This window comes from Elioraea tepida (assembly GCF_019203965.1).
Taxonomy (GTDB): Bacteria; Pseudomonadota; Alphaproteobacteria; order Acetobacterales; family Acetobacteraceae; genus Elioraea_A; species Elioraea_A tepida.
Window position 1 is genome coordinate 169,117 of record NZ_CP076448.1, and the last position, 55,430, is coordinate 224,546.

At 70.2% G+C, this 55,430-nt stretch carries 55 protein-coding genes and 3 pseudogenes (2 of these 58 only partly in view); 40 read left to right on the forward strand and 18 right to left on the reverse strand.

Features of this window, described 5'->3' with window-relative positions:
- On the forward strand, window positions 1–244 hold the 3' portion of the coding sequence (locus KO353_RS00805; RefSeq protein ID WP_218285905.1) for a type II toxin-antitoxin system RatA family toxin. The gene continues 233 nt to the left of window position 1, outside the view; only the last 244 of its 477 coding nucleotides appear in the window; its start codon lies beyond the left edge, outside the window; it ends in the stop codon at window positions 242–244.
- Window positions 245–430: 186 nt separating this feature from the next.
- On the opposite strand, the gene KO353_RS00810 is transcribed toward KO353_RS00805, so the two are convergent.
- Entirely contained in the window at window positions 431–1,621 is a 1,191-nt protein-coding gene (locus tag KO353_RS00810; protein ID WP_218285906.1) for an amidase, read from the reverse strand.
- A 91-nt stretch (window positions 1,622–1,712) separates the two neighbouring features.
- Complete coding sequence (locus tag KO353_RS00815; RefSeq protein ID WP_218285907.1) at window positions 1,713–1,898, reverse strand: hypothetical protein; 186 nt, start codon at window positions 1,896–1,898, stop codon at window positions 1,713–1,715.
- Window positions 1,899–2,015: 117 nt separating this feature from the next.
- Here KO353_RS00815 and KO353_RS00820 point away from each other — a divergent pair, with 117 nt between their 5' ends.
- The 7 genes from KO353_RS00820 to KO353_RS00850 are packed head-to-tail and all read left to right on the forward strand — an operon-like array spanning window position 2,016 to window position 7,963.
- Complete coding sequence (locus tag KO353_RS00820) at window positions 2,016–2,612, forward strand: anthranilate synthase component II (RefSeq protein ID WP_218285908.1); 597 nt, start codon at window positions 2,016–2,018, stop codon at window positions 2,610–2,612.
- Entirely contained in the window at window positions 2,609–3,658 is a 1,050-nt protein-coding gene (gene trpD / locus KO353_RS00825; RefSeq protein ID WP_218285909.1) for an anthranilate phosphoribosyltransferase, read from the forward strand. The genes KO353_RS00820 and trpD overlap by 4 nt, the downstream gene beginning before the upstream one ends.
- On the forward strand, window positions 3,655–4,461 hold the full coding sequence (gene trpC / locus KO353_RS00830) for an indole-3-glycerol phosphate synthase TrpC (RefSeq protein WP_456236921.1): 807 nt from the start codon (window positions 3,655–3,657) through the stop codon (window positions 4,459–4,461). The genes trpD and trpC overlap by 4 nt, the downstream gene beginning before the upstream one ends.
- A 6-nt stretch (window positions 4,462–4,467) precedes the next feature.
- Window positions 4,468–4,941: a cyclic pyranopterin monophosphate synthase MoaC gene (gene moaC, locus KO353_RS00835; protein WP_218285910.1), complete on the forward strand. Its 474-nt coding sequence runs from the start codon at window positions 4,468–4,470 to the stop codon at window positions 4,939–4,941.
- The gene (locus KO353_RS00840; RefSeq protein WP_218285911.1) at window positions 4,938–6,161 is read left to right on the forward strand and encodes a molybdopterin molybdotransferase MoeA; all 1,224 of its coding nucleotides are present in this window, start codon (window positions 4,938–4,940) and stop codon (window positions 6,159–6,161) included. Before moaC ends, KO353_RS00840 begins: the two co-directional genes overlap by 4 nt.
- 42 nt (window positions 6,162–6,203) lie before the next feature.
- Complete coding sequence (locus tag KO353_RS00845) at window positions 6,204–6,848, forward strand: histidine phosphotransferase family protein (protein ID WP_218285912.1); 645 nt, start codon at window positions 6,204–6,206, stop codon at window positions 6,846–6,848.
- 38 nt (window positions 6,849–6,886) lie between these two features.
- On the forward strand, window positions 6,887–7,963 hold the full coding sequence (locus KO353_RS00850; RefSeq protein WP_218285913.1) for a threonine aldolase family protein: 1,077 nt from the start codon (window positions 6,887–6,889) through the stop codon (window positions 7,961–7,963).
- On the opposite strand, the gene KO353_RS00855 is transcribed toward KO353_RS00850, so the two are convergent.
- On the reverse strand, window positions 7,964–8,998 hold the full coding sequence (locus KO353_RS00855) for a histone deacetylase family protein (RefSeq protein WP_218285914.1): 1,035 nt from the start codon (window positions 8,996–8,998) through the stop codon (window positions 7,964–7,966).
- A 122-nt stretch (window positions 8,999–9,120) separates the two neighbouring features.
- Between KO353_RS00855 and KO353_RS00860 the strand changes: the two genes are divergently transcribed.
- From KO353_RS00860 to KO353_RS00890, 7 genes are read left to right on the forward strand one after another with little or no spacing between them, the layout of a single operon-like run.
- Window positions 9,121–10,722: an ABC transporter substrate-binding protein gene (locus KO353_RS00860; RefSeq protein WP_235691963.1), complete on the forward strand. Its 1,602-nt coding sequence runs from the start codon at window positions 9,121–9,123 to the stop codon at window positions 10,720–10,722.
- A gap of 21 nt (window positions 10,723–10,743) precedes the next feature.
- Window positions 10,744–11,727, forward strand: coding sequence for an ABC transporter permease (locus KO353_RS00865; protein WP_218285915.1), 984 nt, complete (start codon window positions 10,744–10,746; stop codon window positions 11,725–11,727).
- Window positions 11,728–11,737: 10 nt separating this feature from the next.
- Window positions 11,738–12,580: an ABC transporter permease gene (locus KO353_RS00870; RefSeq protein WP_268906203.1), complete on the forward strand. Its 843-nt coding sequence runs from the start codon at window positions 11,738–11,740 to the stop codon at window positions 12,578–12,580.
- On the forward strand, window positions 12,577–14,190 hold the full coding sequence (locus KO353_RS00875; protein WP_218285916.1) for an ABC transporter ATP-binding protein: 1,614 nt from the start codon (window positions 12,577–12,579) through the stop codon (window positions 14,188–14,190). Before KO353_RS00870 ends, KO353_RS00875 begins: the two co-directional genes overlap by 4 nt.
- A gap of 13 nt (window positions 14,191–14,203) precedes the next feature.
- The gene (locus KO353_RS00880; protein ID WP_218285917.1) at window positions 14,204–15,487 is read left to right on the forward strand and encodes an ArgE/DapE family deacylase; all 1,284 of its coding nucleotides are present in this window, start codon (window positions 14,204–14,206) and stop codon (window positions 15,485–15,487) included.
- On the forward strand, window positions 15,487–16,719 hold the full coding sequence (locus tag KO353_RS00885) for a Zn-dependent hydrolase (protein WP_218285918.1): 1,233 nt from the start codon (window positions 15,487–15,489) through the stop codon (window positions 16,717–16,719). Before KO353_RS00880 ends, KO353_RS00885 begins: the two co-directional genes overlap by 1 nt.
- A gap of 13 nt (window positions 16,720–16,732) precedes the next feature.
- Complete coding sequence (locus KO353_RS00890) at window positions 16,733–18,202, forward strand: M81 family metallopeptidase (RefSeq protein ID WP_218285919.1); 1,470 nt, start codon at window positions 16,733–16,735, stop codon at window positions 18,200–18,202.
- Here KO353_RS00890 and KO353_RS00895 read toward each other — a convergent pair whose 3' ends face one another.
- From KO353_RS00895 to gpt, 8 genes are all read right to left on the reverse strand, one after another.
- On the reverse strand, window positions 18,203–19,132 hold the full coding sequence (locus KO353_RS00895) for a sugar kinase (RefSeq protein WP_218285920.1): 930 nt from the start codon (window positions 19,130–19,132) through the stop codon (window positions 18,203–18,205).
- Between the two features lie 77 nt (window positions 19,133–19,209).
- The gene (locus tag KO353_RS00900) at window positions 19,210–19,830 is read right to left on the reverse strand and encodes a bifunctional 4-hydroxy-2-oxoglutarate aldolase/2-dehydro-3-deoxy-phosphogluconate aldolase (protein ID WP_218285921.1); all 621 of its coding nucleotides are present in this window, start codon (window positions 19,828–19,830) and stop codon (window positions 19,210–19,212) included.
- A 20-nt stretch (window positions 19,831–19,850) separates the two neighbouring features.
- Window positions 19,851–20,813: a C-terminal binding protein gene (locus KO353_RS00905; protein ID WP_218285922.1), complete on the reverse strand. Its 963-nt coding sequence runs from the start codon at window positions 20,811–20,813 to the stop codon at window positions 19,851–19,853.
- A gap of 257 nt (window positions 20,814–21,070) precedes the next feature.
- Window positions 21,071–21,385 (reverse strand): hypothetical protein, encoded by a 315-nt coding sequence (locus KO353_RS00910; protein WP_218285923.1) that lies wholly within the window; start codon window positions 21,383–21,385, stop codon window positions 21,071–21,073.
- Between the two features lie 84 nt (window positions 21,386–21,469).
- A complete protein-coding gene (locus KO353_RS00915) occupies window positions 21,470–22,336 on the reverse strand; it encodes an HpcH/HpaI aldolase/citrate lyase family protein (protein WP_218285924.1) in 867 nt (288 codons plus the stop codon).
- Window positions 22,333–22,800 (reverse strand): MaoC family dehydratase, encoded by a 468-nt coding sequence (locus KO353_RS00920; protein WP_218285925.1) that lies wholly within the window; start codon window positions 22,798–22,800, stop codon window positions 22,333–22,335. Before KO353_RS00920 ends, KO353_RS00915 begins: the two co-directional genes overlap by 4 nt.
- Window positions 22,801–22,806: 6 nt before the next feature.
- Window positions 22,807–24,027 (reverse strand): acyl-CoA dehydrogenase family protein, encoded by a 1,221-nt coding sequence (locus tag KO353_RS00925; RefSeq protein ID WP_218285926.1) that lies wholly within the window; start codon window positions 24,025–24,027, stop codon window positions 22,807–22,809.
- Between the two features lie 3 nt (window positions 24,028–24,030).
- Entirely contained in the window at window positions 24,031–24,513 is a 483-nt protein-coding gene (gene gpt, locus KO353_RS00930; RefSeq protein WP_218285927.1) for a xanthine phosphoribosyltransferase, read from the reverse strand.
- A gap of 127 nt (window positions 24,514–24,640) precedes the next feature.
- On the opposite strand from gpt, the gene KO353_RS00935 reads away from it, so the two are divergent.
- The 4 genes and pseudogenes from KO353_RS00935 (at window position 24,641) to KO353_RS00950 (ending at window position 27,298) form a co-directional block, all read left to right on the forward strand.
- Window positions 24,641–25,033, forward strand: coding sequence for a hypothetical protein (locus tag KO353_RS00935; RefSeq protein WP_218285928.1), 393 nt, complete (start codon window positions 24,641–24,643; stop codon window positions 25,031–25,033).
- A gap of 12 nt (window positions 25,034–25,045) precedes the next feature.
- A pseudogene (locus KO353_RS00940) lies at window positions 25,046–25,642 on the forward strand (ABC transporter substrate-binding protein); the annotation flags it as partial.
- Window positions 25,643–25,656: 14 nt separating this feature from the next.
- Complete coding sequence (locus KO353_RS00945; protein WP_218285930.1) at window positions 25,657–26,463, forward strand: ABC transporter permease; 807 nt, start codon at window positions 25,657–25,659, stop codon at window positions 26,461–26,463.
- 109 nt (window positions 26,464–26,572) lie between these two features.
- Window positions 26,573–27,298, forward strand: a pseudogene (locus KO353_RS00950) (ABC transporter ATP-binding protein).
- Between the two features lie 271 nt (window positions 27,299–27,569).
- On the opposite strand, the gene phnE (KO353_RS00955) reads toward KO353_RS00950, so the two are convergent.
- From phnE (KO353_RS00955) to KO353_RS00975, 5 genes are all read right to left on the reverse strand, one after another.
- Complete coding sequence (gene phnE / locus KO353_RS00955; protein ID WP_218285931.1) at window positions 27,570–28,388, reverse strand: phosphonate ABC transporter, permease protein PhnE; 819 nt, start codon at window positions 28,386–28,388, stop codon at window positions 27,570–27,572.
- A gap of 13 nt (window positions 28,389–28,401) precedes the next feature.
- Window positions 28,402–29,226 (reverse strand): phosphonate ABC transporter, permease protein PhnE, encoded by an 825-nt coding sequence (gene phnE, locus KO353_RS00960; RefSeq protein ID WP_218285932.1) that lies wholly within the window; start codon window positions 29,224–29,226, stop codon window positions 28,402–28,404.
- The gene (phnC, locus tag KO353_RS00965) at window positions 29,223–30,071 is read right to left on the reverse strand and encodes a phosphonate ABC transporter ATP-binding protein (protein ID WP_218285933.1); all 849 of its coding nucleotides are present in this window, start codon (window positions 30,069–30,071) and stop codon (window positions 29,223–29,225) included. The genes phnE (KO353_RS00960) and phnC overlap by 4 nt, the downstream gene beginning before the upstream one ends.
- A 70-nt stretch (window positions 30,072–30,141) precedes the next feature.
- Window positions 30,142–31,119, reverse strand: a complete 978-nt coding sequence (gene phnD / locus KO353_RS00970; protein WP_218285934.1) for a phosphate/phosphite/phosphonate ABC transporter substrate-binding protein — start codon at window positions 31,117–31,119, stop codon at window positions 30,142–30,144.
- Window positions 31,120–31,258: 139 nt separating this feature from the next.
- Window positions 31,259–31,612, reverse strand: coding sequence for a tRNA-binding protein (locus tag KO353_RS00975; protein ID WP_218285935.1), 354 nt, complete (start codon window positions 31,610–31,612; stop codon window positions 31,259–31,261).
- Window positions 31,613–31,842: 230 nt separating this feature from the next.
- On the opposite strand from KO353_RS00975, the gene KO353_RS00980 reads away from it, so the two are divergent.
- The 12 genes and pseudogenes from KO353_RS00980 (at window position 31,843) to KO353_RS01030 (ending at window position 42,113) form a co-directional block, all read left to right on the forward strand.
- A complete protein-coding gene (locus tag KO353_RS00980; RefSeq protein WP_218285936.1) occupies window positions 31,843–32,628 on the forward strand; it encodes an SDR family NAD(P)-dependent oxidoreductase in 786 nt (261 codons plus the stop codon).
- A 41-nt stretch (window positions 32,629–32,669) separates the two neighbouring features.
- Window positions 32,670–34,271 (forward strand): gamma-glutamyltransferase, encoded by a 1,602-nt coding sequence (ggt, locus tag KO353_RS00985; protein WP_218285937.1) that lies wholly within the window; start codon window positions 32,670–32,672, stop codon window positions 34,269–34,271.
- Window positions 34,272–34,298: 27 nt separating this feature from the next.
- The gene (locus tag KO353_RS00990; protein ID WP_328774486.1) at window positions 34,299–35,816 is read left to right on the forward strand and encodes an amidase; all 1,518 of its coding nucleotides are present in this window, start codon (window positions 34,299–34,301) and stop codon (window positions 35,814–35,816) included.
- Window positions 35,817–35,922: 106 nt separating this feature from the next.
- Window positions 35,923–36,345, forward strand: a complete 423-nt coding sequence (locus tag KO353_RS00995) for an SH3-like domain-containing protein (RefSeq protein WP_218285939.1) — start codon at window positions 35,923–35,925, stop codon at window positions 36,343–36,345.
- Complete coding sequence (locus KO353_RS01000; RefSeq protein ID WP_218285940.1) at window positions 36,342–36,518, forward strand: nitrile hydratase subunit alpha; 177 nt, start codon at window positions 36,342–36,344, stop codon at window positions 36,516–36,518. The genes KO353_RS00995 and KO353_RS01000 overlap by 4 nt, the downstream gene beginning before the upstream one ends.
- 31 nt (window positions 36,519–36,549) lie before the next feature.
- On the forward strand, window positions 36,550–37,752 hold the full coding sequence (locus tag KO353_RS01005; RefSeq protein ID WP_218285941.1) for an ABC transporter substrate-binding protein: 1,203 nt from the start codon (window positions 36,550–36,552) through the stop codon (window positions 37,750–37,752).
- Window positions 37,753–37,792: 40 nt separating this feature from the next.
- Window positions 37,793–38,713, forward strand: coding sequence for a branched-chain amino acid ABC transporter permease (locus KO353_RS01010; RefSeq protein ID WP_218285942.1), 921 nt, complete (start codon window positions 37,793–37,795; stop codon window positions 38,711–38,713).
- Complete coding sequence (locus KO353_RS01015) at window positions 38,706–39,683, forward strand: branched-chain amino acid ABC transporter permease (protein ID WP_218285943.1); 978 nt, start codon at window positions 38,706–38,708, stop codon at window positions 39,681–39,683. The genes KO353_RS01010 and KO353_RS01015 overlap by 8 nt, the downstream gene beginning before the upstream one ends.
- Window positions 39,684–39,747: 64 nt before the next feature.
- Window positions 39,748–40,191, forward strand: a pseudogene (locus KO353_RS16950) (ATP-binding cassette domain-containing protein); the annotation flags it as partial.
- A gap of 102 nt (window positions 40,192–40,293) precedes the next feature.
- A complete protein-coding gene (locus KO353_RS16955; protein WP_407928219.1) occupies window positions 40,294–40,431 on the forward strand; it encodes an ABC transporter ATP-binding protein C-terminal domain-containing protein in 138 nt (45 codons plus the stop codon).
- Window positions 40,424–41,122 (forward strand): ABC transporter ATP-binding protein, encoded by a 699-nt coding sequence (locus KO353_RS01025; protein WP_328774487.1) that lies wholly within the window; start codon window positions 40,424–40,426, stop codon window positions 41,120–41,122. The genes KO353_RS16955 and KO353_RS01025 overlap by 8 nt, the downstream gene beginning before the upstream one ends.
- A 148-nt stretch (window positions 41,123–41,270) precedes the next feature.
- The gene (locus tag KO353_RS01030) at window positions 41,271–42,113 is read left to right on the forward strand and encodes an alpha/beta hydrolase (protein WP_218285945.1); all 843 of its coding nucleotides are present in this window, start codon (window positions 41,271–41,273) and stop codon (window positions 42,111–42,113) included.
- On the opposite strand, the gene KO353_RS01035 is transcribed toward KO353_RS01030, so the two are convergent.
- Window positions 42,099–43,175: an AbrB family transcriptional regulator gene (locus KO353_RS01035; protein ID WP_218285946.1), complete on the reverse strand. Its 1,077-nt coding sequence runs from the start codon at window positions 43,173–43,175 to the stop codon at window positions 42,099–42,101. The two genes, KO353_RS01030 and KO353_RS01035, sit on opposite strands and share 15 nt — an antisense overlap.
- Before the next feature lie 9 nt (window positions 43,176–43,184).
- Complete coding sequence (locus tag KO353_RS01040; protein ID WP_218285947.1) at window positions 43,185–43,454, reverse strand: Lrp/AsnC ligand binding domain-containing protein; 270 nt, start codon at window positions 43,452–43,454, stop codon at window positions 43,185–43,187.
- 329 nt (window positions 43,455–43,783) lie between these two features.
- Here KO353_RS01040 and KO353_RS01045 point away from each other — a divergent pair, with 329 nt between their 5' ends.
- From KO353_RS01045 to KO353_RS01085, 9 genes are all read left to right on the forward strand, one after another.
- Window positions 43,784–44,833, forward strand: a complete 1,050-nt coding sequence (locus KO353_RS01045; protein ID WP_235691964.1) for an ABC transporter ATP-binding protein — start codon at window positions 43,784–43,786, stop codon at window positions 44,831–44,833.
- Between the two features lie 13 nt (window positions 44,834–44,846).
- On the forward strand, window positions 44,847–45,050 hold the full coding sequence (locus tag KO353_RS01050; RefSeq protein WP_218285948.1) for a hypothetical protein: 204 nt from the start codon (window positions 44,847–44,849) through the stop codon (window positions 45,048–45,050).
- The gene (locus KO353_RS01055; protein WP_218285949.1) at window positions 45,047–46,459 is read left to right on the forward strand and encodes an amidase; all 1,413 of its coding nucleotides are present in this window, start codon (window positions 45,047–45,049) and stop codon (window positions 46,457–46,459) included. Before KO353_RS01050 ends, KO353_RS01055 begins: the two co-directional genes overlap by 4 nt.
- An 8-nt stretch (window positions 46,460–46,467) precedes the next feature.
- A complete protein-coding gene (locus KO353_RS01060) occupies window positions 46,468–47,472 on the forward strand; it encodes an ABC transporter ATP-binding protein (protein WP_218285950.1) in 1,005 nt (334 codons plus the stop codon).
- A gap of 40 nt (window positions 47,473–47,512) precedes the next feature.
- Window positions 47,513–49,858 carry a xanthine dehydrogenase family protein molybdopterin-binding subunit gene (locus KO353_RS01065; protein WP_218285951.1) on the forward strand — a complete coding sequence of 782 codons (2,346 nt, stop codon included), beginning with the start codon at window positions 47,513–47,515 and terminating at the stop codon, window positions 49,856–49,858.
- A gap of 161 nt (window positions 49,859–50,019) precedes the next feature.
- Entirely contained in the window at window positions 50,020–51,141 is a 1,122-nt protein-coding gene (locus tag KO353_RS01070) for an efflux RND transporter periplasmic adaptor subunit (protein WP_218285952.1), read from the forward strand.
- 37 nt (window positions 51,142–51,178) lie between these two features.
- A complete protein-coding gene (locus tag KO353_RS01075; RefSeq protein WP_218285953.1) occupies window positions 51,179–54,313 on the forward strand; it encodes an efflux RND transporter permease subunit in 3,135 nt (1,044 codons plus the stop codon).
- A gap of 87 nt (window positions 54,314–54,400) precedes the next feature.
- Entirely contained in the window at window positions 54,401–55,204 is an 804-nt protein-coding gene (locus KO353_RS01080; RefSeq protein WP_235691965.1) for an enoyl-CoA hydratase-related protein, read from the forward strand.
- Window positions 55,205–55,209: 5 nt separating this feature from the next.
- Window positions 55,210–55,430 carry the 5' portion of an Ldh family oxidoreductase gene (locus tag KO353_RS01085; protein ID WP_218285954.1) on the forward strand. Its footprint extends 853 nt past the window's final position, so the window shows 221 of its 1,074 coding nt (coding positions 1–221); the start codon lies at window positions 55,210–55,212; its stop codon lies beyond the right edge, outside the window.

Here is a 55,430-nt window from a genome sequence, read left to right on the forward strand (position 1 = left end):
TGGCGAGGGGCCCTTCCGCTACCTCAACAACCATTGGAAGTTCACCCCCGAGGGCTCTGGAACTCTTGTTGATTTCTATGTCGACTTCGAGTTCCGCTCGCGCATCCTGCAGGCGGCGATCGGGGTTGTCTTCAACGAGGCGGTGCGGGTGATGGTCGCCGCCTTCGAGCGCCGCGCACGGCGCATCTACGGTGCGCCTGAGGCTCTTCCGGCCGCGCCGCCCGCGGCGAGTCCGACCGGCTGATCGGGGCAGCCGCGGCCCGCAGCGCTCGGGCAGACCGGCGGCACGCAGCACAAGCTTCTGAGCGGAGCTCAGCCCCGTCCCGGACGTGCCGACGCCGCCGCTCGCGATCCGGCCTTGGACGTTGCCGTAACTCCGGGGCCCGGGCGCGACGGTCGTGCCGTCCCGGTCGCGCTCTGCGCCGCGGCCTCAGGGCAGGCCGAGCACCTCGGCGGCACGCTCGGCCAGAGCAAGCAGAGCGCGATCGGTTCCCGGGGCGGAGAGGAGCGAGAGGCCTACGGGAGCGCCATCGACGCGTGCGGCCGGAAGGGTCACCTCAGGCGCGCCGGAAAAGCCCGAGATCGAGGTCACGCCGATCGTCCGCTCGCGCACATGCTGCACCTCCTCCGGCCCGACGTCGCGCTTCGGCGCGATCAGAGGCGAGGTCGGAAACACGAGCACCGCCCCACCGCCAAGCAGGGAGCGGATCCTCGCCCCCGCGGTCGCCCGAAGGTGACGTGCCCAGGCGGTCTTCGCCGCCGGCTGGTGCGGCGCCTGGTCAAACCGTGCCTGCACCGCCGGCGACAGCTTCGGCTTCACCGAGGCCACCCAGGCCCCGAGCGCGGCGAGGTTCTCCTCGTTGTTGCAGGCACGGAACGCATCGAAGAAGGCCGAGAGCCCCTCGATCGCGACTTCGACCTGAAGCGCCCGTCCGAAGGCTGCCTCGAGGCGCTCGAGCGGCGGGATCAGCGCCGCGGCCACCGCGGGGTCGGCGTTCATCCAGGCTTCCTCGACCTTAAGCAGGGGGCCGAGGGAACGCGGCGGGTCTGGCGGCAACAGCACGTCGCCCACGCGGCGCAGCAGCGAGGCCTCGCGCGCGAACCAGCCCACCGTGTCGAAGGAGGGGCCGAGCGGCAGGACGCCGCAGCTGTTCACCGCCCCCCAGGTCGGGCGTATGCCGTAGAGGCCGCAGTAGCTCGCGGGGATGCGCACGCTTCCTGCCGTGTCGGAGCCGAGCGCGAAGTCGAACAGACCTGCCGCGAGGCCGGCGGCCGAACCGCTCGAGGAGCCTCCCGGAACGCGGTCGGGCGCGGCAGGGTTGATCGGCATGCCGTACCAGAGGTTCTCGCCGGTGAGCCCGGCGGCGAGTTCGACCGTCACGGTCTTCCCCACCATGGTCGCGCCGGCTTCCGTCAGCATCCTCACGCAGGGCGCGGTGATCGCTGCCGGCGGGTGGGTGCGGGCCCAGTCCGGGTTCCCGAAGGTCGAGACGTGGCCGGCGACGTCGAACAGGTCCTTCAGCCCGAAGCTCAGCCCGGCGAGCGGGCCCGAACCAGCGCCGGGAAGGGTGATTCGAGGCCCGGGCATGAAGGCGCCGACGGGGTCGAGGGGGTCTGCCATGGCTTCTGCCCTGCGTGTCAGTGGTGCAGCGTGATCCCCGCACTCTAGACCCGCCACGCGGCCGCACCAGCCCGCTTCGCTCGACCCTCGGTCACTGCAGGGCAGCGAGCAGGGCATCGGCGAGAAAGGCGCCCGGGTAGGCGAGCGCGGCCCCGAGGAGGAGCAGCAGGATGGCCCGACGCAGGCGACGGCCGAGCCCGCGCCGGGCGCGCCTCGGCCGGCCCGTCCGACCGCCGCGCTGACGCGCCGGTCGCCGCCGCTTGCGAACATCTGTCATGGAGATGGTGTTGCCGCGACGACTCGCCCCCCGCCCAGGCCCGATCGCCGATCCGAACCCATCGGAAGCGGCGACCGGCGCGTTGACCGTCTCTGCCCCTGCGCGCAATCTGGCGCCATGATCCTGCTCGTCGACAACTACGACAGTTTCACCTTCAACCTTTTCCACTTCCTCGGCGAGCTCGGTGAGGAGGTGGAGGTGGTGCGCAACGATGCCCTCTCCGCCGACGAGGCGCTTGCGCTCCGCCCGGAAGCCGTCGTGCTCAGCCCAGGGCCTTGCGACCCCGACCGGGCGGGGATCTGCCTCGACCTCATCCGCCAGGGTGCAGGGCGCGTGCCGATGCTCGGCGTGTGCCTCGGCCACCAGGCGATCGGCCAGGCTTTCGGTGGACGTGTGGTTCGTGCGCCGAAGCCCTGGCACGGCAAGGTCGATCGGATCGAGCATTCCGGCACCGACATCTTCGACGGCGTGCCTCAGGGTTTCCGCGCCACGCGCTACCACTCTCTCGTGGTCGAGCGCGACACGCTGCCCGCCGTTCTGGAGGCGACAGCGTTCAACGCCGAAGGTCTTATCATGGCGCTCCGACACCGCTCGCTGCCGATCTTCGGCGTCCAGTTCCATCCCGAAAGCATCGCCTCCGAGCACGGGCACAGGCTCCTCGCCAACTTCATGGCGCTCGCCCGCCGCGAGAGGCGGGCGCCGGTGCCGGCATGAGCGTCACCGTGGTCGGGGCGGCCCCGCGCACGCTCAAGCCCGTTCTCGCGCGTCTCGCCGAGGGCGAGCCGCTGAGCGAGGCGGACGCGGAGGCGGCGTTCGACCTCCTGATGTCGGGCGAGGCGACGCCGGCGCAGATCGCGGGGCTGTTGATGGCTCTGCGCGTGCGCGGCGAAACGGTCGCCGAGATCACCGGGGCGGCGCGGGCGATGCGGGCGAAGATGAGCCGTGTGGCTGCACCCGAGGGAGCGATCGACGTCTGCGGAACGGGTGGCGATGCCGCCGGCACGCTCAACATCTCGACCGCCGTCGCCTTCGTAGTCGCCGGCGCGGGCGTGCCTGTCGCCAAGCACGGCAACCGGGCCGTGTCCTCAAGGTCGGGTGCGGCGGATGTGCTCGCCGCCCTTGGCGTGAATCTCGAGGCGCCCTTTCCCGTCATCGAGGCGGCGATGCGGCAGGCACGCGTGGCCTTCCTGCTCGCACCGCGCCACCACGCGGCGATGCGCCACGTCGCCGGCCCGCGCGTCGAGCTCGGCATCCGCACGATCTTCAACCTGCTGGGCCCGCTCTCGAATCCCGCCGGCGTGAGGCGCCAGCTCATGGGCGTGTTCTCGCGCACCTGGCTCCGCCCGCTCGCCGAGACGCTCGGCCGGTTGGGGTGCGACCGCGCCTGGGTGGTGCATGGCTCGGACGGGCTCGATGAGCTGACGGTGACCGGCCCGAGCCACGTCGCCGCGTGGGAGGAGGGGAGGGTGCGGGAGTTCACCCTCTCGCCCGAGGAGGCCGGGCTGCCGCTTGGCAGCCCTGCGGCGCTGAAGGGGGGCGATGCGGCCGAGAATGCCGAGGCGCTTCGTGCCCTGCTCGATGGCATGGGCGGGCCGTACCGAAACGCTGTGCTGCTCAATGCCGCGGCGGCGCTCGTGATCGCCGGCCGCGCCGATGGGCTGCGCGCGGGGGTAGAGATGGCCGCCCGCTCGATCGACGAAGGGTCTGCGAAGGCGGCGCTCGAAGCGCTCGTCTCGATCACGAAAGGGGGGCGGCCATGAGTGCGGTCGCGGAACGGATGCCGGATGCGCTCGCGCGCATCTGCGCCCGCACGCGCGCCGATCTCGCAGTGCTCAAGGCGGCACGGCCCGCCGCCGTGCTCGAGCGCGAGGCGCTCGCCGCCCCCCCGACGCGCGGCTTCGCCCGGGCGCTTGCGGAGGCCGCGGCACGTCGCTACGGCCTGATCGCCGAGATCAAGAAGGCCTCGCCCTCGGCCGGGCTGATCCGCCCCGACTTCGACCCTACCGCGCTCGCCCGCGCCTATGCCGAGGGTGGGGCGACCTGCCTCTCCGTGCTGACCGATCGGCCCTTCTTCCAAGGTGCTCCGGAACATCTCGTCGCCGCTCGCGGCGCCGTGCACCTGCCCGTGCTGCGCAAGGACTTCATGCTCGACCTCTGGCAGGTTCTCGAGGCACGCGCGATGGGGGCGGATTGCATCCTCCTCATCATGGCCTGCCTCGAGGACTCGGAGGCGGCCTCGCTCGAACGTCTCGCGACTGACCTCGGCATGGATGTTCTCGTCGAGGTGCATGACGAGCGCGAGCTCGACCGTGCGCTCGCTCTCGCCTCACCGTTGATCGGCATCAACAACCGCGACCTCCGTACGCTCACGACCGACCTTGCCACCACCGAGCGCCTCGCGCCGCGCGTTCCGCCCGGTCGGCTCGTCGTCGCCGAAAGCGGGCTCGGCACGCCGGCCGATCTCGCGCGGATGGCCCGGGCCGGGGCGCGCGCCTTCCTCATCGGCGAGAGCCTGATGCGGCAGGGCGATGTCGCTGCCGCTACCCGCTCCCTTCTTGCCTGAACGACGATGAGCGGGCTGACCCATTTCGACGAGGCAGGCAACGCGGTGATGGTCGACGTCTCGGAGAAGGACGTCACCGCCCGCGTCGCCGTCGCAGAGGGGCGGGTGGTGATGGCGCCGGCCACGCTCGCCGCGATCCGCGACCGGGGCATCGCCAAGGGAGACGTGCTCGCGGTCGCGCGGCTTGCCGGCATCATGGCGGCGAAGCGCACGGCGGAGCTGATCCCGCTCTGCCATCCGCTGCCGCTCTCCTCGGTCACGCTCGCGCTCGAGACAGAGGGGGACGAGACGGTGCGGATCACCGCGACGGTGAAGGTGACGGGCCGCACCGGCGTCGAGATGGAGGCGCTGACCGCTGTCTCGGTTGCGGCGCTCACGGTCTATGACATGTGCAAGGCGATCGACCGGGCGATGCGAATCGAGGGGATCCGGCTCGTCCACAAGTCCGGCGGGCGAAGCGGCGTCTACGACGCGCCATGATCTCGGTCGCCGAGGCGCGGCAGCGTATTCTCGCCGCTCTCTCCCCGGTCGGCCCCGAAGTGGTCGCGCTTTCGGCCGCCTGGGGGAGGGTGCTCGCCGCTCCCGTGGCGGCGCGGCTCGACAAGCCGGGGGCGGATGTCTCGGCGATGGACGGGTTTGCGGTGCGCGCGGAGGATTGCGCCCGCCCGCCGGCGCGGCTTCGTGTCGTCGGCTCCGCGCCTGCCGGTCATCCCTTCCGGGGAACCGTGGGGCCGGGCGAGGCGGTTCGCCTGTTCACGGGAAGCGTCATCCCCGCGGGCGCCGATTCGGTCGTGGTCCAGGAGGACACCGACTTCGCCGAGCGGGGCGAGGGGGCAGGCGAGGTCGAGATTCGCGTTGTGCCGAAGCCCGGAGCGCATGTGCGCCCGCGCGCGGGGGATTTCGCTCACGGAACAATGCTGCTCTCGCCGCCACGCCGGCTCACCGCGCGGGACGTCGGCCTCGCGGCTTCGGCCGGCCACGCCTGGCTCACGGTGCGCCGCCGGCCGCGGGTGGCGATCCTTGCGACCGGCGACGAGGTCACCCTGCCCGGCGACCCTGTGCCCGAGGGCGGGGTGGTATCCTCGAACGGTTTCGTGCTCGAGTCGGTGGTGCGCGCTGCAGGCGGAGAGCCGATCCTGTTGCCGATCGCGCCGGACGATCCCGAGGCGATCGCGGCCGCCGTCGCCGCCGCGCGGGGGGCCGATCTCGTGGTCACCTCGGGGGGCGCCTCAGTCGGCCAGCATGATCTCGTCCGCCCCGCACTCGCCCCGCTCGGGCTTGCGCTCGATTTCTGGAAGATCGCGATGCGACCGGGAAAGCCCTTCATGTTCGGCAGGGTGGGCGATGCGGCGCTGATCGGCCTTCCCGGCAACCCGGTCTCGGCCACCGTGTGCGCAATCCTGTTCCTCGTGCCTGCGATCGAGCGCCTGCTCGGCCTTCCCGGTGCGGCGCCTGCGACCGTGCGGGCGCGCGCTGGCGCGAGGCTTGCCGCGAATGACCACAGGGCAGACCATCTTCGTGCCACGCTGGCGCGCGATGCTGACGGCGTTTTGGTGGCGACGCCCGCGGCACGGCAGGATTCGTCGCAGATGGCCGTCCTCGCTGCGGCGGATGCGCTGATCCTGCGGCCGCCCGATGCGCCAGAGGTTGCAGCAGGGGAATGGGTTGACGTGATCCCGCTTGGCGGGAGAGACATCTGAGCCGCCACAGCGGCGCGTGCGGGCGGAGAGGGGCAGGAAGCCATGGGTGGCGGGGAGACGCCTCGAGCGGCGCAGCGCTTCGCGGAAGTGGTGGCTGCACGCCTCTGTCACGACATCAGCGGCCCGCTCTCGATCATCGCCAATGCCGTCGAGCTGGCGCGTCAGGAGGGCGGGCGCGAGGGAGGCGAAGCGATCGGGCTGATGGCCGAGGGCGCCTGCGAGGTCGCCGCGCGCGTCAAGCTGCTCCGCTCCCTGTTCGGTCCTCCTTCCGGCCCTCTCTCTGCCGAGGAGGTCGGGGCGCTCGTGCGCGGCACGATCGGAAGCGGCCGTGTCGAGGTCGATCTCTCCCCGCTCGCTCCCGGAACGGTGTTCCGGCCCGAGACCGGGCGCGTCGTGCTCGCGTCCCTGGTCGTGGCGGCGGAAGCACTGCCGCGAGGCGGAACGGTCCGGCTCCATGGCGGGGCCGAGGATTTCGCCGTGGTGATCGAGGGCCAGAACGCGGCCTGGCCCGCGCATCTGACCGCGGTTCTGGGCGGGGCTGCGCCGCTCGACGCTGCCGTTGCCGGCGGCCCGCGCGGCCTGATGGGGCCCTATCTCGCGCTGCTTGCGCGCGAGGCGGGCCTCGTGCCCTCGCTTCTGATGGGAGCGGGCACGCCGCTCCTGCGCCTTGCCGGCGCCGCGGGCTGAGCGCACGCCCGCGCCCTCTCGTCACGGAGAAGCAACAGATGAGCTACGCGCCCAAACCCGAGGCCATCCCGCCTGGCCTGATCAACCTCTACTCCGACACGCAGACGAAGCCCACGCCCGGCATGCGCGAGGCGATCGCCCGCGCCGAGGTGGGCGACGAGCAGCGCGGCGAGGACCCGACGATCAACACGCTCTGCGCTCGCGTGGCGGACCTCCTCGGCAAGGAGGCGGCGATGTTCCTCCCCTCAGGCACGATGTGCAACGAGATCGCGCTCCTCGTCCATTGCCGGCCCGGCGACGAGGTGATCGGCGCATCCGACTGCCATATCCTGGTCGCCGAGGGTGGCGCGCCGGCGGCGCTCGCCTCCGTCCTTGTCACCCCGCTTCGCTCCGTTCGCGGTCTTTTCACGCCGGCCGATGTCGAGGCGGCCATCCGCCCCCCGAGCCGCTATGCGCCGCGCACACGGCTGTTGGCGGCCGAGCAGACGGCGAACATGGGCGGCGGAACGGTCTGGCCCGTCGCGCAGCTGAACGAGGTTGCGGACACGGCGAAGCGCCACGGGCTCGCCACCCATCTCGATGGCGCGCGGCTGATGAACGCCGTCGTTGCCTCCGGCGTTCCCGCAGCGGAGCACGCGAAGGGCTTCGATACGGCCTGGATCGATTTCACAAAGGGGCTCGGCGCTCCGGTCGGCGCCGTGCTCGCGGGCTCGCTGGCGCTGATCGGCGAGGCCTGGCGGTGGAAGCAGCGGCTCGGCGGCGCGTTCCGCCAGGGCGGCATCTGCGCCGCCGGCTGCCTCTACGCGCTCGACCATCATGTCGAGCGTCTGGCCGAGGACCATGCGCATGCGCGCCTGCTCGTCGCTGGGCTCGCCCAGCTTCCCGGCATCGCCGTCGAGACTCCCGAGACCAACCTCGTCTTCTTCGACGTCTCCGGAACCGGAATGACCGCGGAGGCGTTCTGCGTTGCGCTCGAGGCGGAAGGCGTGCGGATGGGCGCGATGGGGCGGACGCGCGTGCGCGCCTGCACCCACCTCGACGTGACCGAGCGGGACATGCGAACCGCGCTCGGTGCGGTTGAGCGCGTTCTTGCGGCCGTGCGCCGCGCGGCCTGATCAGCCGCCGAACCCGGCCATGAAGCGGTCGAGCAGAACCGGCAGGGCCTCGACCGCGTATCCGCCCTCCTGCACAATCACGGTCGGCAGGCCGAGCGCCGCGATGCGCGCTCCGGCGCGGGCGAAGGCATCATCCGAGACCTCGAGGAAGCCGAGCGGCTCGTGCGCCGAGGCATCGAAACCGAGCGCGAGCACGAGCGCGTCCGCCCCGAACCCGGCGATCGCATCGCAGCCGGCGTCGATCGCCTCGAGCCAGGGCCCGTCTCCCGCACGTCGCGGCAGCGGATGGTTGAGGTTTGCGCCTTCTCCGCCAGGGCCGCCGCGCTCGCTCGCGTGACCGACATACCAGGGATAGTAGAAGTTCGGATCGCCGTGGACGCTGACCGTTAGCACATCGGGCCGATACCAGAAGATCCCCTGCGTGCCGTTGCCGTGATGGCTGTCGATGTCGAGCACTGCGACGCGCGCAGCCCCCGAGGCCCGCAGCGTCTCGGCCGCGAGCGCGCTGTTGTTGAGGTAGCAGTGCCCGCCGGCGCGCGCGGCATAGGCGTGATGGCCGGGCGGCCGGCAGAGCGCATAGGCCGCCCGTGCACCGGCGGCGACCTCCGCGGCGGCGGCGGCTGCGCACGCGGCGGCGGCCACAGCCGACGCCCAGGTCGCGGGACCGATCGCACAGGCCGTGTCGGCCATGTACCAACCGGCTTGCGAAACGATCCCGCTGCCCATCCGCCCGCCTTGGGCGAGCATCTCCGGTGTCGGGTGCATGTTGGGAACGATCTCCGGCCCCGCCTCGTGCTGCGCCGACCACGCGGTCCAGCCCTCGCGCAGGAAGTGGAGATAGCCCTCGTCATGCACCGAGGCGAGCAGCGGCGGCGGCGCGGCGGGAGGGGTGACCACCGTCAAGCCGAGCGCTTCCGCCCCGGCGAGCAGAGCGGCAGCCCTCGCGGGCACCTCGAAGCAGGGCACGACCTTGCCGCGCATCAGGAAGAAGCGTGGGGCATGCAGCATCTGGTCTGGGTGATGGAAGACGCGCATCGCTCCCTCCTTGGCACGGCCCGACGCTAGGTCGGGCGCGCGCTGCAGGCAACCTGCCTTGCCGCCATCGCTCTGCCCGCGATAGCCTAAGCGAGGGAAGCTTGTGAGAGGGGGACAACCAGATGATCACCGAAGCGACGCTCGACCGCCGCACCCTGCTTGCCGGTGCCGCCGCTGCGCCAGTGTTGATGACGGCCGCCGAGGCGCTGGCGCAAGGGCGCGAGCCGCGCCGCGGCGGCATCCTGAACAGCATCATCACGCCCGAGCCGCCTCTGCTCGTGCTCGGCGTGAACAACCAGGGGCCGACGCTGATCGTCGCCTCGAAGATTTATCAGGGCCTCCTCACCGTCTCGCCCAAGCTCGAGCCGGAGCCCGTGCTCGCAAGGTCCTGGGCCCGCAGCGAGGACGGCCTGACCTACACCTTCTCGCTCGAGCGGGGCGTGAAGTGGCATGACGGGCGCGACTTCACCGCCGAGGACGTGATCTTCTCGATCATGAAGTTTCACATGGAGGTGAACCCGCGTGCGCGGGCGATCCTGCAGCGGATCGACAAGGCGGAAGCGCCGGACGCGCACACCGTGCGCTTCACGCTCAAGGCACCGTTTGAGCCGTTCCTCCTGATCTTCGACGTCACCGGCTGCGCGATCGTGCCCAAGCACATCTACGACGGCACCGACTACCGAAACAACCCAGCGAACGCGACTCCGATCGGAACCGGACCGTTCCGCCTGGCGGAATGGCAGCGCGGCAACTTCATCCGCCTCGTCCGGAACGACGCCTACTGGAAGCCCGGCCAGCCCTATCTCGACGGCATCACGTGGCGGATCGTCCCGGACAGCCAGAGCCGCGCGCTCGCCCTGCAGACGGGCCAGGTGCAGATGACCACCTCGAACGACATCGAGCCGTTCGACGTTCCGCGCTTCCAGGCACAGCCGAACCTCGAAGTGCGGCAGGACGGTTGGGAACTGTTCGCCCCGCTCTCCTGGATCGAGATCAACAATCGGCTCGACAACCTGAAGGACCCGCGCTTCCGCCGCGCGATCGCGCATGCGGTGGACCGGAACTTCATCGCCCAGAGGCTGTGGTTCGGCGTCGGCAAGCCAGCGACCAGCCCGATCGCCTCGGCCACACGCTTCCACGATCCCTCCGTGCAGATGCCGGCCTTCAACCCGCGCGAGGCGATCGCGATCCTCGACGGCATGGGCTTGCGGCCGAACGCGCAAGGCATCCGTGCCTCGTTCAAGATGATGCAGCTTCCCTATGGCGAGGTGTGGAACCGACTGTCGGAGTATCTCCGCCAGGCATTGCGGCAGGTCGGGCTCGAGGTCACGCTCGAGAGCACCGATGTCGCGGGCTGGGTTCGCCGTCTCGCGAACTGGGAGTTCGAGACCACGATCAACTTCGTCTATCAGTGGGGCGACCCGACCCTCGGTGTCGAGCGAACCTACGTGACCTCGAACATCCAGAAGGTCGCCTTTACCAACACCGCCGGATACTCGAACCCCGAGGTCGACCGGCTGTTCGAGGCGGCGCGCAACGCCGCGCAGGCGGAGGAACGTCGGCGTCTTTTCTCCGAGGTGCAAAAGAAGCTGGTCGAGGACATGCCGCTTGTGTGGCTCATGGAGCTCTCCTTCCCGACGATCCATGACCGTCGCCTGCGCAACGTGATCACCACGGGCACCGGCGTGCACAAGAGCTTCGACGACGTCTTCTTCGCCGCCTGAGGGCGCAGCCGACCGCGGTCGATGGGTGCGACGAAGCTTCTGAGGTTCCTTGCCGGCAGGAGCGTGAAGGCGGTGGTCGTGATCATCGCGATCATCGTCTTTCAGTTCCTGCTGATCCGGCTTGCGCCCGGCGATCCGGCAAGCGTGATCGCCGGGCAGTCCGGTGCCGCCGATCCGCTCTTCATGCAGCAGCTCCGCGAGCAGTTCGGTCTTGACCGGCCGCTGCACGAGCAGCTCTTGATCTATCTCCGCGACATGCTGAGCCTCGATCTCGGGTTCAGCCACAGGCAGCAGCAGCCGGTGGCGCAGCTGATCTTTGAGCGCCTCCCGGCCACGCTCCTGCTCACCGGCACGGCCTTCCTGTTCGCCGTCTCTGTCGGTGTGGCGCTCGGCGTGATGGCGGCACGTCGCGTCGGGCGAGCAGCGGACAGCGTCATCACCGTGCTCGCGCTGACGTTCTACGCGACGCCGATCTTCTGGGTCGGGCTTCTGCTCGTGCTCGTGTTCTCCGTCTGGCTCGAGTGGCTGCCGAGCTTCGGCATGCACACGGTCGGCGCCGAGCTCGGCGGCCTTGCCCGAGCGCTCGACGTGGCGAAGCACCTGGTCCTGCCCGCCCTGACCCTCGGCCTCTTCTTTCTTGCGATCTACGCCCGGCTTGCGCGCGCCTCCATGCTCGAGGTGGCCGACCAGGACTTCGTGCGCACCGCCCGCGCCAAGGGCGTTCCGGAGGGGCGGATCGTGCGCGCGCACATCCTGCGCAACGCGCTCCTGCCCGTGATCACCTTCGCCGGAATCCAGGCAGGCCAGCTCGTGGGCGGATCGATCCTGGTTGAGACCGTGTTCGCCTGGCCCGGTATTGGCCGCCTTGCCTTCGATGCTCTGCTCGCGCGCGACTATGCGACGCTGCTCGGGGTGTTCTTCTGCACGGCGGTGATGGTCGTCCTCTTCAACCTCGTGACCGACCTCCTCTACGCGGTGGTCGATCCCCGGGTGGAGGTGGCATGAGGGCCGCCCGGTGAGCTTCTGGCGTCGCTTCGCCCGCAATCTCGGGGCGATGGCCGGGCTCGTGATCCTTCTCCTCGTCGCCCTGATGGCGGCGCTCGCCCCCGTGATCTACCCATTCAGCCCGTGGGAGATGCGCGGCATCCCCTTCATGCCGCCGGGCGAGGGCGGCTTCCTGCTCGGCTCGGACAGCCTCGGCCGCGACGTCGCCGCCGGGATCGCGCATGGCGCTCTCGTCTCGTTCCTTGTCGGCGGCGTCTCGACCGTGGTGGCGCTCGCGCTCGGCGTCACGCTCGGCTCGGTGGCGGGCTATTTCGGCGGCTGGGTCGATGACGCGATCATGCGCTTCACGGAGTTCTTCCAGACAATCCCGAGCTTCGTGCTCGCGGTGGTTCTGGTCGCGATCTTCACACCTTCCATCACCTCGATCGTCGTCGCAATCGCTCTGGTGTCCTGGCCGCCGGTGACGCGCGTGGTGCGGGCCGAGTTCCTGTCCTTGCGCTCGCGCGAGTTCGTTCAGGCGGCGGAGGTGCTCGGCCGCGGCCCCATCGCCATCATGGCCACCGAGATCCTGCCGAACGCGCTCTCGCCCATCATCGTTCTCGCCTCGCTGATGGTCGCGACCGCGATCCTGCTCGAGAGCTCGCTCTCCTTCCTTGGCTTGGGCGATCCGAACCTGATGTCCTGGGGGTTCATGATCGGCTCCGGCCGAAGCGTGATCCGAATCGCCTGGTGGATGAGCGTCTTTCCAGGGATCGCCATCTTCCTCACCGTGCTCGCCTTGAACCTTGTCGGCGAGGGGCTGAACGATGCGCTGAACCCGCGGCTTGCCCGCCGCGGCGCGCTGCCGGCGTGACCGCTCCGGTGCTTGCCATCGAGGGGCTGACGATCGGCCTCCCCGCCGGCGGCGACCGCGCCAACGCCGTCGAGGACGTGTCGCTCTTGGTACGGCCCGGAGAGATCGTCTGCGTCGTCGGCGAAAGCGGGTCGGGCAAGTCGATCACCGCTTCGGCGGTGATGGGGCTTCTGCCCAAGGGCCTGCCGATTCGGTCCGGCCGGATCATCTTCGAGGGGAAGGATCTCCTGAGGCTCCCGCCGGAGGCGCTGCGCGCGCTCCGCGGTGCCCGGCTCGGGATGGTGTTCCAGGAGCCGATGACCGCGCTCAACCCGCTGATGCGGATCGGCGAGCAGATCGCCGAAGCGTTCTGCGTGCACGGGGTGCGCGGCGACCTGCGCGCGCGCGTGCTCGCGCTGCTCGAGGATGTGCGTCTGCCCGACCCGCCCGCGATCATCGACGCCTATCCGTTCCGCCTCTCCGGTGGGCAGAGGCAGCGGGTGATGATCGCGATGGCGCTGGCACTCGGCCCCTCGCTTCTCATCGCCGATGAGCCGACCACTGCCCTCGATGTTACGACCCAGATGCAGATCCTGCGGCTGATCCGGAACCTGCAGGAGCATCGCGGCACCGGGGTTCTCTTCATCACCCACGATTTCGGCGTCGTCGCCGAGATCGCCGACCACGTGGTGGTGATGCAGCATGGGCGCATCGTCGAGCAGGGGGACGCGGGTCGCGTCCTCAACGCGCCATCGCATCCCTACACGCGGGCGCTGATCGCGGCCGTGCCGCACGGCAGGGCCCGGCCAGCCGCTGCGTCGGCGTCGGAACCCGTGCTCGAGGTGGAGCGGCTCGACAAGTCGTTCCGGCGCGGGGCTGGGCTGTTCCGCCGCGGCGTGCCGGTGCCGGCGGTCGCGGATGCCACCTTCACTCTCAGCAAGGGCGAGACCCTGGGCGTCGTTGGCGAGAGCGGGTCGGGCAAGAGCACGCTCGCGCGCTGTGTGGTTCGGCTGATCGAGCCTGACCGTGGCAGGATAGCCTTCCGCGGCACCGATCTCCTCGCGCTGCGCCGCGCCGCGATGAAGCCGTTTCGTTCGCGCATCCAGATGGTATTCCAGGACCCGTACGCCTCGCTCAACCCGCGCCGCCGCGTGGGCGACATCATCGCCGAAGGGCCGGTCAGCCACGGCATGCCGCGCGCCGAGGCGCTGGCACGGGCGCGCGAGCTCCTCTCCCTCGTGCAGCTTGACCCGGGCGCGATGGACCGTTTCCCCCACGAGTTCTCGGGTGGGCAGCGACAGAGGATCGGAATCGCGCGGGCGCTCGCTCTCGAGCCCGAGCTGCTTGTCGCCGACGAGCCGGTGAGCGCACTCGATGTCTCGGTGCAGGCGCAGATCCTCGAGCTGCTCGACGGGCTGCGTCGGCGGCTCAGCCTCACCATGCTGTTCATCACCCATGACCTCCGCGTGGCGGCACAGGTGTGCGACCGGATCGCCGTGATGCAGAAGGGCAGGATCGTGGAGCTCGGGGAGACGGCCAGGGTGTTCGGTGCGCCGCAACACCCCTACACGCGCGAGCTTCTCGAGTCCATTCCGGGACGGACATGGACGCCGCCGCTCGAGGCGGCGTGAGGGGAAGGCGGAGATGATCGATCCCGGCGCGAGGCGCGCGATCCTCGAGGCGGCGGCAGAGCTCGAGGGCGAGGCCGAGGCGATGCTCGCCGACCTCGTCCGCTTCCGCTCGACTCTCGGCGACGAGGGTCCGTGTCTCGATCATGTCGCTCGTCTGTTCGCCTCGCTCGGGCTCGAGGTGCGGCGGATTCCCACTGATCCTGCCGCGCTTGCGGGCCACGCGGGCCTCTCGCCGCCGCTCGTTTCCTATGCGGGTCGAGACAATGTCGCCGCTTTGCACACGCCGCGCGCGGGCGGCGGGCGCAGCCTCTGCCTTCAGGCGCATCTCGACGTGGTGCCCGAAGGCGCGGCCGAGCTCTGGACGACACCGCCCTTCGAGCCGGCGATCCGCAACGGGCGGATGTACGGCCGCGGCGCGGGCGACATGAAGGCAGGGCTTGTCGCCAACATTGTCGCGCTGAAGGCGCTTGCGGCCGCGGGCCTCGCTCCCGCGGGTGCGGTGCAGCTCCACGCCGTCATCGAAGAGGAGTGCACGGGCAATGGCGCGCTCGCCACCATGCTCGCGATGCCGAAGCCCGATGCGGTGATCATTCCCGAGCCCGGGCCTGGCTTCCCGGCGATCTACAGCGCCGAGGTCGGCGTGGTCTGGGCATGGGTGACGGTGACGGGGAAACCTGCACACGTGCGCGAGATGCAGGCAGGGGTGAATGCGATCGAGGCGGCGATCGCGGTCGCCGCCCGGTTCAAGGACTACGAGAGCGAGATGAACCAGGCCGAGCGGATCCACCCTGCCTTCCGTGGCATCAACCACCCTGTGAACGTCAATCTCGGCACGATCGAAGGAGGGGAGTGGAACAGCTCCGTGCCGACGCGCGCGCGAATCGGCCTGCGTGTTGGGGTGATGGCGGGCCGCACGGCGGCCGAGACGAAGCGTGACATCGAGCGGATCGTCGCCGAGGCGGGGGGCGACCCGAAGCTCAGGGGAGCGACGCTTGCCCTCTCCTGGGGCGGCTTCATGGCCGACCCGTGCGTGTTCGACATGGAGGCGCCGATTGTTCGCCTCGCGCGCGAGGCCTATGCCGAGGTGACGGGCGGGTCTTTGCGCGACTACCCGGCCACGGGGCTCACCGACGGGCGACTCTTCGCCCTCTATCAGGGCACGCCGGTCGCGGTGTTCGGGCCCGAAGCGGACGCAATTCACGGCATCGACGAGAGCGTGAGTCTCGCGTCGATGCATGCGATCACGCGCACGATCGCGCTCACCATCGCCGCCTGGTGCGGCACGGAGCCTGCGTGATGCTGGCCAACCTTCCCGTCTCGGGCGAGCGGCTGTGGGCCAGCATCATGGAGATGGCGCGGATCGGCCCAGGTCGCGCCGGCGGCTCGAACCGCCAGGCGCTGACCGACGCCGACGGTGAGGCGAGGCATCTGCTTCGCCGCTGGTGCGAGGCGCTCGGCCTTGAGATGACGGTCGATCGCGTCGGCAACATGGCGTTCCTCCGCCCTGGTGCTGATCCGTCCCTCCCGCCAGTCGCCTTCGGCAGCCATCTCGACACGCAGCCGACGGGGGGCAGGTTCGACGGTGTTCTCGGGGTGCTAGCCGGCCTCGAAGTGATGCGTGCGCTCGACGACTCCGGAACGGTCACGCGCGCGCCGCTTATGCTTGTGAACTGGACGAACGAGGAGGGGGCGCGCTTCTCGCCGCCGATGATGGGCTCGGGCGTTGCCATGGGCCTGTTCGACGAGGCGGAGGTGCTCGCACGCACAGACGCCTCGGGCGCCGTGTTCGGTGAAGAGCTCGCGCGGATCGGTTGGCGCGGCGAGGCCGATCCCGCGATGTTCCAGAGGCTCGGAGCCTATTTCGAGCTCCACATCGAGCAGGGGCCCTTCCTCGAGGCCGAGGGCGCCGAGATTGGCGTGGTCACCGGCGCCTCGGCGCAGGCATGGTTCGAGGTGACGGTGACGGGCGCGGAGGCGCATGCCGGCAACGGCATGGCGCTGCGGCGCGACGCGCTGGTCGCCGCGGCCCAGATGATCGTCGCGATCGAGGGGATCGCGCACGAGACAGGCGGAAACGGCACGGTCGGCCGCATCGTCGTTTCTCCCGACAGCCGCAATGTCGTTCCGGGAAGCGTATGGTTCACGGTCGATCTGCGCCACGCGAGCGCGGCGACGCTTGCGCGCATGGAGGCGATGCTGCGCGACCGCCTCCGCGCGCTCGCTGCGGCGCGCCGTGTCTTGCCGGCGATCACGCCGTTCTGGTCGTTCCCCGAAACGCCGTTCGACCCGGTGCTCGTCGCCCGGGTCCGCGAGGCGGCGATCGCCCGCGGCCTCACATGGCGCGAGATGCCGACGGGAATCGGCCATGACGCGGTCTATCTTGCCCGTCGCGTTCCGACGGCGATGATCTTCTGCCCCTGCCACGGCGGCTTGAGCCACAACGAGGCGGAGAGCATCACCCAGGCCTGGGCGGAGGCGGGCTGCCGCGTGCTCGCCGATGCCGTGCTGGCCACGGCGGGGCTAGCGTGAAGGGATGAAACGGATGCGAATCGGTGTCGCGGGATTTCAGCACGAGAGCCATTCCTTCGCCCTGTTTCCGGCCGACCTGTCGGCCTTCGAGAAGCCGGGCGGCTTCCCGCCGCTGTCGCGCGGCGAGGCGGTTCGCGCCGCGCTTGCGGGAACACGCGTTCCCGCCGCAGGGGCGATTGAGGCCGCCGAGGCGGAAGGACACGAGGTGCTCCCGCTCGCGTGGGGCATGGCGATGCCGTCTGCACCGGTCACGCGCGAAGCGTTCGAAACGATCGCCGCTTGGATCGTCGAGGCAGCGGCGGCGGCGATGCCGCTCGATGGTCTGTATCTCGACCTGCACGGGGCGATGATGGCCGAGCACGCGCCGGACGGGGAGGGCGAGCTTCTCAGGCGGCTGCGCGACCGGCTCGGGCCGGACCTGCCGATCGCAGCGAGCCTCGACCTGCACGCCAATGTCACGCGCGACATGGTTGAGCTTGCCGATGTGCTCACCGCCTATCGCACCTATCCGCACATCGACATGAAGGAGACCGGGGCGCGGGCGATGGCGCTCCTGCTCCGCCGCATCGCTCATGCGCGGCCCTGGGCGCGCGCCTTCAGGACGATCGACTTCCTCATTCCGGTGCCGGCGCAGTGCACGATGATGCCGCCGATGCAGCAGGTCTACGCCGTTCTGCCGGAGCTCGAGGCGGCCACCGGCACGGCCGATCTCTCGCTGTCGCTCGGCTTCCCCTATTGCGATTTCGAGGGCTGCGGCCCTGCCGTCACGGCTTACGCCGAAACCGCGGCATCGGCCGAGGCGGCGGCAGAACGGCTTCACCGGATGGTGCTCGACCAGCGTGGCAACCTGGCCGTCCGGCTCTGGCCGGCCGAGGAGGCGGTGGCGCATGCGCGCGCCCGGGCAAGCCTCGGCGGCCCGCCGATCGTGCTTGCCGATACGCAGGACAATCCCGGCGGCGGCGGCCATGGCGACACGACCGGCCTGCTCGCCGCGCTCGTCAACGGAGGCGCGCACGGCGCGGTGATCGGCGTGTTCAACGATGCCGCCTCTGCCACCGCCGCCCATGCTGCCGGGATCGGCGCGACGGTCGAGCTTGCGCTCGGCGGGGTGAGCGACGGTGTTCCGTTCCGTGGCCGGTTCAAGGTGCTCGCCCTCGGCGACGGACGCTTCACCTGCACCGGCCCGATGACGCGCGGCAACATGGCCGATCTCGGCCCGACAGCCCTGCTCGAGACCGGTGGCGTTCACGTCGTCGTCGCGAGCCGGAAGATGCAGGCCTATGACCAGGCGATGTTCCGTCACGTGGGCATCGAGCCTGCCTCCGTGCCGATCATCGCGCTCAAATCGAGCGTGCACTTCCGCGCCGACTTCCAGCCGATCGCGAAGGAGATCCTGGTGGTGCTCGCCCCCGGCCCGGTCGTTGCCGATCCGGCGACCTTGCCCTTCACCCGGCTTCGGCCGGGGCTCGCGCTCCGGCCCTGATCAGGAGCGGAGGAGGGCTCGCACCTCGGCCTCGCGCGGGATCGGCGCGACCGCGCCATAGCCGGTGGTGGAGAGAGCAGCCGCGGCGTTGGCATAGCGGAGCGCCGCCTCCGGCGGGTCGCCCAGCACGATGCGGGCGAGGAAGGCGCCCGAGAAGGTGTCGCCCGCACCCGTCGCGTCCACCGCCTCGACCCGGTGCGCTGGGGCGCGCGCGCGCAGGCCCCCGGCGGTCGCAAGCAGCGCTCCCTCCGCCCCGCATTTCACCGCCACCAGAGGGCAGCCGAGGCGGAGATAATGGTCGGCGATCGCGTCCGGGTCGGAGAGGCCGGTCATGGCTTGCGCATCCTCGCGCGAGGGAAAGGCCATGTCGGACTGGGCGATCGCCGCCTCGATGATTGCGCGCGCACGCGCCACCGGCCACAGGCGGAGCCGCAGATTGGTGTCGTAGGCCACCTTCACCCCGTGCTGTCGCGCAACCGCGATGGCATGGAACACCGCATCCGCGGCCGAGGTGCTGATCGCCTGGCTGATGCCGGAGGCGTAGAGGATCCGCGCCCGGGCGATCGCCGCTTCCGGAACGTCGCGCGGCGTGATGCGCGAGGCGGCGGAGCCGGTTCGATAGAAGGTGAAATGATGCCCTTTCGCATCATGCGTGACGAAATAGACGCCGGTCGGTGCCTCCGCCGTCCGGATCACCGTCGAGGTGTCAACGCCTTCCGACTGCCAGAGCGTCATGAAACTGTCGCCTGCAGCATCCTCTCCGATCACGGTGATGTAGCCCGTGCGAACGCCCTGCCGTGCGGCAGCGATCGCCGCGTTCGAGGTGTCACCGCCATGACCCTGCAGATAGAGCACGCGCCCCTGGGCATCGGGGGGGAGCTGGTTGAACTCCAGCATCGGTTCGCCCATGCAGAGGATGTCGACCGCCATCTTCGCCCTCCTCACGCGGGCCTGGGCACGAGACCCTGGCGAGCCGTCCGCGACATACGCACCACGGCGGAGGCCCGTCAGGCGGCGAGCGCGGCGCGCGCCGCCGCCATCACCTCGTCCTTGGCTCCGGCGGCGATCAGGGACTCGTCGACCAGCCTTCCGCCGATGCCGACGAAGGCCGCACCGGCGTCGAGATAGGCGCGAACATTGCCCGGCTCGACCCCGCCTGTGGGGCAGAACGCGACGTCGGGAAAGACGGTCTTGAGCGCGCGGAGATGCGCCGGGCCGCCCATCGAGGCGGCGGGAAAGATCTTCACCGCGTCGGCGAAGCCCTCGAGCGCCTCCACCACCTCGTCCGGCGTCAGCGCGCCGAGCATCACGAGCGCGCCGAAGCGCCGGCCGGCGGGGACGATTTCGGGCTCGTTCCAGGGGCAGACGATGAACCTCGCCCCGGCCTCGCCGCAGGCATAGGCTTCGGTCGCCGTCCGTACCGTTCCGGCGCCGACGAGCAGGGCGGGATCCGACGCGAGCTCGCGGATGAGCTCGGTCGCTCCCGGAACGGTGAGCGTGATCTCGAAGGTGGAAAAGCCCGCCTCGCGGAGCCAGGCGACGGCAATGCGCGCCGAATCGGCGCTGCGCGTGCGGATGACGGGGATGACGCGCGCCTCGACAAGGCGCGGCAGCAGCGGGTGGCTCATTCGGCAGGTCTCCGGCAGGATCAGCGCGTCTGGTTCACCGGGTGCAGCGGCGTCTCGCCCTCCAGCACGCGTGCGACCTCTTGAGCCGCCTTGCGCTGCAGTTCGGCGATCGCCTCCTCGCTGTACCATGCCGAATGGTCGGTCAGAACCACGTTGTCGAGGCTCCGCAGCGGGCTGTCGTGACGCAAGGGCTCGTTCTCGTACACGTCGAGCCCGGCTGCCAGCACGCGCCCTTCCGCGAGCGCGGCGGCAAGCGCCGACTCGTCGATCAGGCCGCCGCGCGCCGTGTTCACGAGCACGAGTGTCGGCTTCGCGAGCGCGAGGAAGCCGCGGCCGATGATGTGTCGCGTCGCGTTGGTGAGGGGAGCGTGCAGGCTGATCGCATCGCTTTCGGCGGCGATCGTGTCGAGGCTTGCGAGCGAGGCTCCCGCCGGAACCTCGCGGACGAAGGGATCATGCACCAGCACCCGCGCGTAGCCGAGCGCCGCGGCCTTGCGATGGAAGGCGGCACCGATCCGCCCGTAGCCGATAAGGCCAAGCGTGCCGCCGCGTATGCGGTGGATCTTTCGATCGATCGGCAGGCCCCAGCCATGCGCGCGGACGCGCCGATCGGCCTCGGCGACGCGGCGGATCGCTGCGAGCAGGAGAGCGAGCGCGTGGTCAGACACCTCCTCGGTGCCGTGGTCGGGCACGTTGCAGACGACGATGCCGCGTGCGGCTGCGGCGGCGGTATCGATGTTGTCGTAGCCCATACCGTAGCGGACGATGACGCGCGCCTGCGTTGTTGCGATCGCCGCGGCATCGATGGGCGTCTCGCGCACGAGCACGCCGTCGGCCTCGCCCATCGCAAGCGCCGCCTTCGCCGCATCGCCCCGGCAGGGGCTGAGGACGAGCTCCGCCCCCGCCGCGGCGAGGATAGTGCGTTCCGTCTCGTAGTCGGGGTAGCCGTCGTCGAGGACGACGACGCGCCATGGCCTCGCCACGTCAGCCGGTCCGGATCACCTGCCATCCGGAGCGGCTCGCGGCGGACCGCGCTTCGGCAGCACCAGTCGACCGCCGAGCGAGGGCGAAGCCGGCCGTCATCGTGATGCCGCCGCGGTCAATCATCCGAGGCGCGTTTTCTCCTCCAGACTTGACAGCACTCCGGAGTATACCCGACCCGCAACCTGCGCCTACTGGCGGCGACCAGGGCCGTCGTGGTTGCGCGGCAGATGCTCCCCCGGTCCGTTCCCGCGCCGTGTCAGGGCCGGGCGCGCGCCAGCACCTCGTCCGCCCAGGCTTCGAGCGCACGCGCCTCGATCGCGAGCCGCTCGAGGTCATGGCCCACACAGGCGAGTTCGTCGCCGTAACGCACGAGCCCTGCCTCCAGGCCCAAGACGGCGTGGTCGAGATCGCTCAGCGCAAGCCGGAACCGGTCGATCGCGTCGCGCTGTTCCGCAAGCGCCAGCTCGAGCGTGTTGAGGGCGCGGCTGAGCCGGTCCTGCCCTGCCGCTTCTCCGGCCGGAGCGGTGTCCTTGCGCGGGCGGAAGGGAATGACCGTGGCGCTCTGTGCCATCGCCGTCTCTCCGAGATGATCCATAGGTTAATAGAACGTAAAAACGGCAGCAAAAGCAATCCACGCGTCCGCGTGTCGTGCCGACTACGATCGGCTGTCCAGGATGCGCCGTGCCTGAAGAAGATGCGGCCGATCCAGCATCCGTCCTTCGAACGACACCACACCCGCGCCCGGGTTCGCGGCGAAGGCGGAGACGACCGCTTCCGCCCAGGCGACCTCCTCTGCCGAGGGCGTGAACGTGGCGAGGATCACCGGAACCTGCGCCGGGTGGATCGCCATCCGCCCTGCGAAACCCATGCGGCGCGAGTCGGCACACTCCGCGGCGAAGCCCGCTTCGTTGCGGAAATCGGCGTACACCGTGTCGATGGCCGGTACCTCGGCCGCTGCTGCCCCTGCGAGCGTGAGAGAACGCGCGAGCCGGAAGAGCTCGTCCCAGGTGCCGTCAGCGAGCCGGTTCGCCTTCGCGCCGACGCTTGCGGCGAGATCCTCCCCGCCCCAGGTCAGCGCGGCGAGCCGCGGGCTGCCGGCATAGGCGCCAAGCGCAAACAGCGCTGCCGGCGTCTCGGTCGCGATCGGCATGACGCGGATCGAGCGGTCGGATAGGCCCTCGCGCGCCTCGAGCGCGGAGAGAGCCGAATCGAGTCGGCGCAGCTCATCGGGCCCGGAACATTTCGGCAGGACGATTCCGTCCGGCCGGGCGCGGACGACTGCGGCGAGGTCGGCCATGACGAGACCGCTGTCGAGGGCATTGACGCGCACCCACGCCTGCGGCGCCGCCTCGCCGCGGCCGGCGAGCCAAGCCGAGGCCATCTCCCGGGCAATCGCCTTGCGCTCGGGCCCGACGCTGTCCTCGAGGTCGAGGATCAGCGCGTCCGCTCCGCTCTCGGTGCCGCGCGCGAGCTTGCGCTCGCTGTCGGCCGGCACGAACAGGAAGGCGCGCGGCACCTTCACGCCGCCGCCTCGCCGTGTGGGCGCTTGCGCATCAGCGCTGCGCGCCGGCAGCGCGCCACGAGCACGCCGTCCTGGCGGAATGCCTCGTGGAGGAAGGTGACGATCCCTTCGCCCGGGCGGGAGCGGCTCTCGCGCACCGCAAGCACGGTGGAACGGACGGACACCGTATCGCCGGGAAACAGCGGGGCGGGAAAGGCAACCTCCTCGAAGCCGAGATTGGCGACCGTGGTGCCGAGCGTGGTGTCATGCACCGAGATCCCGACCATCAGCCCGAGCGTGTAGAGCGAGTTCACGATCGTCCTTCCGAACGGAGTCGCCTTCGCCGCCTCGGCATCGAGATGCAGCGCCGCCGGGTTCATCGTGAGCGCGCAGAACAGCACGTTGTCGGCGTCCGTCACGGTGCGTCGGATCGGATGGTCGAAGACCATCCCCTCGCTGAACTCCTCGAACCAGAGGCCGGGCATGGTCGATCACTCGGCTGCGAGGGTGCGGAACTTCCGCGCTGGAACCGAGGCGCGGTTGGCGTCTTTGAAGCCGAGCGCGTCCTCGGCGATTAGCACCTTCTGCACGTTCTGCGACCCCTCGCCGACATTCAGCATCTCGATGAACCCCTTGAACATGCTGATCGGATATTCGTCGGCGAGCGCGTAGCCGCCGAAGATTTCGGTCGCGTTCGCCACCGCCGTCTTGGCTGCGCGCGACGCGAAATATTTGGCGAGCGAGGCGAGGCGGTTCGCCGGCTCGCCCGCGTCCATAACCTCTGCGAGCTCGCGCACGAGCGCCCGCGCCGCAGCGATCTCGGCCGCCATGTCGGCCACCAGCCCCTGCACGAGCTGGTGGCGGCCGATCGGCTTGCCGCCGACCTCGCGCTCGCGCGCATACGCCACCGCATGGTCGAGGCAGCCCTGGGCGGCACCGACGAGGCGTGCGGCCACGGTGAGCCGGCCGAACTCGAGCGCGTTCATGGCAATGCGGAAGCCTTCGCCCTCGGCACCCAGTCGGTTCTCAACAGGAACGGCGAAGTCGTCGAGGAACACAGAGCAGGAGGCGAACACCGGGGAGAGGCCGCGCATCGGGATCGGCACGGCGCGATAGCCCGAGCCTGATTTCGGTTCGACGATGAAGGCGGTGATGCCGCGATGCCCGGCCGAGGGGTCGGTCTTGGCGAACAGGACGCCGACATCTGCCTCGTTGCTGAAGGTGATCCACTGCTTCGAGCCATTGAGAATGTAACGGTCGCCCTCCCGGCGCGCGGTGGTGCGCATCGCCCCGGCTGGGTCGGAGCCGCCGCCCGCCTCGGTGAGGGCGAACATGCCGATCGTCTCGCCGGCGATCAGGCCGGGGACGAAGCGGGCGATCTGCTCCTCCGTCCCCCAGTTGAGGATGGTGAAGGGGCAGGTCATTGCCTGCAGGTTCATGCAATAGCCGAAATCGGGCCGGATCCGGCTCACCTCCTCCGCGATCACCGCGACGGCCCGGAAACCGAGGTCGCTGCCGCCCACATGTTCGGGAAAGGCGGCGCCGAAGAGGCCGGCTTCTCCCATCGCCCGCACGAGGGGACGGGGAAAGGTGCGGCGGGCTTCCCAGCTGCCGATCTCGGGAACGATCCGAGAGGCGAACAGCCGGGTCACAGTGTCGCGGACCGCGGCAAGCGGCGGGGGAAGCGGGGTGGTCGGGGGCAGGACGCGCATCGGTCACCCGTCCCCGTTGCGCGCCTTGGCGATCGGCGGCGTGAACTGCGGCTCGGTATCCCAGGGGAAGAGGATCCAGGTGTCCTGGCTCACCTCCGTCACGTAGGTGTCGACCATCGGCTTGCCGGCCGGCTTGGCGTAGATCGTGGCGAGATGGGCCTCTGGCAGGAGCGCGCGCACCACGCGCGCGGTCGTGCCCGTGTCGACGAGATCGTCGACGATCAGCCACCCCGCGCCCGACCCAGCGGCCGTGGGGGGCTTGCTCAAGCGCGGCTCGCCGCGCGTCTCCTCGTCATAGGTGATGACCGAGACCGTCTCGATCACCCGGCAGTCGAGTTCGCGGGCGATGATCGCCGACGGGATCAGCCCGCCGCGGGTGATGGCGACGATCCCCGCCCAGGGCCCGAGCGGCAAAAGCTTCCAGGCGAGCGCCCGGCCGTCACGATGTAGCTGATCCCACGTCACCGTATAGTATCTGTGGCCCACGCGCGCGTCTCTCCCCCCCTTGTCGAGGCCTCTGCCGACGGCCGTTTAGCACGGGGCCGGACGAGGTGACAGGCTGGGCCCGATGCGGCTAGCGTCCGGCGTAGGAACGTCTTCGGGAGGCTCCGCAATGCCGTCAAGGATCTTGGCCGGGTGTGGCCTCGCACTCGCTCTCGCCACGGCGCCTGCGTCAGCGGAGGTCGCGCTCATCGACCCTCCGGCGCCGCTCTCGCCCCCGGTGAAGCTCACCGTCGGCGTGGTGAAGGTGCCGCATGTCGTGCCCTTTGCGCTCGTGCCCGAGCTCGCGCGGCCGCTCGGCGTTGAGATTGAGATGGTGAACTTCGTCCGCTACGCCGATGTGCGCACCGCGCTCGCCTCCCGCTCGATCGAGATCGGCTCGATCGGCCCGGCGGATGTGCCGATCGCGGTCAGCCAGAACCTGCGCGGCATCGTCGGCCTGTTCGGCGTCGGCGTGTCGCCGAAGCACCCGATCGTGCGCAACGGCGTGTCGCTGAACAGCTGAGAGGACCTCTACGGAAAGCGCGTGGCAATCGCGCCCGGCTTGGCGGTGTGGTTCCAGTTCGCCGCGACCGTGACGGAGGCGAACATCAACTACGGTCGCCTCAACATCGTCAACATCCAGGGCGGCGGCCAGCCCTTCGTGCAGGCGATGCAGCGCGGCGACATCGACCTCTTCATCGGCTGGTTCATCGGCTGGGAACCGTTCGAGAGCATGGCGATCCAGCAAGGGCTCGCGTGGCGGCAGACGGTGCTCGACTACTCGAAGTCCCGCGCCGTCGGCGCCGAGCTCGGCATGGTCGGCGCCAGCCGGGCGGCGTTGGACGGCAAGCGCGAAGCCGTGCGCCGACTCGTCTACGCCTACCTTCAGGCACAGAACCGCGTTTCGGCCTCGAAGGAGACGCTCGCCACCGCGATCGCTTCGTGGACCGGTCTCGATACAGCCGTGGCGCGCGAGGTCGCTGACAAGATGACGCTCGAACAGTCCCTGACGCTCGCCCAGATCCAGGCCCAGGCGCGCGAGTTCCATCGCCTCGGCGTGCTGCAGCGTGACGTCTCGGCCGAGATGCCGCAGTTCTTCGACCACACGATCATCGCCTCGGTGCGACGCTAGCGAGCGCGACCCCGATGCCGGCAGGCGCGGGCTCGGCCCCGCCGCCCCTGCTCGGCCTCGCCCTTCCCGCCACGCTCGTCGCGGTGTGGGAGGGCTTGGCGCGGGCGGGCGTTGTGCCGCAAGGGATCCTGCCTGCGCCGAGCCTCGTCGCCACCACCTGGTGGGACTGGGCGTTCGGCGCCCGCGGCATGGGGCTGAACCCCTATCTCGGCACCTGGCGCGAGACGGTGCTGTTCAGCGCGCGGCGTGTGTTCACGGGCTTCGCGGCGGCGATCGCCATCGGCGTGCCGCTCGGCGTCATGATCGGCTGGAACCGGCTCGTCGCCGGAACAGTCGATCCGCTGATCCAGTCGCTCCGGCCGATCCCGATCACTGCGTGGCAGCCGTTCGCGATCGCCGTGTTCGGAATCCGCGATGCGGGAGCGGTATTCCTGATCGGCCTCGGGGCCTTCTTCCCGATCGTCGTCAACACCACCGCCGGCGCGCGCGACACGCCGCGCAACCTGATCCGTGCGGCGCGGATGATGGGTGCGACGGAACGGCAGCTGCTGTTGCGCGTCGTGCTGCCGAACGCCCTGCCCTCGATCTTCACCGGCACGCGGCTCGGCCTCGGCATCGCTTGGACGGCGGTGATCGTGGCGGAGATCGTCGCGGTGAAATCCGGCCTCGGCTACGTGCTCTGGGATGCCTACTACGTCGGGCGGATGGACGTGGTGATCGCCGACATGGTCTCGATCGGTCTCGCCGGCTTCCTCTCCGACCGGGTGCTGATCGCGATCGGCTACCGGGTGCTGCACTGGAAGCAGTTCGGAGCGCGTTGAGCGTGGGCGCGACGGCGGGAGCAGGCTGATGGCCGCGGTCGACATCACGGGCGTGCGCAAGGTCTTCCACGGCCGGGCCGGCGAGGTCGAGGCGCTCGCTGCAATCGACATGACGATCGCAGAGGGCGAGTTTGCCTGCATCCTCGGCCCCTCCGGATGCGGCAAGTCCACCTTGCTCAACGTGATTGCCGGCTTCGAGGGGCCGACGGCGGGTGCGGCGCGGGTGTTCGGCGAGGCGGTGGCGAGGCCAGGGCCCGATCGCGCGGTGGTGTTCCAGGAGGCGAGCCTGTTTCCCTGGCTCACCGTCTGAGAGAATGTCACCTTCGGGCCGCGTATGCTCGGCCGGCCGAAAGAGGAGACGGAGGCGCTCGCGCGCAAGTTCCTCGGCCTCGTCGGCCTCACCGGATTCGAGCGGCACCTTCCCGATCAGCTCTCGGGCGGCATGAAGCAGCGCGTCGGCATCGCTCGCTGCCTGATCCTCCGGCCGCGCGTCTTCCTGATGGACGAGCCGTTCGGCGCGCTCGATTCGCAGACGCGGATGCAGATGCAGGAGCTCCTGTTGCATGTCTGGGACGAAACGCGTGGCACCGTCCTGTTCATCACCCATGACATCGACGAGGCGATCTTCCTCGCCGACACGGTCTATGTGATGACGGCGCGGCCTGGGCGAATACGCTCGCGCATCGCGATCGACCTGCCACGGCCGCGCTCGCTCGAGGTGCTCACCGATCCGCGCTTCAACGCGCTCCGCGCCGACATCCTGCACCAGATCCGCGAGGAGGCCTCGAAGGCCACGCGGGCGGTCGAGGAGGAGGAGCGACGGGCGCGGCGCTGAGCGATCGCCGCGGCGGGCGGATGCTGGCGCATCGCCGTAGCGGTGTGGGGGCGATGGTCGTGTGCACGTGACGATCGACGCGCCCGAGCGCGCCCGCCGACGCCGTCCTGGAGGACCGCGCAGCCTTGCCGTGGGCACTCTGCTCGCGGCGACCGAAAAGCGACTCGCCGCAGTGGTACTGATCGCGATCGGGGCGCCGACCATAGCCGCCCGGGCGGGCGTCCGATGCGAGCCTGAGCGACAGCTGACGCTCCGTTTCGGTCGTAACGCCTCAGATGATCGCGTGCCGAACTCGGGCCGAGACCCACTCGCTCACGAGCACGGTCACGAAGATCAGCAAAAGGATCAGCGACACCTGCGGCCAGGCGAGCGTGCCGATCGAGGCCTGAAGCTGCACCCCGATCCCTCCCGCCCCGACAAGTCCGAGCACCGTCGCCTCGCGGATGTTGATGTCCCAGCGGAATACGGAGATGCCAGCGAAGGCCGGCATGACCTGGGGCACGATGCCCCAGGCCAGGACCTGCGTCCCACTGGCCCCGGTTGCCCGGATCGCCTCAACCTGCGAGGCGTCGATCTCCTCGATCGCCTCGTAGAGCAGCTTGCCGATGAAGCCGATCGACCGCAACGCGATCGCGAGCACGCCGGCGAGCATGCCGGGGCCGAAGATGACGACGAGGATCATCGCCCAGATCAGGCTGTTGACCGACCGCGAGGCGACGACGATGACGAGCGCCACCGGCCGCACGAGAAGGACCGACGGCGTCGTGTTGTGCGCCGCGAGGAAGGCGACCGGAACGGCGATCACGATCGCAAGCAGCGTGCCGAGGGTGGCGATGTTGATCGTGTCCCACAGAGGCCGCCACAAAACCGAGCTGTAGTCCCATCGTGGCGGCACGGAACGGCCGAGGAGGTCGGCGGCCTGCTGCGGCGCGTCCCACACGAACGGCCAGATCGTCTGGGCGCTAATGAACTGGAAGCAGGTGACGGTGAGCGCGACCAGCAGCAGCCACCCGCCCCAGGCGGCGAGATCGCCCGCCGTGCTTCGGCGCATCCAGATCTTGCGCCCGTCCGGTCGCGTCAGCACAGGCATCACGCGCCCCCGCTCACTGAACGGCGCGGCGTATCCAGCCGCTCGTATACTCGCACACGAGCACGATGCCGATGATGATGAGAAGGATCGCCGCAGAGGTGCCGAACTCGTAGCGGTCGAGTGAGGAGTTCAGCGTGTCGCCGATTCCTCCCGCACCGACCAGCCCGAGCACGGCGCTCTCGCGGAAATTGATGTCGAAGCGATAGGCGGAGAGCCCGATAAAGCGCGGCAGAACCTGAGGTTGGATGCCCCAGGCGAGCAGCTGGAACCACGAGGCTCCGGTCGCGCGCACCGCCTCCGCCTGGGCACGCTCGATGTCCTCGATGTCCTCGGCGAGCAGCTTGCCGAGGAAGCCGATGGTCGAGAAGGCGAGGGTGAGCATGCCGGCGAGCGGCCCGAAGCCGAACATCGCCACGAACAGGATGGCGATGATCACCTCCTGGAAGGTGCGGCTCACCGCGATGATGGCGCGGCAGAGGAGATAGACCGGAAGCGGGGCGATGTTGCGCGCCGCGCCAAGGGCGAAGGGAACGGCGAGGGCGACGCCGAAAACGGTGGCCGTGACCGTCATCGTCAGGCTCTCGAGCAGGCCCTCCTCGATCTCCCGCCACTGGCTGACGAAGTCGGGTGGGAAGAAGGCAGCGAGGAAGCGGCCACCGCGCTCGAGCCCCTCAGCGGCGCGCGACCAGTCCACCTCGAACGTGCCGACGGCGATGACAGCGTAGATCAGCGCGAGCGCGTAGATGCCCCAGCGCCACAGTGGCGAGGTGATCAGCGGCGGCGGCCGCCAGGCGCGGGCGGCGGCGCGCGCATCGAAGGCGGCGGTGGCGGTGTTCATTGTGCGGCGGCGATCCTCACCGGGTCGGTGGCCGTCTCCGCCTTTCCGCCCTCTCCCTCGCCGTCGTCCTCTTCCCCCTCGCGGCCCTTGCGGATCGTCGCCGACCAGTCCTCCTCGCCGTAGATCGCGGTGAGCACCTCCGGGGTCAACGCGCCAGGCGCGCCGTCGAACACGATCCGTCCGGCATGGAGCCCGACGATCCGCTCGGCGAATTGCTGCGCGAGCATAACGTCGTGGATGTTGATGATGGCCGCAAGCCCGCGCTCCTTCGCGAGCTCAACGATCAGGCGCATGATCTGCCGGCTCGTCTTCGGGTCGAGGCTCGCGGTCGGCTCGTCGACGAGCAGAAGGTCCGGGTTCTGCATCAGGGCGCGCACGATCCCCACGCGCTGGCGCTGCCCGCCCGAGAGCGCATCTGCGCGCTTGTCGACCATGTGGTCAAGTCCGACACGGTTGAGCAGGCGGAACGCCTCCTCGATGTCGGAGAGCGGAAAGCGGCGCAGCCAGGACCGCCAGAAGCCGACATAGCCGAGCCGGCCGGACAGCACGTTCTCCATCACGGTGAGACGCTCGACGAGAGCGTATTCCTGGAAGATCATGCCCATCCGCCGCCGGGCGCGGCGAAGCGCGAGGCCGCCCAAGCGCGTCAGCTCGGTGTCGCCGAGCCGCACTGTCCCTGCCGTCGGCTCCACGAGCCGATTGACGCAGCGGATAAGGGTCGATTTCCCGGCACCCGAGGGGCCGATCAGCGCCATCACCTGCCCATCAGGCACGGTGAGGGAGACGCCATCGAGGGCGAGATCGCCCGTCGGGTAGCGCTTGGTCAGGCCCTCGATCACCAGCATCCGGCGGTGTTCCTCACACGATGGGGGCGACCGGGCGATGGCCGCCCCCGTTCAAGCGGCGATGGCGCCCTCAGCGGCAGGTATAGCTGACGCCGGAGGCCGTATCGACGTCGCGGATCACCGCCCAGTGCTGCTTGTAGGTGATCGGGATGAACGTCTCGGCCGGAGGGGTGTTCTTCCCGAATTCGGCAAGCAGCGCCGTGCCCTCCCAGTTGAAGGAGAAGAACGCGTCGCGGATCTGCGCCTGCAGCGCCGGTGTGAGGTTGTGCGCCGTGCCGTAGGCCGTCGTCGGGAACGCGTCACTCTTGTAGATCGAGCGGATCGCATCGCGCGGCACGACGTTCCGCTCGAACATTCGGAACATCACGCTGTTGGCGATGGGGGCAGCGTCGTAGTCGCGGTTGGCGACGCCCGTGACGCTGTTGTCGTGCCGGCCCGAGAACGACACCCGGTAGTCCCGGCCTTCCTGCAGGCCGAACTTCTCCCGCAGAAGCCAGGACGGATACTTGTAGCCCGAGTTCGACGTTGGCGCGGAGAAGGCGACGTGTCGGCCCTTGAGGTCCTCCACCCGCTGGATCGGGCTGTCGCGATGGACGATGATCTCCATGTTGTAGCCGTAGGAGCCGTCACGCGAGGCCATCATCGCGAATGGCACGAAGCCGGCACAGTTGACGGCGAGCGGAACGGAGCCGGTGTTGAACCCGGCGACATGCAGCCGCCCGGCTCGCATCGCCTCGATCTGCGCCGCGTTGGACTGCACCGGGAAGAACTGCACCTGACGCCCCGTCACCTTGGCGAGGTGGTCGAGGAACTCGGCCCACACACGGCGATACACGGCCGGGTCCTCGACCGGCGTGTAGGCGAAGATGAGCGTGCGTGGGTCAACGAGCTGGCGCGCGTCGGTCGGGGTGTCGGCGACGAGGTCGCCGTCGCGGTCGCAGAACCGGGAATCGAGCGTGCCGCGCGGGCACTGTTCCTGCGCCGCCGCCGGCGTGGCGGCGAGGCCCATGAGCAGCCCGATGGCTGCGGCGGTTGCGACTGTCCTCATCGCGTGGTCTCCCTCTCTCCCGGCCTTCCGACCGCCGCCGAACGGGCGGCGAGGCGCACTCGCGGCGCAAATACGGGCGCCGGGTTGATCAGGCAAATGACAGAACCATGACAGATGCGTCCAGTCGTTCCGCGCGCCGTCAGAACAGCCGGCCGCCATCCGGCACCTTGAAGTCGGGCCGGACGAGCACCACCCCGCCGTCCTCGTCAGGGAAGCCGAGCACCAGGAACTGGCTCTCAAAGCCGGCGATCCGCTTCGGCGGGAAGTTCACCACGCCCGCTACCTGCCGGCCGATCAGCGCGTCGGGCTTGTAGTGGACGGTGAGCTGCGCCGAGGTCTGGCGCGTTCCGATGATCGGGCCGAAATCGACCCAGAGCTTGATCGATGGCTTCCGCGCCTCGGGGAAAGGTTGCGCGTCGATCACCGTGCCCACGCGGATCTCCACCCGCTCGAAGTCCTCCCAGGCGATCGTCCCTGGCCTGCCTCCCTCCATGACGAGCCCTCCCGAAGCCCGGGGCGATCATGGCCGAGGGCGTCGGGCTTGTCATGGCCCCCTGGCTCCCCTGGGTCACCTCGGCCTGTCAGAGCGGATCTGCGGCGGCGGTCATTCCCCGCGGCGGGCCGACCCGCCCGCGACCGTCTCCCCCTCTGTGTCGATGGCGGCTGGACCGCGGAGGAACGGCGTGGCATCAGCCGCCGCGTCAGCCAAAGGAGGGAGGGCAGATGGTGGTCGCTGGCTCCGAGACGCGGTTCCCGACGACGCCGAGCTTCCGGCTCGACGGGCAAAGGGCGCTGGTGACGGGCGCCTCGAAGGGCATCGGCCGGGCGGTCGCGATCGCCTTCGCCGAGGCCGGTGCGGAGGTGCTACTGACCGCCCGCTCCCTGCCCGAGATGGAGGCGACGGTCGAGGGGCTCGCGGCGAAGGGGCTCGCGGCGAGGGCGCGCACCCTCGATGCGACCGACCGCGCCGCCGTGCGCGCCCTTGTCGACGCCGAGGGGCCATTCGACATCCTGTTCAACAACGCCGGAACCAACATCCGCAAGCCCTTCCTCGAGGCGTCCGACGCCTCGATCGATGCGCTGATCGACCTCAATATCCGTGCCGCGATCACGGTCGCCCAGGCGGTCGCGAGAGGCATGGTCGCTGCCGGGAAGGGGGGGGCGATCATCAACGTCTCCTCCGTCAACGGCCATGTCGCAGGCGTGAACCGAAGCATCTACACGGCCTCGAAGCACGCGATCGAGGGCCTGACCAAGGCGATGGCGGTCGAGCTCGGGGCGAAGGGAATCCGCGTCAACGCCATCTGCCCGACCTTCATCGAGACCCCGCTCACCGCGGGCGTTCTCTCCGACAAGGCCTTCCTCGAGCGGACGATCCGGGCCATCCCGATCGGGCGGATCGGCCAGGTGGAGGACGTGATGGGGGCGGCGGTGTTCCTCGCCTCGCCGGCGGCGGCGCTGATCAACGGTGCGTCGCTTCTGATCGATGGCGGCCTCGTCTGTGTCTGAGCCGAGGGCAGAGAGGGTGAGACAAGAACAGGGCTTCTCTGATGCGTGACTTCCACCGCCCCGGCCGAAGCCCGGCGCGCGGCACGCGCGGCATGGCTGCGACCTCGATGCCGGTGGCCACACTCGCCGCGCTCGACGTGCTGCGCGCGGGCGGCAACGCCCTTGATGCCGCGATCGCCGCTGCCGCCGTTCTTGGCGTCGTCGAGCCGCACTCCACAGGCATCGGCGGCGACTGCTTCTGCCTCTACGCTCCCGCCGGAACCGGCGAGGTGATCGCGATGAACGGCTCGGGCAAGGCGCCAGCCGCGGCGAGCATCGACTGGTTCGAGGCCGAAGGACTCACCGCTCTCGACCCGACCTCGGCCCATAGCGTGACCATCCCCGGCGCGGTTCGGGCGTGGGAGGCGCTCGCCAACGCGCACGGGCGCAAGGGGCTCGATGAGCTCCTGCAACCGGCGATCCGCTTGGCCGAGGAGGGCCACCCGGTTCATGACCGCGTGGCGACCGACTGGGCGGCCGCGACCGCGAAGCTCGCCGCCGACCCTGACAGCCGCGTGCGCTTCCTCTTTGACGGCACCGCACCCCCGCCCGGCTTCGTGTTCCGCCAGCCCGAGCTCGCCGCCACCCTGCGCCGGATCGCTCGGGAGGGATCGAAGGGCTTCTACGAAGGCCCGGTGGCGGCGGACATGGTGGCGAAGCTGCGCGCCCGCGGCGGGCTGCACACGGAGGAGGACTTCGCCAACGCCACCGCCGAGTTCGTGACGCCGATCCGGTCGCGCTGGAAGGGGCACGAGATCGTGCAGTGCCCGCCGAACGGCTCTGGCCTTCTGGTGCTGATGATCGCGGGCATTCTCGAGGGCTTCGCGCCTGCCGAAGCCGGACCGATGTCGGCCGAGCGCTGGCACCGGCATATCGAGGCGGCGCGGCTCGCCTATCGTGACCGTGACGCCTTCCTTGCCGACCCGGCACAGGTCGAGGTGCCGGTCGCTCGCCTGACCTCGCCCGACTATCTCAGCGCGCTGCGAGAGGTGATCGACCCTGCCCGCGCGATGCGCGAGCTTCCGCCAGCGGGGCTCGCGGCACGTCTGCCCGCGCATGCCGACACCGTCTATCTCTGCGTGGTGGACGGAGAGGGCAACGCCTGCTCGTTCATCAATTCGCTGTTCCAGAGCTTCGGGTCGGGAATCCTCGCCCCCGGCTCGGGCGTGATGCTGCACAATCGCGGCTACGGGTTCCGGCTCGAACGCGGCCACCCGAACTGCATCGCGCCCGGCAAGCGTCCGCTTCACACGATCATTCCGGGGCTTCTCGTGAAGGACGGGCGCGCCGTGATGCCCTTCGGCGTGATGGGCGGGCACTACCAGCCGATGGGGCAGACCACGTTCCTCGCCAATCTGTTCGACTACGGCATGGACCTCCAGGAGGCGCTCGATGCGCCGAGGCTCTTCCCCTGGGCGGGCAAGGTCCAGGTTGAGCGCGGCATTCCGGACGCGACTCTCGACGCCCTCGCACGCCTCGGCCATGTGCCTGAGCGCGTCGAGCTGCCGCTCGGCGGCGGCCAGGCGATCTGGATCGACCACGCCTCGGGCTCCCTCGTGGGCGCGTCCGATCCGCGCAAGGACGGTTGCGCGATGGGCTTCTGAGCCGCGGGCCACTGGGAAGGGATGCCGATGAGCAACACGGCGCTTTGCGAGCTCTCTGCGATCGAGCAACGCCGGCTGATCGGGCGCAATACGATCAGCCCGGTCGATCTCCTCGATGCGCATCTCGCCCGCATCGAGCAGGTCAACCACGCCGTCAACGCGATCGTCTCGATCGACGAGGCGGGGGCGCGAGCGGCCGCGAAGGCGGCAGAGGCGGCGGTGATGGCGGGCGAGGACCTGCCGCTCCTGCACGGCCTGCCCGTCGGCATCAAGGATCTCGAGGAGACGAAGGGGCTGCGCACGACCTATGGCAGCCCCCAGTTCGCCACCTTCGTTCCGGAGGAGGATTGCGGCATGGTCGCGTCGCTGCGCGCGGCCGGGGCGGTGATCGTCGGCAAGACCAACACACCCGAGTTCGGCGCCGGCGCCAACACGATCAACCCCGTGTTCGGGCCGACCGGAAACCCCTTCGACCCGGCCCGTTCCTGCGCCGGCTCCTCGGGCGGTTCGGCGGTCGCGCTCGCAACCGGCATGGTGCCCCTTGCCACCGGCTCGGATCTCGGCGGGTCGCTGCGCAACCCGGCAGCCTATTGCGGTATCGTCGGCTTCCGGCCCTCGCCCGGTCTTGTGCCGTCGGAGAAGCGCGGTTTGGGCTGGTATCCTGCCTCGGTGCTCGGGCCGATGGCGCGCAACGTGCCCGACCTCGCGTTCCTGCTCGCCGCGATGGTCTCCGACGACCCGCGCGACCCGCTTTCGCGCGCAGTGTTCGGGCGGAAGATGGTCGCGCCCGCCGAGTTCCACCCGCTGCCGGAGCTCGACCCCGCGGCGCTGCGCGTGGCCGTTACGGCAGATTTCGGCTTCGCACCGACCTCGGCGGAGGTGCGCAGCCTGTTCGCCGATCGCGTCGCGCGGTTCCGCGGCCTGTTCGCCTCCGTCACCGAAGCCCATCCTGACATGACGGGCGCTGAGCGCGCCTTCGGTGTGCTTCGGGCTGAGGCGTTCCTCGCCAAGCACCTTCCCACCTACACCACCGCGCGCCACATGCTCGGGCCGAACGTCGTCGAGAATGTCGAGGAGGGGCTCCGCTACACGCTTGCCGACATGGCAGAGGCGCACGTGCTTCAGACGCAGATCTACCGCCGCTTCGGCGCGTTTTTCCGCGAGGTCGATCTGATCATCTCGCCGGCGATGACGGTGCAGCCGACGCCCTGGACCGAGCTTGCGCCGCGCGAGATCGACGGCAGGAGGCTTTCCACTTACTACGCCTGGCTCGCGCTTGCCTACGGCGTGACCCTCTCGACGCACCCGGCGATCGTCCTGCCTTGCGGCGTCGATTCGCGGGGCCTGCCCTTCGGCATCCAGATCGTCGGCCCGCGCGGCGGGGACGCGTTCCTGCTCGCCGCCGCCGCCGCGATCGAGCGGGCGCTCGCCCTCATCCCGGGCTGCGGGCGGCCCGTTCCCGATCTCGAGACGCTCGCCAAGGCGCCGCCGATCCACTCGCTTCCGGGAGCGGATATGCTCGCCCATGTCGGCCGCGCCGCCTGACCCGGCGCTTCGGATCGGCCTGGAGCCATGCCCGAAGCCCCTTTTTCCCCCGCATAAGGGCGAAGGGCGGCGAGACTTGCCGCAGGGCGCGGCGCGGCTAGGATTGATGCATGATCACAGGCCCGGAACGAGGCGGACGCCACGACACGGGTGGCGACAGCCGCGGCTGCTCGCCCAATCCGTCGCGGCCGACGCGCGCTGGCACGTCGCGGGCGAGTGGGGCGTGAACGCCCGCTTCCGCCCAGGCGATGCGGTTCGGGTCGCCGCCGAACGGCCGGCGATCTCGGCCGGCCGCCCGCACTTCCGCACGCCGCACTACGTGCGCGGGCGGAACGGCGTCGTGGCCGAGGTGATGGGCCCGTTCTGCAACCCGGAAGGGCTCGCGACCGGAGGCGACGGACTGCCGATGCAGGTTCTCTACCGCATCCGCTTCTCCAAGCCGCAGCTCTGGCCCGACTATGCCGGGCCGGGCGATGACCCGCTCGAGGTCGAGATCTACGAGCACTGGCTGGAGCCGCACGATGCATGATCCGCACAGGCCTGAGGATCGCGATGGCCGCGCGCGCGCAGCATAGGGCGGCCATCCCTCGCTCTCCGCTCCTGCCGCCGCGCTCGGCCGGGACGGAGGGCAGGAACGAGGCGGAGCTCTTCGCGCTCCTGGCGCGCGGCCGCATGATCGGGCCGGCCGTTGCGGCCGCGTGAGCGTTCAGGACCAGAGGGGGGAGTTCATCGCATGACCATACGCCGCCGCCGCCTGCTTGGCACCGCCGCCGCCCTGCCTCTGGCGCCGGCTGCCATCGGAGGCCTCGCTGCGCCTGCGATCGCCCAACGCGCCCCGATCAGGATCGGCATGATCACCACCCTCTCCGGCCCCGGGGCGGCGCTCGGCAACGATATCCGCGACGGGTTCGCTCTCGTCGTGAAGAACGCAGGCGGCCGGCTCGGCGGCTACCCGGTGGAGGTGGTCGTCGCCGATGACGGTCTCCGCCCCGAGAACGGCCGCGCCATCGCCGAACGAATGGTCCGGCGCGAGCGGATCCAGGTTCTCACGGGGATCGTGTTCTCGAACGTGATGCTCGCCGTCGCCCCGGTCGTGCTCGGGCCCGCGACCTACATCAGCGCCAATGCCGGCCCGAGCCAGCTCGCGGGCGAAGGCTGCAACCCGAACTACTTCAACGTTGCGTGGCAGAACGACAACCTGCACGAGGCAGTCGGGCAGTACGTCACGCGGCAGGGGGTGAAGCGCGCCTTCATCCTCGCGCCGAACTATCCGGCCGGGCGGGATGCGCTCACGGGCTTCAAGCGGTTCTACAAGGGCGAGGTCGTGTCAGAGACCTACACCCGCCTCGACCAGCTCGACTATGCCGCGGAGCTCGCCGCGATCCGCGCCGCGAACCCGGAGGCCGTCTTCATCTTCCTCCCCGGCGGCTTGGGCATCAACTTCATCAAGCAGTATGCTGCCGCCGGCCTGCGCGGGCGGATCCCGCTCTACGGCCCCGGCTTCTCCTTCGACCAGGACGTGCTTCCGGCGGTGGGCGACGACGCGCTCGGCTGTTTCAACTCCTCGCAATGGGCGCTCGACCTCCCGTTCCCGGCGAACCGCCAGTTCGTCGACACGTTCGAGGCCGAGTACAAGCGCCTCCCGAGCCTCTATGCGAGCCAGGGCTATGACGCGGCGCTCTTGATCGGTTCGGCGCTCGCAGCGACGCGCGGAGAGGTCAGCGACCGGGCGGCCTTCAACGCCGCGCTCAAGCGGGCCGCGTTCCAGTCGGTTCGCGGGTCGTTCAGGTTCGGCAACAACAACCACCCGATCCAGACGATCTATATGCGTGAGGTGGTGAAAGACGCGCAGGGCCGCATGGTGAACCGAACGATCGGCACGGCGTTCGAGAACCACCAGGACGCCTACGCCGCGCAGTGCAGGCTGCCGGCCTGACCGGCCTGCGGGGGAGCGCCGCCTTCCCCGCCGCTCCACGATGACCGCTCTTCTCTTCGTCGAGCAGACTCTGAACGGGCTGCAGCTCGGCGTGATGCTGTTCATGATCGCCGCAGGGCTGACGCTGATCTTCGGCATCATGGACGTGATCAATCTCGCGCACGGCAGCCTTTACATGGCTGGCGCCTTCGTCGGCGCGACCGTGACCGCGCGCACAGGCTCCTTCGCTCTCGGCGTGCTCGCGGGCGCGGCGGCCGGGGCGCTGATCGCGCTCCTGCTCGAGCTTGCGGTGATCCGCCGCCTCTATGCCCGCGACCATCTCGACCAGGTGCTCGCCACCTACGCCCTGATCCTCACCTTCAACGAGGCGGTGAAGGTGCTGTGGGGCCCGGCTCCGATCTTCCTCGCCGCACCGCCGCTTCTTTCGGGCACGGTCGAGGTTCTGCCGGGCATCCCGTATCCTGCCTATCGGCTTGCGGTCATCGCGGTCGGGCTTGCCGCGGCGCTCTTCCTCGGCTGGCTGATCGGGCGCACGCGGCTTGGCATGCTGATCCGCGCGGGCACGACGAATCGCGAGACGGTCCAGGCGCTCGGGGTCGACATCGGGCTTCTGTTCGCCCTCGTCTTCGCCCTTGGCGGGGCGCTCGCGGGGCTTGCCGGAGTGATGGCAGGTCCGGTGCTCGCGGTGCAGGTGGGCATGGGCGAGCAGATCCTGATCCTCGCCTTCGTCGTCATCGTCGTGGGCGGCCTTGGCAGCGTGCGAGGCGCGATGGCCGGGTCCCTGCTCGTCGGGCTGGCCGACACCTGGGCGCGCGCTCTCCTTCCCGTTCTCTTGCGCGGGCTGTTGCCGCCCGCCGCCGCCGACCAGGTGGCGGCCAATCTCGGCTCGGTCGCCGTCTATCTGCTGATGGCTGTGGTGCTTTCGGTGAGGCCGCAAGGGCTATTCCCGCGCCATGCGTGAGCGGCTCGCGGTCGCGTTTGGCGCGGCGACCTTCGCCGTTGCGCCCTTCGTGCTGGAGGCGCTTGACGAGAGCTTCCTCCTCTCGGTGCTGACGCGGATGCTCGCCTATGCGCTCGCCGCGGCCGCGCTCGACCTCGTGCTCGGCTATGGCGGCATGATGAGCTTCGGCCACGGGGCCTTCCTCGGCACGGGCGCCTATGTCGCGGGGGTGTTGCTCCACCACCGCGCCGAGGGCAGCGCGGTGATGGAGTGGCCCCTGCGTGTCGGCGGCACGGCCGAGGTGCTGATCGCCTGGCCCGCGGCGGCCGCGGTGTGCGGGGTGCTCGCCGCCGCGATCGGCGCGATCAGCCTGCGCACGCGCGGAGTGCATTTCATCATGATCACGCTTGCATTTGCGCAGATGGTCTATTTCCTCGTGCTCGCCCTGCCGCAATACGGCGGCACGGACGGGCTGATGATCCCCTCCCGCAACGTGCTCGCCGGCTGGCCGCTCGCGGGGGACGCGCCGCTCTACTGGGTGGCGCTCGTGCTGCTAGCTCTGTTCCTCGTTTTCGCGCGCAGGGCGATGGCGTCGCGCTTCGGGCTCGCGCTCCGCGGCGCGCGCATGAACGAGCGCCGGGCGCTCGCTCTCGGCCTGCCCGTCTATCGCCTGCGGCTCGTGGCCTTCACCCTCTCCGGTGCCGTGACCGGCCTTGCCGGCGCGATCCTTGCCAACCAGGCCTCCTTCGTTTCGCCCGACCTCCTCTCCTGGCAGCGATCGGGAGAGCTGCTCGTGATGGTGATCCTTGGCGGCCAGGGAACGCTCTTTGGCCCGGTGCTCGGCGCGCTTGCGCTGCTCGCGGCGGAGGAGGAGCTCGCGCAGATCACCGAACACTGGATGCTCGTCCTCGGCCCGGTTCTTCTGCTCGTCGTGCTGTTCTTCCGCGGCGGCCTCTGGCGCGTTGTGGCGGGGGTTCGTGGCGATGCCTGAACCGCTCCTTGAGGCCGTGGGCCTCACCCGCCGCTTCGGCGCGCTCGCCGCGAACGAGGACGTTTCGCTGACGCTTCTTTCCGGCGAGTGCCATGCGGTGATCGGGCCGAACGGCGCGGGCAAGTCCACGCTCGTCGCCATGCTTGCCGGAGAGCAGCGTCCGGACTCGGGAAGGGTTCTGCTGGCGGGCGAGGATGTCACGGTGCTCGGCCCTGCCCGGCGGGCGCGGCGGGGAATCGCGCGCAGCTTCCAGATCACCCAGCTCTGCCGCGGCCTCACGGTGCGTGAGAACGTGATGCTCGCGGTCCAGGCAGCGGAGGGCCGGAGCTTCCGCTTCTTCCGGCCGGTGCGTAGCGACGCTTCCCTGACCGCGGCGGCCGACTCCGCGCTCGCCGACGCAGGTCTCTCGTCCCGTGCCGAGACGCCCGCCGCGCGTCTCAGCCACGGCGAGCAGCGCCAGCTCGAGCTTGCGCTCGCGCTTGCCCAACGCCCGCGCGTGCTTCTGCTCGACGAGCCGGCGGCAGGGCTCGGCGCGGCCGAGACGCCGGCGCTTACCCGACGCCTCGCCTCGCTCAAGGGCAGGGTGGCGATGCTTCTTGTCGAGCACGACATGGACACGGTCTTCGCTCTTGCCGACCGGATCACCGTTCTTGCCGGCGGGCGCGTCATCGCCTCAGGCACGCCGCAGGCCATCCGGGCCGACCGTGCGGTGCGCGAGGCCTATCTCGGCGAGGTCGTCGATGCCTGAGACGCTGCTCGAGGTGAGCGGCATCGCCGCGTTCTACGGTGCCGCCCAGGCGCTGTTCGGCGTCTCACTTTGCGTGCGCGAGGGAGAGGCGTTGGCGCTTCTCGGCCGGAACGGCATGGGCAAGACGACGACGATCCGCGCGATCCTCGGCCTCACCCCGCCCGCCTCGGGCAGCGTGCGCTTCGCCGGCCGACCGCTTTCGGGGCTCGCGCCGCACCGGATCGCCCGGCTCGGCCTCGGCCTCGTGCCGGAGGGGCGGCAGGTGTTCCCCACTCTTACGGTCGCCGAGAACCTGGTCGCGACTGCGCGGCCCGGGCCGTGGACGGTCGCGCGCGTGACGGCGCTGTTTCCGCGCCTTGCCGAGCGTGCGCGGCAGCCCGCACGCACGCTCTCGGGCGGCGAGCAGCAGATGCTCGCGATCGGCCGCGCGCTGATGACCAACCCGAGGCTCCTGATCCTCGACGAGGCGACGGAGGGACTCGCCCCACTCATCCGCGCCGAGATCTGGGCCGTGCTCGGGCGGCTGAAGGCCGAGGGGCTCTCGATCCTTGTGGTGGACAAGGACGTGCGCGCTCTCTCCGCTCTTGCCGATCGTTTCGTCGTGCTCGAGAAAGGGCGCGTGGCCTGGGAGGGGCAGGGCGCTTCTCTCCTTGCGGACACGCCGCGTCTGCATGCGCTGCTCGGCGTCTGAGGCGCGCGGCGATGGGTGCGGCGCGTCACGCCTCGATACGGTCCGGGATCAGGGGCCGAAAACGGGGTGACGCGGAGGGTCTGCGCATGGTCCTGAAAGGCGACGCGGCCTTCGAGCCATCCGGCGCGGCTGAGCGAGGGGTGCGTGGATGAACGACCTATCCTGGGGCTATCTCGAGAAACAATACGCGACCGTGACGGCCGTGCCGGACTACCCGGCGATCGCGGCGCGCTGGGCGAAGCACTCGGCCGAAGCCGTGCTGCGCTTCCGCCCCGAGGCGATCGCCTACGGCACGGGCGAGCGCCGCATGATCGACCTCTACCGTCCCGAGGGGGTGGCCGAGCCGCCGGTCCTGCTTTTCATCCATGGCGGCTACTGGCAAAGGCGGCACCGGCGAGACTTCGCGTTCATCGTCGAGCCCTGGCTTGCGCGCGGCATCGCGGTCGCCATGCCGGGCTACCCGCTCTGTCCGGAGGTGACAATGGCGGCGCTGATCGAGGATGTGCGCACCGCCACTGTGACACTCTGGAACGCCGCGCCCGAACTCGGCCTGTCGCGGCGCTGGCTCGCGGGCGGCCATTCCGCCGGCGGCCATCTTGCGGCGTCCCTCGCCGCGACCGATTGGGGCGTGCGCGGGGCGCACGATCTCGCCTTCGTGGGCGTTCTGCCCTCGTCCGGCGTGTTCGACCTCCCGCCCTTGCTCGGCACCACGCTCAACATCGCGCTCGGGCTTGACTACCTCGAGGCGATGCGGCTCTCGGCCCTCTATCTCGCGCCGCCGAAGGGACTTCGGGTGATCGCCGCCGTCGGCGGGGCGGAGAGTGGGGAGTTCCTGCGCCAGAGCCAGGGGCTCGCGCGGCGCTGGACCGCGGCCGGAGCGCAGGCCGCTGTGCTCGAACTCCCCGGCCGGAACCACTTCACCGTCCAGGACGCCTGGGCCGAGCCCGACGGCGCTCTGTTCGCCGCCGCCTTGGGGCTACTCTCCGCCTGAGCGGCCGAGCGTCCGTTCCGCCCATGCATAGAGGCGCCAGAGCGGCAGGACGAACAGGTTGCAGATCAGAAGCCGCACGAGGTGGAAGCCGAGCACGAGCGGCACGCCGAGATTCATCACCTTCGCGGTGATCGCCATCTCCGGCATGCCGCCCGGGGCGGTGCCGAGCAGTGTCGCCTGAAGCGGCAGGCGCGCCAGCACCACGCAGGCGAGCGCGATGCCCGTGGCGCACAGCGAGAGCAGCAGCATGTTGACGACACTCGCGACGACGAGGGGGCGGCTGCGGAACAGGAACTCGCGCGTGAGCCGCGCGCCGAGGGTCGCGCCCAGCGCAACTTGCGCGGCGTCGACGAGCGGCCCCGGCAGGCCAGACAGCGGCCGCCCTGCCACCGCGAGGCAAAGAGAGACCAACACCGGCCCCATCATCCACGGGTTGGCGAGGCCCGTGCGGTGCATCAGGAACGCCCCGGTGACGGTCAGCGCGAACAGGACCGGCAGCATCGGCCACAAGACCGGCGGCGGGGTGAAGGAGAACACGTCCTGGCCGGATGTGCCGAAGGCGGCCATCGCGACCGGGTAGGTCAGCACCACGAGCACCATGCGCAGCGTCTGCCCGAGCGTGACGGCGGGAACAGAGGCGCCGGCACGGGCGGCAAGCACCACCATGGCGACGATGCCGCCAGGCACAGAGAGAAAGAACGCTGTCCTGGTGTCGAGCCTGCCGACCCGTGCCGTGACGCGTGAGACCGTCACGCCGGAGAGGACGGACGCGAAGCCCGCGAGCACGAGCGCAGGCAGGCTCGCGGCGAGCGCTTCGAGCACGGGCGGGGTGAAGGCCTGGCCGAAGCCGGTGCCGAGTACGATCAGAGCCGCTTGGCGGGCAACGGACGGCGCGGCGGGCGCGGCGCCGGCAAGGCCCGCGCCGGCGACCGCGACCATCGCGCCGATCATCCAGGCGAGCGGAATGCCGAGGCGATGGGCAGCGAAGCCTCCGAAGGCGGCAAGCGCGAGCGTCGCCGCCCAGAGGCCGGCCTGCCGCGCGGTGGCGCGTGGAGGTGCCACAAGCGGCCGCTATCGATCTCCGCCGCGTGCGCCGCCGCCGGCGAACGCGTTGAACGTGATCAGCGTGAAGGTGTCCTTCACGCCGGGCAGGCCCTGGACCTTCTCGGTCACGAACAGTCCCGGATCGTCGCCAGGCTCGAGATAGAACTTGCCGAGGAGGTCGTACTGGCCGGAGATCGAGTAGATCTCGGAGACTTCCGGGATCCGGTCCACCGCCTCGCGCGCCGTCTCGTAGGCTCGGCCCATCTCGCACTTGATCAGGACGAAGAGCGGTCGCATGCGATTCTCTCCCCGTTCGCTTGCGGGAGCCTATGGGGAGGGGCGGGGAGGGGCAAGCCGCCCCCGGCAGGCAGCCGGCTCGGCGCAACGCCGCTGCCGTCCTGCACCGCCCTGGCGCCGGCCGAGAAGCCGACCAGCGCTCGCGGTCTGCAGCGAGATCCGCGTCCACTGACCGTCGCGCGCCAGACGGCCGTGCTGCCCTGTGGCGGACCGATCGGGGCTCCGGCGTGGCGGCACATCTGGCGGCACATCTATTGCTAGGATTTTGACCTGTTGGGGCTCGGCTGGTGCCGATTGCGCCCAAGGCCTCGTGGGGAGACAAAGCACCCATGATCGCGACCGCGATGCGCGGGACGGACAGGAGAGACATTGGCGGCCCGGCCCAGCCGTTGCTCATCGTGCGCGACCTCAAGCGCCACTTCCCGATCAAGGGGGGCCTGTTCAACCGGTCCATCGGAACCGTGCAGGCGGTCGACGGCGTGTCGTTCACGGTGCTGAAAGGAGAGACGCTCGGCATCGTCGGGGAATCGGGTTGCGGCAAATCGACCACCGCGCGGCTTCTGATGCGTCTGATCGAGCCCGACTCGGGCGAGGTGATCTTCGACGGCGAGTCGGTGGGGCCCGGCGGGATGTCGCTCACCGAGATGCGTCGGCAAATGCAGATGGTGTTCCAGGACAGCTACGCCTCGCTCAACCCGCGCCTGCCGATCGAGGACAGCATCGCCTTCGCGCCGACGGTTCACGGCGTGCCGAAGGCCAAGGCTCGGGCCAAGGCGCGGGAGCTTCTCGCCGCCGTCGGCCTCGCGCCGGAGCAGTTCGCCCGCCGCTACCCACACGAGCTCTCGGGCGGGCAGAGGCAGCGGGTGAACATCGCGCGCGCGCTTGCTCTGGAGCCGCGCGTGATCGTGCTCGACGAGCCCGTCTCGGCGCTCGACAAGTCGGTCGAGGCACAGGTTCTGAACCTCCTCGTCGACCTCAAGCGCGCCTTCGGCCTCACCTATGTGTTCATCAGCCACGACCTGAACGTGGTGCAGTTCATCTCCGACCGTGTGCTTGTGATGTATCTTGGCCAGGTGGTCGAGATCGGGCCGGTCGAGAAGATCTACGGCGCGCCGCGCCACCCCTACACGCGCGCCTTGCTCGCCTCGCGCCCGTCGATGGACCCGGCGAAGAGGATGACCGAGCCGCCGCTGACCGGCGATCCACCGAACCCGATCAACCCTCCCTCCGGATGCCGCTTCCGCACGCGCTGCGCCTTCGCCGAAGCGGTGTGCGAAGCCAAGGCGCCCGCGCTTGTCGGGGCGGTGGCGGAGGATGATCATCTCGCGGCCTGCCACATGGCGGCGAAGGGCAGCGGCCACAGCCTCGCACCCGCTTGAGAGGAAAGTGCGTATGACAGGTTTCGATGCCAGGGCGGTGAAGGCCATCCTCGAGGGCCTGCACGGGGTCGCCGTCTCGGAGGAGCGCGCCGCCGCGATCGCGCGCGACATCACCACGCTCGCTCGCGGTGTGCGCGAGGCGGCGAAGCGTCTTGCCTTCGAGGAGGAGCCGCAGGGCTTCGCCGCAACCCTCGCTGCGCTCGCGCCGAAGGGATGACCGACGCTCCCGCGAGCGTGGCGGAGGAGGGGGCGGAGACGCTCACGGAGGCGCTCGACGCGCTTGCGTCCGGGCGCACGACGGCGGAGGCGCTCACCGAGCGGGCGATCGCGCGCGCCCGTGCCTGGCAGCCGCAGATCAACGCTTTCATCCGGCTCGACGCCGAGGCCGCGCGTGCCGCCGCCCGCTTCGCGCGGGCGGGGCCGCTCGCCGGCGTGCCGATGGCGCACAAGGACATGATCTACCGCAGCGGCCGCGTCAGCACCTGCGGCAGCACGCTTCGGCGAAACTGGGTCGCTCCCGTGACCGCCACCGTGCTCGCCCGTCTCGACACGGCCGGCGCGATCGACCTCGGCACCTTGAACATGAGCGAGTGGGCGGGCGGGGCCACGGGCCACAACATCCATTTCGGGGATGCATGCAATCCCTGGAACCCGGCGCACGTCACGGGTGGCTCCTCCTCGGGCAGTGCCGCAGCCGTCGCCGCCGGGATCGTGTTCGCGGCCCTCGGCTCCGACACCGGCGGGTCAATCCGGGTGCCGGCCGCGTGCTGCGGTGTCGCCGGGCTCAAACCCACCTGGGGGCGCATCTCGCGCGCAGGCGTCATGCCGCGCGCCCCGAGCCTCGACGTCATCGGCCCGATCGCGCGCACGGTCGAGGACATCGCTGCGGTGCTCGCGGTGATCGCCGGCCCCGATCCCGCCGATCCGACGGCGGCAGACGTTCCGGTACCGGATTATCGTGCCGCCGCGAAGGCGGATGCCCGCGGCATGACGCTCGCCGTGCCCGAGGGGTGGTTCCACGAGGAGCTCGACACTTCCGTCGCCGCGGCGCTCGAGGCGGCGCGGCGCGTGTTCGAGGACTTGGGCGTGCGCGTCATTCCGGTGTCGCTGCCTGACCTTCCCGCGCTGTTCACGCTTCAGGCGGTGGTGACGATGGCGGAGGCGGCGGCCCTGCACGCGCCGATCATGCGGTCCTACCCGGGCTCTTATGCCCGCGGCCTGTTCGAGCGCCAACAGACGGCTCTCGCCATCCCGGCCGCGACCTATCTCGATGCGCTTCGGCTTCGCGGCCCGATGCTTCGGCGCTTCTGTGCCGCCGCCTTCGCTGAGGCCGACGCGCTCCTTGTGCCGGCGCTGCCTTGCGAGGTGCCGACGCGCGCCGAAACCGATGTCGAGGCCTCGGGCGACTGGGGGGCAGTGCATGCGCGGATGGTGCGCAACACCCGCGCCTTCAACTATCTCGGCCTGCCCGCGCTCGCCGTTCCCTGCGGCGTGACCGCCAATGGGTTGCCGACCGCCTTCCAGCTCGCCGGCCCGCCCTTCGCCGAGGCCTCTCTCATCCGCCTCGGCTGCGCCTATCAGCGCGCGACCGACTGGCACCGGCGGCTGCCGCCGCTTCCGTCGTGAGTGACGCCATGCAGACAGCACAGCTCGATGCGCCCGCTGCCGGCACTGCCGCACCGCTCTTGTCGGTGCGCGACCTCACGGTTCGGTTCGTCTCGAAGGAGGCAACCGTGCATGCGGTCAACGGCGTTTCCTTCACCCTCGACCCGGGCGAGGTGCTCGTCATCCTCGGCGAGAGCGGCTCGGGCAAGTCGGTCTCGCTGCGCGCCCTGATGCGGCTTCTGCCGCCGAAGAAGACGGTGATCGGCGGCTCGATCTTGATCGCGGGAGAGGACGTGCTCGCGATGGACGAGCGCGCGCTCGAGGATTTCCGCGGCGGCGTCGTCTCGATGATCTTCCAGGAACCGATGACGGCGCTCGACCCTGTGTTCACCATCGGGCGGCAGATCGCGGAGACGATCATCCGGCACGAGGGGGTGAGCCGGGCGGCGGCGGAGGCGCGCGCTCTCGAGCTCCTCGAGCTCGTGCAGATCCCGTCCGCGAAACGCCGGCTCGCAAGCTATCCGCACGAGCTCTCGGGCGGCCTGCGGCAGCGGGCGATGATCGCGATCGCGCTTGCCTGCCGCCCCAAGCTCCTGCTTGCTGACGAGCCGACCACGGCGCTCGACGCCACCGTGCAGATCCAAATCCTCTTGCTGCTCCGCCGGCTGCAGCGCGAGCTCGGCATGGGCGTGATCTTCGTGACCCACGATCTCGGCGTGGCCGGCGAGATCGCCGATCGTGTGGCGGTGATGTATGCGGGCCGGTTCGTCGAGGAGGGGCCGGTGGGAGAGGTGATGCGTCGGCCCCTGCACCCCTATACCCAGGGGCTGATCGGCTCGACGGTTCATGCCGGCCTCCGCGGAACGCGGCTTGCCGCGATCCCTGGCGCGCCACCCAATCTCGCGCGTCGTCCCGAGGGCTGCGCCTTCGCCCCCCGCTGCAGCCTTGCCGACGATGCTTGCCGCGCCGCTCCGCCGGACGAGCGCCGGCCTGTGCCATTCCACATGGCGCGCTGCCTGCGCGTTGACGCCTGAGGTGGTCGCCGTGGCATCCTGCCGGTGAGGGAGCGACGGGATGGATAGTGTTGAGCGGCGCTTCGGCATCGGCCAGCCGGTGCGTCGGACCGAGGACCCGAGGCTTCTGCGCGGCGATGGCCGTTTCACCGACGACGTCGCGGCGCTCACGGGCGGCGCGCTGCACGCTGTGTTCGTGCGCAGTCCGCACGCGCACGCGCTCATCCGCGGGATCGACGTGCGCGCTGCGCTCGCCCTCCCCGGCGTCGTCGCGGTGGTCACCGGAGAGGAGCTGCGCGCCGCAGGCCGCGGCCACCTGCCCTGCGAGGTGCCGATCACCCAGGCCGACGGGACGCCCGCCCGTTACCCGAGGCGGCTTGCGCTGCCGCACGACGTGGTCAGCCACGTCGGCGAGGCGGTGGCGATGGTGGTGGCCGAGACGGAGGCGGCGGCGCGTGACGGGGCCGAGGCGGTGGCCGTCGACTGGGAGCCGCTTCCGCCCGTGATCGGCCTCTCCCAGGCACGCACCGCGCCGGCGATCCACCCGGACGTGCCCGGAAACCGCGTGTTCCTGTGGCAGGCGGGGGACGCGGCGGCCACAGAACGCGCCTTCGCCTCAGCCGCGAATGTGGTCGAAACACGGCTTCGCGTCACCCGCGTCGCCCCTGCGCCGCTCGAGACGCGCGCGGCGATCGCAGAGTACGACCGCGGAACGGGACGCTGGACCCTCACCACCGCCACCCAGGGAACAGCCGAGGCGCATGGCGAACTCACGGGCTTCGCCCTCGCAACCCCGCGCCAGGCGCTCCGGATCGTCACACCCGATGTCGGCGGCGGGTTCGGGATGAAGAACCACGCCTACCCCGAGCACGTGGCGCTTTTGCATGCCGCTGAGCGGCTCGGCCGGCCGGTGCGCTGGTCAGCCGAGCGGACGGAGGCTTTCCTCTCCGACAGTGCCGGGCGCGACCACGAGATCGAGATCGCGCTCGCCTTCGATCCAGGGCACCGGATCACAGCCGTTCGCTGGCACTGGGTGTCGGATCTCGGCGCCTGGTGCGCCGGCGCCGGGCCCTTCGTCGCGACCCTCGGCGCGCCCCGGATCGCCGCCGGCCCCTACGCCATCGGCACCTACCACCTCGTGAGCGAGGGCTATCTCACCACCACCGCCCCGATCGATGCCTATCGCGGCGCCGGCAAGCCGGAGGCCGCCTTCGTCCTCGAGGTCGCGCTCGACCGGGCGGCGCGTCGCCTCGGCCTCGACCCGGTGGCCCTGCGTCGGATCAACCTCGTCCCCCCGGAGGCGATGCCCTACCGCTCCGTCACCGGACAGGTGTTCGACAGCGGCGACTTCCCGCGCCTGCTCGCGGCCGCCGAGGCCCTGGCCGAGCGTGCCGGCTTCGCGGCGCGGCGCGAGGCGGCGCGCAAGCGAGGGCGGCTGCGCGGCCTCGGCCTTGCCTACTACATCGAGCCCTCCGGGTTCCGCGACAATCGCGTGATGCTTGCCTTCGACCGCACGGGCGGGGTCACCCTCACCACCTCTGCCGTGAGCAACGGGCAGCCGCACGCGACCGTGCTTGCCCAGATCCTGCACGAGCGGCTCCGCATCCCGTTCGACCGGATCAGGGTCGTGCAGGGAGACAGTGACGTGACCGGGTATGCCTCCGGGACGGCGGGGTCGCGCAGCCTCACGCTCTCGGGCATCGGCATACACCGCTGCGCCGAGGCCATCGAAGCCAAGGGCAGGCGGATCGCGGCGCGTCTTCTCGAGGTGTCGGACGCCGACATCGTCGCCGACCGTGGCGTGTTCCGCGTCACCGGAACGGATCGGGCGGTGACCCTCGAGGCGGTGGCCAAAGCGGCGTGGAGCCCGGCCTTCGTTCCGGAGGACGAGAGCCTCGGGCTTGAGGCCTCCGCCCACCCGGTGCAGCGCGTGCCGAACTATCCGAACGGCTGCCATGTGGCCGAGGTCGAGATCGACCCGGAGACGGGCAGGGTGGAGCTTGTTGCCTACACGGCGGTCAACGACTTCGGCGTCGTCGTGAACCCGCTCACCCTCGCGGGGCAGGTGATGGGGGGAATCGCCCAAGGGGCGGGGCAGGTCCTGCTCGAGGAGCTGGTGCACGACCCGGACACCGGCCAGGTGCTCACCGCGAGCCTGATGGACTACGCGCTCCCGCGCGCCGACGACCTTCCACCCTTACGCACCGCGACGATTGAGATCCCCTGCACCACAAACCCACTCGGGGTGAAGGGCTGCGGCGAGGCGGGCTGCGCTGGGTCGCTTCCGGCGGTGCTGAACGCCATCGAGGATGCGCTCGCTTCCGCCGGCGCCGGCCCGATCGACATGCCCGCCACACCTGAGCGTGTGTGGCGGGCGCTGCGGGAGGCGCCGAACACGCGCGCGTGAGCGGGCGTTGCGGTGGGCGGCCCCGTTCCCTTCTTGCTGGAGGAACGGGGGCGTTACATATCGTCACGTATCGTTTCGCTTCGCGCGTTGCGGCCGCTTCGGCCCGATGGCAGGGTTCCCGGCAGGAGAGGCGCAGGCATCAGGGGAGCACCGGCGCGCTCATGCGCGTGATCACGCAGATCGGCATCCTCGCCCTGCTCGCAGGTGGCGGCGCGGCGTGGCACCTCTATGGCGAGCAGGTCGGCCTGCCGCGGCCGCTTGCCCTTCTCGGCCTCGAGCAGACGGCTGGGCAGGCCGGAGATCCCGGTCGACCGGCAGGTGGCGGCGGGCTCCAGGTCGTCGCCGCCCCGGTGCGGGTCGGTGCCGTCGTCGAGCGTGTGGAGAGTGTCGGCTCCGCTCGTGCGCGGGAGGCGATCACGCTGACAAGCCGCGTCTCCGGGATCGTCTCCGCGATCCGCTTCGAGGAGGGCCAGCTCGTCAGAGCCGGCGACGTGCTCGTCGAGTTCGACCGTTCGACCCAGGAGGCCGAGCGTGACCAGGCGCGCGCCCAGCTCGACGACGCCCGCACCCGGCTGAACCGGGCCCGTCAGCTCCGCGCCACCCAGGCGGTGCCGGAGGCGCAGATCGACCAGCTCGAGGCGGCGCTTCGCCAAGCCGAGGCGCGGCTTCGCCAGATGGAGGCGAGGATCGACGAGATGAAGATCGTCGCGCCCTTCGCCGGCCGTGTCGGCCTCCGGCAGGTGAGCCTCGGCGCCCTCGTCCAGCCTGGGCAGGCCGTCACCACCCTCGACGATCTTTCCAGGATGCGGATCGAGTTCGCGGTCCCCGAGGTGTTCGTGGCGCGGCTCTCCGTCGGCATGCCGGTGGTGGCGACAAGCCCTGCTTTCGGCGGGCGTCGTTTCGAGGGCGCGGTGGAGGTGGTCGACACGCGGATCGACCCGGCGACCCGCTCGGTCAAGCTCGTCGCCTCCTTCGCCAACCCCGACGAGGCGCTGAAACCCGGCATGTTCATGAACATCGAGCTCACCCTCGCGCGACGCGAGACGGCGATGCTGGTTCCCGAGGAGGCGATCGACCCGGTGGCCGACCGGGCATTCGTGTTCGCCGTGCGCAATGGCCGCGCGGTGCGTCAGGAGGTGAAGCTCGGCACACGGCTTGCCGGCGAGGTCGAGGTGCTCGACGGCCTCGCCCCCGATGACCAGGTGGTGGTACGCGGGCTGCAGCGGCTGCGCAACGGCCAGCCCGTGACCGTCACCGAGGTCACGCGCCGGCCGATGAGCTGAGGCGGCAGCCCCAGGCCGAACACCAGGACGACCGCGCATGGTGCTTTCCGACGTCTCGATCAAGCGCCCGGTCTTTGCGACCGTGATGTCGCTCCTCCTGATCGTGCTCGGGCTTGCGAGCTTCCAGAAGTTGCCGGTGCGCGAGCTTCCCGACATCGACCCGCCGATCGTCTCGGTCAGCACCACCTACAAGGGGGCGTCGGCGCCGGTCGTCGAGAACCAGATCACCGAGATCATTGAGAGCGCGGTCGCCGGCATTGAGGGGATCAAGACGATCTCCTCCTCGAGCCGGGACGAACGCAGCCAGGTGAGGATCGAGTTCCGCCTCTCCCGGCCGGTGGACGCTGCGGCGAACGACGTGCGGGACCGGGTGGCGCGCGCGCTCAACCGACTGCCCGAGACGGCTGATCCGCCGGTCGTCGCGAAGGTGGACGGAGACGCCCGTGCGATCCTGTGGGTGATGCTCACCTCGCCTCGGCATTCGGGGATGGAACTGACCGACATCGCGCGCACTCTTCTGGTCGACCGTCTTTCGGTCGTCGATGGTGTCGCGAGCGTCATGATCAGCGGCGAGCGGCGCTTCGCGATGCGAATCTGGCTCGACCGCCGCGCGATGGCGGCGCGCGGGCTCACGGTCGAGGACGTGGAGCAGGCGATCCGGCGCGAGAATGTCGAGCTTCCGGGCGGGCGTCTCGAGAGCGGGGCGCGCGAGTTCAGCGTGCGCACCGACACGCGCCTCTCCACGCCGCAACAGTTCCGCAACATCGTCGTCTCACGCTCGGGCGGCGCGCAGGTTCTGCTCGGCGACATCGCGCGCGTCGAGATCGGGCCGGAGGATGACCGGGGCGAGGTGCGCGTCAACCGCGAGAACGCTGTGGGTTTGGGCATCGTCCGCCAGTCGAAGGCGAACACGCTCTCGGTGGCGAACGGGGTCAAGGCGGAGGTCGAGCGGCTGCGGCCGGTGCTGCCCGAAGGAGTGAAGCTCATTTACGGCTACGACGAGAGCCTGTTCGTTGCGCAGTCGATTGACGAGGTATTCCACGCCCTCTTCATCGCGCTTGCGCTCGTCGTCGGCGTCATCTTCATCTTCCTCCGCAGCCTGCGCGCGACCCTGATCCCGGCGGTCGCGATCCCGGTCTCGATCATCGGCTCCTTTGTCGTGATCGCGGCGATGGGCTTCTCGCTCAACGTGCTCACGCTGCTCGGCCTCGTGCTTGCGATCGGCCTTGTCGTCGATGATGCGATCGTCGTGCTCGAGAACATCCACCGGCGGATCGAGGAGGGCGAGGAGGTGCTCTACGCTGCCTTCCATGGGGCGCGGCAGATCGCCTTCGCCGTGGTGGCCACGACGCTCGTCCTGATCGCGGTGTTCGTGCCGATCTCCTTCCTCGAGGGTCAGACGGGGCGGCTGTTCTCCGAGTTCGGCTTCGCGCTTGCCGCCTCCGTCGCGGTCTCGAGCATCGTCGCTCTGTCGCTGACGCCGATGATGTGCTCCAAGCTACTTCGGCCGCACAGCGCGGATGCGCGGCTCGTGCGCTGGACCGAGCCGGTATTCGGGGGTATGAACCGCGGCTTCCGTTGGCTGCTCGAGCGTTGCCTGCGCGCGCCGATCCTCGTTCTCGCAGGGGCGGCGGGGCTCTCCGGCCTTGCGGTGCTCCTCTTCCTCTCGGTGCCGAAGGAGTTCATCCCGGTCGAGGATCGCGGCGTCGTCATCATCCCCACCACGGGCCCCGAAGGCGCGACCTTCGCCTATATGCGCGAGCACGTCCGCCAGCTCGAGGACCTCGTCTGGCCCTATGTCGAGCGTGGCGATGCGGTCACCGTCTTCGCCTCGATGGGCGGCTTCCAGCGCCCCGCCGTGCCGAATACGGCCAACATCTTCCTCCGCCTCGCTCCGTGGAAGGAACGGTCGGTCAAGCAGCAGGAGATCACCCGCGAGCTGTTTCCGAAGGTGCAGGCGATCCCGGGAGTCCGTGCCTTCGCCCTCAACCCCGGGAGCCTCGGAAACCGAGGCTTCCAGCCCCCCGTGCAGTTCGTCATCCAGGGCCCTGACTATGACACGCTCGTGGCGTGGCGCGACGCGGTCATCGAGCGCGCCCGACAGGAGCCGGGCCTCCTGAACGTCGACAGCAACTTCCGCGAGACCAAGCCGGAGATGCGTGTGGATATCGACCGACGCCGCGCCGCCGATCTCGGCGTGTCGATCGCAACGATCGGCCGGACGATCGAGACGATGATGGGCGCGCGGGAGGTCGGCACCTATGTCGAGCGCGGCCAGGAATACAAGGTGATCATGCAGGCCGAGGCGAGCGAGCGCGTCACGCCGCATGACCTGCAGAACATCCTCGTCCGCTCCGCCTCGGGCCAGCTCATTCCGCTCTCCGCGCTGATCACGGTGACCGAACGGGCACGGCCGCAGGAGCTGCGCCGCGAGGACCGGCTCCGCGCCATCACCATCACCGCGTCGCTCGCGCCCGGCACCTCGCTCGGCGAGGCGCTCGACAGGATGGATCGGATCGCGGCGGAGGTGCTGCCGGCGGAGGCGCGCACCACCTATCGCGGCCAGAGCCTCGAGTTCCGCGAGAGCTCGACGGCCCTCTACGTCAGCTTCGGGCTCGCGCTTCTGATCGTCTATCTCGTGCTCGCGGCGCAGTTCGAGAGCTTCATCCACCCCTTCATCATCCTGCTCTCGACGCCGCTTGCGGTCACGGGCGGGCTGCTCGCCATCTGGTCGATGGGGCTGTCGCTCAACATCTTCAGCCAGATCGCTCTCGTGCTCCTGATCGGGCTGATGGCGAAGAACGGCATCCTCGTCGTCGAGTTCGCCAACCAGCTCCGCGAGGAGGGGAGGAGCGTGCGCGAGGCGGTGCTCGAGGCCTCGGTCGCGCGCCTGCGCCCGATCCTGATGACCTCGATCGCGACCATCCTCGGCGCCTGGCCGCTCGCCGACGCCTCCGGCGCGGGGGCGGAGAGCCGCGAGGCGCTTGGGGTTGTCATCATCGGCGGGATGGTGCTGTCGACCGTCATCACCCTGTTCGCCATCCCCGGGCTCTACCTCCTGCTCGCGCCGATGACGCGGCCGATCGGCGAGATCGCGCGCCGCCTTTCAGCCTACGAGACGACCGGTGTCCGGCCGGCTCACCCGCACGCCCGTCCAGCCCCTGCGAAGTAGCGCCCCGAGCATGGCTGGCGCGACTTCCCCCCGCCCGGGTGCCGTCGCAGGATTGCGTCGCCGGCGCGGGAAAGAGGAGAGAGGGCGATGGGCAAGGAGGCGGCGAGCGTCCTGATGGAGATCGATGCGCGCGGCATCGCGCGCGTGACGCTGAACCGACCGGAGGTGAACAACGCCTATGACGAGGAGATGCTCGGGCGCCTCGAGCAGGGGCTTGCCCGTATCGCCTCGGATCCTGCCGTGCGCGTCGTCGTCATCGCCGGGGCGGGAAGGCATTTCCAGGCAGGTGCGGACCTCGCTTGGCTCAGGCGCGCGGCCTCCTACCCGCCCGAGCAGGCCTTCGCCGCGTCGATGGCCACGACCCGGACGATGCGCGCCCTCAACGAACTGCCGAAACCCACGGTCGCGATGGTGCGCGGCGCCTGCTTCGGCGGCGGCGCCGGGATGGTCTGCTGCTGCGATGTCGCTGTGGCCGAGGAGGGGGCCATCTTTGGGCTCACGGAAGTGCGCGTCGGTGTCGCTCCGACGCCGATCTCGACGCATCTCGTGCACGCGCTGGTGCTTCGCCATGCGCGGCGCTATGCGCTGACGGGCGAGCGGTTCGACGCGGCGGAGGCGCGTCGCATCGGCCTCGTGCACGAGGTTGTGCCTCCGGAGGCGCTCGAAGCGCGGGTCGAGGCGATCGTCGAGGAGATCCTGCTCGCTGCCCCGGGTGCGGTCGCGCGCTCGAAGGCGAGCCTGCTCGCCTCGACCGGCTGGACGCTCTCGGAGGCCGAGATGGCCGCCCTCGCGCATGACAGCTGGATGCAGCGCGCCTCCGCCGAGGGGCGGGAGGGACTTGCGGCCTTCCTCGAGAAGCGGCGCCCAGCCTGGGCCAAGGCGAAGGGCTGAGGGCGATGGCGGAGGGACTGCGCCTCATCCCGCCCGCGCGCCTGCGCGAGATCGCGCGCGCGATCTTCGGGGCTGCCGGCTGCCCGGACGCGGAGGCGGAGGCGATCGCGGATCACCTGGTCGACGCGAACCTCGCCGGTCATGACAGCCATGGCGTAATCCGGATCCTGCCCTATGTGAAGGCGCTCCGGCGCGGCGCCGTGGTGCCCGGCCGCACGCCCGAGGT

Bases quoted from the DNA above. Each gene is read 5' to 3' on its own strand.
- KO353_RS00810 (WP_218285906.1), bottom strand. From the start codon at position 1,621: ATGGCAGACCCCCTCGACCCCGTCGGCGCCTTCATGCCCGGGCCTCGA.
- KO353_RS00815 (WP_218285907.1), bottom strand. From the start codon at position 1,898: ATGACAGATGTTCGCAAGCGGCGGCGACCGGCGCGTCAGCGCGGCGGT.
- KO353_RS00820 (WP_218285908.1), top strand. From the start codon at position 2,016: ATGATCCTGCTCGTCGACAACTACGACAGTTTCACCTTCAACCTTTTC.
- trpD (WP_218285909.1), top strand. From the start codon at position 2,609: ATGAGCGTCACCGTGGTCGGGGCGGCCCCGCGCACGCTCAAGCCCGTT.
- trpC (WP_456236921.1), top strand. From the start codon at position 3,655: ATGAGTGCGGTCGCGGAACGGATGCCGGATGCGCTCGCGCGCATCTGC.
- moaC (WP_218285910.1), top strand. From the start codon at position 4,468: ATGAGCGGGCTGACCCATTTCGACGAGGCAGGCAACGCGGTGATGGTC.
- KO353_RS00840 (WP_218285911.1), top strand. From the start codon at position 4,938: ATGATCTCGGTCGCCGAGGCGCGGCAGCGTATTCTCGCCGCTCTCTCC.
- KO353_RS00845 (WP_218285912.1), top strand. From the start codon at position 6,204: ATGGGTGGCGGGGAGACGCCTCGAGCGGCGCAGCGCTTCGCGGAAGTG.
- KO353_RS00850 (WP_218285913.1), top strand. From the start codon at position 6,887: ATGAGCTACGCGCCCAAACCCGAGGCCATCCCGCCTGGCCTGATCAAC.
- KO353_RS00855 (WP_218285914.1), bottom strand. From the start codon at position 8,998: ATGCGCGTCTTCCATCACCCAGACCAGATGCTGCATGCCCCACGCTTC.
- KO353_RS00860 (WP_235691963.1), top strand. From the start codon at position 9,121: ATGATCACCGAAGCGACGCTCGACCGCCGCACCCTGCTTGCCGGTGCC.
- KO353_RS00865 (WP_218285915.1), top strand. From the start codon at position 10,744: ATGGGTGCGACGAAGCTTCTGAGGTTCCTTGCCGGCAGGAGCGTGAAG.
- KO353_RS00880 (WP_218285917.1), top strand. From the start codon at position 14,204: ATGATCGATCCCGGCGCGAGGCGCGCGATCCTCGAGGCGGCGGCAGAG.
- KO353_RS00885 (WP_218285918.1), top strand. From the start codon at position 15,487: ATGCTGGCCAACCTTCCCGTCTCGGGCGAGCGGCTGTGGGCCAGCATC.
- KO353_RS00890 (WP_218285919.1), top strand. From the start codon at position 16,733: ATGCGAATCGGTGTCGCGGGATTTCAGCACGAGAGCCATTCCTTCGCC.
- KO353_RS00895 (WP_218285920.1), bottom strand. From the start codon at position 19,132: ATGGCGGTCGACATCCTCTGCATGGGCGAACCGATGCTGGAGTTCAAC.
- KO353_RS00900 (WP_218285921.1), bottom strand. From the start codon at position 19,830: ATGAGCCACCCGCTGCTGCCGCGCCTTGTCGAGGCGCGCGTCATCCCC.
- KO353_RS00910 (WP_218285923.1), bottom strand. From the start codon at position 21,385: ATGGCACAGAGCGCCACGGTCATTCCCTTCCGCCCGCGCAAGGACACC.
- KO353_RS00920 (WP_218285925.1), bottom strand. From the start codon at position 22,800: ATGCCCGGCCTCTGGTTCGAGGAGTTCAGCGAGGGGATGGTCTTCGAC.
- KO353_RS00925 (WP_218285926.1), bottom strand. From the start codon at position 24,027: ATGCGCGTCCTGCCCCCGACCACCCCGCTTCCCCCGCCGCTTGCCGCG.
- KO353_RS00935 (WP_218285928.1), top strand. From the start codon at position 24,641: ATGCCGTCAAGGATCTTGGCCGGGTGTGGCCTCGCACTCGCTCTCGCC.
- KO353_RS00945 (WP_218285930.1), top strand. From the start codon at position 25,657: ATGCCGGCAGGCGCGGGCTCGGCCCCGCCGCCCCTGCTCGGCCTCGCC.
- phnE (WP_218285931.1), bottom strand. From the start codon at position 28,388: ATGCCTGTGCTGACGCGACCGGACGGGCGCAAGATCTGGATGCGCCGA.
- phnE (WP_218285932.1), bottom strand. From the start codon at position 29,226: ATGAACACCGCCACCGCCGCCTTCGATGCGCGCGCCGCCGCCCGCGCC.
- phnC (WP_218285933.1), bottom strand. From the start codon at position 30,071: ATGCTGGTGATCGAGGGCCTGACCAAGCGCTACCCGACGGGCGATCTC.
- phnD (WP_218285934.1), bottom strand. From the start codon at position 31,119: ATGAGGACAGTCGCAACCGCCGCAGCCATCGGGCTGCTCATGGGCCTC.
- KO353_RS00975 (WP_218285935.1), bottom strand. From the start codon at position 31,612: ATGGAGGGAGGCAGGCCAGGGACGATCGCCTGGGAGGACTTCGAGCGG.
- KO353_RS00980 (WP_218285936.1), top strand. From the start codon at position 31,843: ATGGTGGTCGCTGGCTCCGAGACGCGGTTCCCGACGACGCCGAGCTTC.
- ggt (WP_218285937.1), top strand. From the start codon at position 32,670: ATGCGTGACTTCCACCGCCCCGGCCGAAGCCCGGCGCGCGGCACGCGC.
- KO353_RS00990 (WP_328774486.1), top strand. From the start codon at position 34,299: ATGAGCAACACGGCGCTTTGCGAGCTCTCTGCGATCGAGCAACGCCGG.
- KO353_RS00995 (WP_218285939.1), top strand. From the start codon at position 35,923: ATGCATGATCACAGGCCCGGAACGAGGCGGACGCCACGACACGGGTGG.
- KO353_RS01000 (WP_218285940.1), top strand. From the start codon at position 36,342: ATGATCCGCACAGGCCTGAGGATCGCGATGGCCGCGCGCGCGCAGCAT.
- KO353_RS01005 (WP_218285941.1), top strand. From the start codon at position 36,550: ATGACCATACGCCGCCGCCGCCTGCTTGGCACCGCCGCCGCCCTGCCT.
- KO353_RS01010 (WP_218285942.1), top strand. From the start codon at position 37,793: ATGACCGCTCTTCTCTTCGTCGAGCAGACTCTGAACGGGCTGCAGCTC.
- KO353_RS01015 (WP_218285943.1), top strand. From the start codon at position 38,706: ATGCGTGAGCGGCTCGCGGTCGCGTTTGGCGCGGCGACCTTCGCCGTT.
- KO353_RS16955 (WP_407928219.1), top strand. From the start codon at position 40,294: ATGGACACGGTCTTCGCTCTTGCCGACCGGATCACCGTTCTTGCCGGC.
- KO353_RS01025 (WP_328774487.1), top strand. From the start codon at position 40,424: ATGCCTGAGACGCTGCTCGAGGTGAGCGGCATCGCCGCGTTCTACGGT.
- KO353_RS01030 (WP_218285945.1), top strand. From the start codon at position 41,271: ATGAACGACCTATCCTGGGGCTATCTCGAGAAACAATACGCGACCGTG.
- KO353_RS01040 (WP_218285947.1), bottom strand. From the start codon at position 43,454: ATGCGACCGCTCTTCGTCCTGATCAAGTGCGAGATGGGCCGAGCCTAC.
- KO353_RS01045 (WP_235691964.1), top strand. From the start codon at position 43,784: ATGATCGCGACCGCGATGCGCGGGACGGACAGGAGAGACATTGGCGGC.
- KO353_RS01050 (WP_218285948.1), top strand. From the start codon at position 44,847: ATGACAGGTTTCGATGCCAGGGCGGTGAAGGCCATCCTCGAGGGCCTG.
- KO353_RS01055 (WP_218285949.1), top strand. From the start codon at position 45,047: ATGACCGACGCTCCCGCGAGCGTGGCGGAGGAGGGGGCGGAGACGCTC.
- KO353_RS01060 (WP_218285950.1), top strand. From the start codon at position 46,468: ATGCAGACAGCACAGCTCGATGCGCCCGCTGCCGGCACTGCCGCACCG.
- KO353_RS01065 (WP_218285951.1), top strand. From the start codon at position 47,513: ATGGATAGTGTTGAGCGGCGCTTCGGCATCGGCCAGCCGGTGCGTCGG.
- KO353_RS01070 (WP_218285952.1), top strand. From the start codon at position 50,020: ATGCGCGTGATCACGCAGATCGGCATCCTCGCCCTGCTCGCAGGTGGC.
- KO353_RS01075 (WP_218285953.1), top strand. From the start codon at position 51,179: ATGGTGCTTTCCGACGTCTCGATCAAGCGCCCGGTCTTTGCGACCGTG.
- KO353_RS01080 (WP_235691965.1), top strand. From the start codon at position 54,401: ATGGGCAAGGAGGCGGCGAGCGTCCTGATGGAGATCGATGCGCGCGGC.